The sequence below is a fragment of the Dysgonomonas sp. UBA7710 genome, assembly GCF_002482385.1.
Classification (GTDB): Bacteria; Bacteroidota; Bacteroidia; order Bacteroidales; family Dysgonomonadaceae; genus Dysgonomonas.
Window position 1 is genome coordinate 57,672 of the sequence record NZ_DLFW01000048.1, and the last position, 45,745, is coordinate 103,416.

At 39.2% G+C, this 45,745-nt stretch carries 35 protein-coding genes (1 of these 35 running past the window's edge); 27 read left to right on the forward strand and 8 right to left on the reverse strand.

What is annotated here, in order from left to right; translation table 11 throughout:
- From B3317_RS17275 to B3317_RS17290, 4 genes are all read left to right on the forward strand, one after another.
- On the forward strand, positions 1-8 hold the 3' portion of the coding sequence (locus tag B3317_RS17275) for a hypothetical protein (RefSeq protein ID WP_291114097.1). The gene continues 1,165 nt to the left of window position 1, outside the view; 8 of the gene's 1,173 nt are visible here — the last part of the coding sequence; the start codon falls outside the window, past its left edge; its stop codon occupies positions 6-8.
- Between the two features lie 77 nt (positions 9-85).
- Entirely contained in the window at positions 86-2,497 is a 2,412-nt protein-coding gene (locus B3317_RS17280) for a TonB-dependent receptor (RefSeq protein WP_291114100.1), read from the forward strand.
- A gap of 8 nt (positions 2,498-2,505) precedes the next feature.
- Positions 2,506-3,822 carry a hypothetical protein gene (locus tag B3317_RS17285; protein WP_291114103.1) on the forward strand — a complete coding sequence of 439 codons (1,317 nt, stop codon included), beginning with the start codon at positions 2,506-2,508 and terminating at the stop codon, positions 3,820-3,822.
- Between the two features lie 23 nt (positions 3,823-3,845).
- Positions 3,846-5,363: a PepSY-associated TM helix domain-containing protein gene (locus B3317_RS17290; protein WP_291114106.1), complete on the forward strand. Its 1,518-nt coding sequence runs from the start codon at positions 3,846-3,848 to the stop codon at positions 5,361-5,363.
- Between the two features lie 214 nt (positions 5,364-5,577).
- Here the strand turns inward: B3317_RS17290 and B3317_RS17295 are convergent, their stop codons facing one another.
- Positions 5,578-7,116 carry a M56 family metallopeptidase gene (locus B3317_RS17295; RefSeq protein ID WP_291114109.1) on the reverse strand — a complete coding sequence of 513 codons (1,539 nt, stop codon included), beginning with the start codon at positions 7,114-7,116 and terminating at the stop codon, positions 5,578-5,580.
- 2 nt (positions 7,117-7,118) lie between these two features.
- On the reverse strand, positions 7,119-7,499 hold the full coding sequence (locus tag B3317_RS17300; protein WP_291114112.1) for a BlaI/MecI/CopY family transcriptional regulator: 381 nt from the start codon (positions 7,497-7,499) through the stop codon (positions 7,119-7,121).
- Positions 7,500-7,747: 248 nt separating this feature from the next.
- Here B3317_RS17300 and B3317_RS17305 point away from each other — a divergent pair, with 248 nt between their 5' ends.
- The 13 genes from B3317_RS17305 to B3317_RS17365 all read left to right on the forward strand — a co-directional run bounded on the left by B3317_RS17305 (position 7,748) and on the right by B3317_RS17365 (position 24,267).
- Positions 7,748-8,269, forward strand: coding sequence for a shikimate kinase (locus B3317_RS17305; protein ID WP_291114115.1), 522 nt, complete (start codon positions 7,748-7,750; stop codon positions 8,267-8,269).
- Positions 8,266-10,098 carry a trypsin-like serine peptidase gene (locus B3317_RS17310; RefSeq protein ID WP_291114118.1) on the forward strand — a complete coding sequence of 611 codons (1,833 nt, stop codon included), beginning with the start codon at positions 8,266-8,268 and terminating at the stop codon, positions 10,096-10,098. Before B3317_RS17305 ends, B3317_RS17310 begins: the two co-directional genes overlap by 4 nt.
- On the forward strand, positions 10,092-11,459 hold the full coding sequence (gene radA, locus B3317_RS17315) for a DNA repair protein RadA (RefSeq protein WP_291114121.1): 1,368 nt from the start codon (positions 10,092-10,094) through the stop codon (positions 11,457-11,459). Before B3317_RS17310 ends, radA begins: the two co-directional genes overlap by 7 nt.
- Before the next feature lie 18 nt (positions 11,460-11,477).
- Entirely contained in the window at positions 11,478-11,942 is a 465-nt protein-coding gene (locus B3317_RS17320) for an HXXEE domain-containing protein (RefSeq protein ID WP_291114124.1), read from the forward strand.
- A gap of 152 nt (positions 11,943-12,094) precedes the next feature.
- On the forward strand, positions 12,095-12,727 hold the full coding sequence (locus B3317_RS17325; protein WP_291114126.1) for a chloramphenicol acetyltransferase: 633 nt from the start codon (positions 12,095-12,097) through the stop codon (positions 12,725-12,727).
- A 22-nt stretch (positions 12,728-12,749) separates the two neighbouring features.
- Complete coding sequence (locus B3317_RS17330; protein WP_291114129.1) at positions 12,750-14,042, forward strand: bifunctional folylpolyglutamate synthase/dihydrofolate synthase; 1,293 nt, start codon at positions 12,750-12,752, stop codon at positions 14,040-14,042.
- Between the two features lie 495 nt (positions 14,043-14,537).
- Positions 14,538-15,575, forward strand: a complete 1,038-nt coding sequence (cobT, locus tag B3317_RS17335; protein WP_291114132.1) for a nicotinate-nucleotide--dimethylbenzimidazole phosphoribosyltransferase — start codon at positions 14,538-14,540, stop codon at positions 15,573-15,575.
- Positions 15,576-15,696: 121 nt separating this feature from the next.
- Complete coding sequence (gene cobS, locus B3317_RS17340; RefSeq protein ID WP_291114135.1) at positions 15,697-16,458, forward strand: adenosylcobinamide-GDP ribazoletransferase; 762 nt, start codon at positions 15,697-15,699, stop codon at positions 16,456-16,458.
- A gap of 40 nt (positions 16,459-16,498) precedes the next feature.
- Positions 16,499-17,017, forward strand: coding sequence for an alpha-ribazole phosphatase (gene cobC, locus B3317_RS17345; protein ID WP_291114139.1), 519 nt, complete (start codon positions 16,499-16,501; stop codon positions 17,015-17,017).
- A 143-nt stretch (positions 17,018-17,160) separates the two neighbouring features.
- A complete protein-coding gene (locus B3317_RS17350; RefSeq protein WP_291114142.1) occupies positions 17,161-18,060 on the forward strand; it encodes an SPFH domain-containing protein in 900 nt (299 codons plus the stop codon).
- Between the two features lie 78 nt (positions 18,061-18,138).
- The gene (locus B3317_RS17355; protein WP_291114145.1) at positions 18,139-18,336 is read left to right on the forward strand and encodes an Arc family DNA-binding protein; all 198 of its coding nucleotides are present in this window, start codon (positions 18,139-18,141) and stop codon (positions 18,334-18,336) included.
- A gap of 328 nt (positions 18,337-18,664) precedes the next feature.
- Complete coding sequence (locus tag B3317_RS17360) at positions 18,665-23,098, forward strand: translocation/assembly module TamB domain-containing protein (protein ID WP_291114148.1); 4,434 nt, start codon at positions 18,665-18,667, stop codon at positions 23,096-23,098.
- The gene (locus B3317_RS17365) at positions 23,095-24,267 is read left to right on the forward strand and encodes a THUMP-like domain-containing protein (protein ID WP_291114151.1); all 1,173 of its coding nucleotides are present in this window, start codon (positions 23,095-23,097) and stop codon (positions 24,265-24,267) included. The genes B3317_RS17360 and B3317_RS17365 overlap by 4 nt, the downstream gene beginning before the upstream one ends.
- Before the next feature lie 60 nt (positions 24,268-24,327).
- Here B3317_RS17365 and B3317_RS17370 read toward each other — a convergent pair whose 3' ends face one another.
- The 3 genes from B3317_RS17370 to B3317_RS17380 all read right to left on the reverse strand — a co-directional run bounded on the left by B3317_RS17370 (position 24,328) and on the right by B3317_RS17380 (position 27,516).
- The gene (locus B3317_RS17370) at positions 24,328-25,881 is read right to left on the reverse strand and encodes a flotillin family protein (protein WP_291114154.1); all 1,554 of its coding nucleotides are present in this window, start codon (positions 25,879-25,881) and stop codon (positions 24,328-24,330) included.
- A gap of 41 nt (positions 25,882-25,922) precedes the next feature.
- Entirely contained in the window at positions 25,923-26,498 is a 576-nt protein-coding gene (locus B3317_RS17375) for an NfeD family protein (protein WP_291114157.1), read from the reverse strand.
- A gap of 172 nt (positions 26,499-26,670) precedes the next feature.
- Complete coding sequence (locus B3317_RS17380) at positions 26,671-27,516, reverse strand: bifunctional helix-turn-helix domain-containing protein/methylated-DNA--[protein]-cysteine S-methyltransferase (RefSeq protein WP_291114159.1); 846 nt, start codon at positions 27,514-27,516, stop codon at positions 26,671-26,673.
- Between the two features lie 604 nt (positions 27,517-28,120).
- Between B3317_RS17380 and pheT the strand changes: the two genes are divergently transcribed.
- On the forward strand, positions 28,121-30,586 hold the full coding sequence (pheT, locus tag B3317_RS17385) for a phenylalanine--tRNA ligase subunit beta (protein ID WP_291114162.1): 2,466 nt from the start codon (positions 28,121-28,123) through the stop codon (positions 30,584-30,586).
- Between the two features lie 71 nt (positions 30,587-30,657).
- Here the strand turns inward: pheT and B3317_RS17390 are convergent, their stop codons facing one another.
- The gene (locus B3317_RS17390; RefSeq protein ID WP_291114165.1) at positions 30,658-30,933 is read right to left on the reverse strand and encodes a heavy-metal-associated domain-containing protein; all 276 of its coding nucleotides are present in this window, start codon (positions 30,931-30,933) and stop codon (positions 30,658-30,660) included.
- A gap of 329 nt (positions 30,934-31,262) precedes the next feature.
- Between B3317_RS17390 and B3317_RS17395 the strand changes: the two genes are divergently transcribed.
- Both B3317_RS17395 and B3317_RS17400 read left to right on the forward strand, forming a co-directional pair.
- Positions 31,263-31,991 (forward strand): YebC/PmpR family DNA-binding transcriptional regulator, encoded by a 729-nt coding sequence (locus B3317_RS17395; protein ID WP_291114168.1) that lies wholly within the window; start codon positions 31,263-31,265, stop codon positions 31,989-31,991.
- 90 nt (positions 31,992-32,081) lie between these two features.
- Positions 32,082-33,338, forward strand: coding sequence for a DUF5103 domain-containing protein (locus tag B3317_RS17400; RefSeq protein ID WP_291114171.1), 1,257 nt, complete (start codon positions 32,082-32,084; stop codon positions 33,336-33,338).
- 11 nt (positions 33,339-33,349) lie between these two features.
- Here B3317_RS17400 and B3317_RS17405 read toward each other — a convergent pair whose 3' ends face one another.
- Entirely contained in the window at positions 33,350-35,683 is a 2,334-nt protein-coding gene (locus B3317_RS17405) for a glycoside hydrolase family 20 protein (protein WP_291114174.1), read from the reverse strand.
- A 150-nt stretch (positions 35,684-35,833) separates the two neighbouring features.
- Between B3317_RS17405 and B3317_RS17410 the strand changes: the two genes are divergently transcribed.
- From B3317_RS17410 to B3317_RS17420, 3 genes are all read left to right on the forward strand, one after another.
- Positions 35,834-37,147 (forward strand): aspartate kinase, encoded by a 1,314-nt coding sequence (locus B3317_RS17410; RefSeq protein ID WP_291114177.1) that lies wholly within the window; start codon positions 35,834-35,836, stop codon positions 37,145-37,147.
- A gap of 14 nt (positions 37,148-37,161) precedes the next feature.
- The gene (lysA, locus tag B3317_RS17415) at positions 37,162-38,319 is read left to right on the forward strand and encodes a diaminopimelate decarboxylase (protein WP_291114180.1); all 1,158 of its coding nucleotides are present in this window, start codon (positions 37,162-37,164) and stop codon (positions 38,317-38,319) included.
- A gap of 81 nt (positions 38,320-38,400) precedes the next feature.
- On the forward strand, positions 38,401-39,576 hold the full coding sequence (locus tag B3317_RS17420) for a glycosyltransferase (protein WP_291114183.1): 1,176 nt from the start codon (positions 38,401-38,403) through the stop codon (positions 39,574-39,576).
- Between the two features lie 14 nt (positions 39,577-39,590).
- On the opposite strand, the gene B3317_RS17425 is transcribed toward B3317_RS17420, so the two are convergent.
- Positions 39,591-40,319, reverse strand: a complete 729-nt coding sequence (locus B3317_RS17425) for an archaeosortase/exosortase family protein (protein ID WP_291114186.1) — start codon at positions 40,317-40,319, stop codon at positions 39,591-39,593.
- Positions 40,320-40,709: 390 nt separating this feature from the next.
- Here B3317_RS17425 and B3317_RS17430 point away from each other — a divergent pair, with 390 nt between their 5' ends.
- The 4 genes from B3317_RS17430 to nth all read left to right on the forward strand — a co-directional run bounded on the left by B3317_RS17430 (position 40,710) and on the right by nth (position 45,640).
- Complete coding sequence (locus B3317_RS17430; RefSeq protein WP_291114189.1) at positions 40,710-42,011, forward strand: outer membrane protein transport protein; 1,302 nt, start codon at positions 40,710-40,712, stop codon at positions 42,009-42,011.
- 100 nt (positions 42,012-42,111) lie between these two features.
- Positions 42,112-42,705 (forward strand): LPS export ABC transporter periplasmic protein LptC, encoded by a 594-nt coding sequence (locus B3317_RS17435; RefSeq protein ID WP_291114192.1) that lies wholly within the window; start codon positions 42,112-42,114, stop codon positions 42,703-42,705.
- A 107-nt stretch (positions 42,706-42,812) separates the two neighbouring features.
- Positions 42,813-44,921 (forward strand): SurA N-terminal domain-containing protein, encoded by a 2,109-nt coding sequence (locus B3317_RS17440; RefSeq protein ID WP_291114194.1) that lies wholly within the window; start codon positions 42,813-42,815, stop codon positions 44,919-44,921.
- A gap of 83 nt (positions 44,922-45,004) precedes the next feature.
- Complete coding sequence (gene nth / locus B3317_RS17445; protein WP_291114197.1) at positions 45,005-45,640, forward strand: endonuclease III; 636 nt, start codon at positions 45,005-45,007, stop codon at positions 45,638-45,640.
- The last annotated feature ends 105 nt before the right edge of the window (positions 45,641-45,745 follow it).

Here is a 45,745-nt window from a genome sequence, read left to right on the forward strand (position 1 = left end):
CTAAATAATGTAGATAGTATCTAAATCAGAGTAGGGAAGGAGTAAACGGAGAAACTCCTTCTTTTACTTTATTTATTTAAACGAGATGAAATATATACTAATCTGTATATTAATAATATCGCTTTGCCCATACCAATCTTATTCTCAAAATAAAAAGCATAGTATTTCCGGGCATGTATACGTTGACAATACAGTTCGGGAAAATATAGAAGTAATAATTGAAGAATTGGATACTCGGGCTTTTACTGATGCTAAGGGCAGGTATACAATCAACAATTTACCGTCAGGGACCTATGTTCTGTACGCGCTACATCAGGATGGATATGTTGAAGTAAAGTCTGTCGACCTCAAAGCATCTACTGATACTTTGGATTTCCATATAAAAACTTCGGCCATAGAGCTCAAAGAAGTAACTATAAGTGCCAGCAGAAAGATTGATGAACTCAGATTGAATCCCATCAAGGCAGAAGTGATCGATGTAACTCACTTTCACGAAAAGGCTACAAATATTCAAAATTTGCTGAATGCAAGTCCGGGCGTGCGTTTGCGTAATACGGGGGCATTAGGAGCTAGCAATGAGGTTATAATAAACGGGTTTAGCGGCAGATCTATCAAACTGATGCGGGACGGTATTCCCTTGGATTATCTCGGTTCAAGTTTCGGTATAACCAAAATTCCGGTCAATTCTGTCGAACGTATGGAGGTTTATAAAGGTGTATTACCGACAGAAATAGGGATAGATGCTTTAGGGGGAGCTATAAATCTGGTAAGCCGTAAGTTATACGATTCAGAGATTCAAGTGTCATTCGAAAGAGGGTCTTTCAATACGAACATAGCGACTATTAACGGATTCCGGCGGTTGAACAGAAATATATCAGTAGGTTTGTATGCCTTCGGAAATTATTCCGATAACGATTACAAGGTAAAAAATCTGCCTTATTATGAAGAAGAAACAGGACGTAATACATACATAGAAGCCCGTTTATTCCATAATAAGTTTAAGCAATATTTTGTAGAAGGATATGTAAACTTCGACAATCTGTCGTGGGCAGACCTTTTGCAATTCAGAGTGACCAGCTTTGCCCTGCATCAGGACATGCAGAATGATTTTACCACCCGTGACAGGGCTTTTGGTGCAGTCTATCGTACCGAAAAAGCGATTGCCATACCTTCCGTTACTTACCGGAAATCTTTTATAGACAGCAGGTTGAATACAACACACTTTCTTGTTTATAGTAAGATAGACAATCTGTTTGTAGATACACTGAAGAATACATATTATGACTGGAAAGGAGTAGCGCACTCTTCTACTTCTGCTTCAGAGATAGGGAGTGTTTATACATCTGCTCCGGGGAAAAACGGGCTTGAGTCCGATTATCAGAATATGATATATCGTGGATTATTGTCTTACCATATCACCCCGTCCCATATACTTACCGCTAATGTAGTTGATAACTATTTCATCAACAAGAAAGATGATGAGGTCAATCCTTTAGAAAAAAAACGCATTACGTATAATCGTCTGATTGTAGGGGTAGGGTATAATGCCGGATTGTTTGACAACAAGTTGAATACGATTGTACAAATGAAGTCCCTGTTCTATCAGACTAAAGGCAAAGAATCGGTATATAGCTCGTCCGAATTGGTAAATGAAGACAGATCCATCTCTAAACAAGGGCTTAGTTTCTCTCTGGCAGTAAAGTATAATATACTGAATAACCTTCTGATACGCGCGTCATATGAAAATACCTACCGGTTACCCGACCAGATGGAAATCTTCGGGGATAATACTTTTATCATTTCCAATCTCGATTTATCACCTGAGAAAAGTAATAATTTCAATCTGGGACTGAAGCTGCATAAGCCGGCAAAATACAATTTTGAGATAAATACTTATTTCAGGAATACAACAGACCTGATAAAGCTCAAGGAAATCAATCAATATCAGGGGTTGTTCCTCAATCTGGAGAAAGTAAAAGGGTATGGGATTGAACTCGACGGATACTATACCTTCTTCGATAAGCTCAGACTGACGGGGAATCTTACTTATAATGAATTCAGATACAATGGCTCGCTCGACGAAAATGCAAATGATGTGCATTTTAAAGATGCCCGTATCAGCAATACGCCTTTCTATTATGGAAATCTGGGTGTAGAATATACTATCAATAATGTATTGGGTAAGAATAATATACTTCGTACCTATTGGAATTATTCATATGTACATCAATATTATCTGGATTATATAGAGAAACAGTACGAGCCTGATGGTTTCTTAGGCCTTTTTGGCAAATCGAAAATTTCTACAGACCGTGTTATTCCTCAACAACAGCTTCACACAGCAGGCACTTCTTTCGATATGAAGACATATAAGGAAAGCCGGTTGACATTAGGATTTGAGGTGCGTAATATTTTTGATAAAGACATCTATAATAACTTCAAAATGCAGAATCCCGGACGCAGTTTCTGGGCTAAAGCGGTTTATCTCTTCAAATAGATTCGATTATGAAGACTTTAAAATACTTCTGTTTTATAATTCTCAGTTCTTTTTTTATACAATCGTGCGAAGTTGAGAATCTTGAAAATGACAATACACCCCGTCTGGACTTCACCTCTAATAATTATGTGCTGGCTGTAGAGGAGGCGTCCAACTCGGATATAACACGATTCTTCACATTTGAAATGAATCAGGTAAAGAATAATATTGAGCCATACGAATTATTATCGGAAGAATCTTTGTTTACAAATTCAGATCCGTCTACCTCAGCCGGACATCAATCTATCGGAAAATATTTCTTTGCTATGGCAAAGGATAAAAAGGGAATGTCGTCCACCCCCGGTATATATCGCTTAAGCCTTAATATGAGTAATCGGGTATTTATAAACGAGAGTCTCAACCTGAGAAAAAATAACTTGTTCCCGTCCCGTAAACTATGTATTGTTGACCGTAACCTCGGGTTTTATTATAACGAAGGCTTGTCTCCGCAGAGCATATACATGTTCAATCCGTACACAATGAATACTACCGGGTCAATTGATCTGAAGGAAGCGATAATGAACTTCCGTCCCGATGCTAAATGGCTCGACGAAAGCGGTAATAATATGGTGCGTACGGGTTCATTGGTATTAGATGAAAAAGAAGGAAAGTTATATGTAAGCGTAGTATTTCTGGAAACAGTGGGATTTAATATTATAGCGGATAGTGAAACGAATTTTTATTTGGCTGTAATAGATATCGAAACAAAAAAAGTAGAGAAAATCATCAGTTATCCCAATACCCGTACAGTCGGCTTCTTTGTTTCGGAAAACAATCCTACAACTAAGACCGAATCGGGTGATATGTATCTCTGTTCGTGGGGATGGAACCAATTTGGTACGCCTACCGAATCTAAAATATTCAGGATAGAAAGAGGGGAAACGGATTTTGACAAAACGTGGGAATTTAACGTAGATAAATATTTTGGAAAGGGACGTATTGCTCAGTCTATTATCAGCTATAACAATAAAATATACCTGCATATATCCACGATTAAATATACTTTTTCAGATAGCGATTCGGAAGGGAGTAAGATAGAGATGGAGTATTATGAACTAAATCCCCGGGATATGTCTATCCGCAAGTTAGATATTCCGGCATCTGACCCGTCTGCACGAATGAACGTATTCAGTATTGTAGATGATAAACTTTATATCTGTGTGCCCAACAGCAATACGGAAAATATCAACGGGATATATTCAATAAACAGGGATGGCGCAATAGTAAAGGAAATGCTTTTGCAAAATAAGTATAGACCGGTCAGGTTGTATAAATTGACCAATTAAAAAATAATAACAAACAGTAGAAAATGAGAAAATGGCATAAATGGGCAGGACTCGTTCTTTCATTCTTCTTTATCATATTCGCCCTGTCGGGCATATTCCTCAATCATAGAGAAGGGATTTCCAGTATTGATATTCCAAGATCATATTTGCCTGCCGGCTATAAGTATGATAACTGGAATAATGGGGCTTTAAAGGGTTCTTTCAGGTTATCACAAGATTCTGTTTTGCTTTATGGAGGAGTAGGGTTACTAATCACAGACTCTCTCGCTTCAGATATTTCTTACTATGAAGAGGGTTTAAAAGCAGGAGCAGACAACCGTATTGTGGGAAATATTGTGCGGACAAACAACGGTGATGTTTTCTCTGCAACTACTTTTGATCTATATAAACTGGACAAACCGAATAATAAATGGAGTCTTCTTTCACAAGAGCTGGATACTGATGAACGCATATCTGACATTCAGGCTCAGGGCGACTCTCTTATTATCCTTACCCGTTCCTACGCCTTTGTTTCTTTATATCCCTATCAACAATTCCATAAAATAGAGCTTAAAGCTCCTGAAGGTTATAAAAAGGAAACTTCCCTTTTCAGGTTTATGTGGACATTGCACAGTGGTGAGCTATTCGGAATGCCGGGAAGGTTATTTGTTGATATGCTAGGGATTGTTTCCATTATCTTATGTGTTACAGGCATCATATTCACCTTTTTTCCTAAAATAATAAAAAGAAGAAAGGCCCGGAAGAAAGATGGTAAACCATATACTACGGTCTGGAAAAAATCGATAAAGATTCACAACAAACTAGGAGTTACATTGCTTGCATTTTTATTGGTTCTTGTCCTTTCGGGGACTTTTCTGCGTCCTCCGTTACTGATAGCCATTATTCGTGCCAAAATTTCTACTTTGCCCGGTACAATTCTAAATGACGATAATCCTTGGTTCGATAAATTAAGATGTATTCGTTACGATAAATCGGAGAAATCATGGATACTATATTCTTCTGAAGGCTTTTACCATCTGGATAATTTTGAATCTACCCCTAAGAGAATACAATCGCCGCCTCCAGTGAGTGTTATGGGGGTCACGGTTTTTGAACAAGATGAATCCGGCCGGTGGTTGACGGGATCTTTCAGCGGGGTATATTACTGGGACAGGAAAACAGGGAAAAGTATTGATGCGTATACTCTGAGACCAGCCATTATGCAGCGTGGAGGTCCACCTGTTGTAACCAATGCAGTATCCGGGTATTCGGCAGATATCAACAATATGGTCACTATTTTCGATTACAACTTGGGCGCAAGGGGATTAAGACAGGACGATAACTTTGCTCCAATGCCCGGCCATATTAAGGATAATGGAAGAATGTCTTTATGGCATTTGTGCCTTGAAACCCATGTAGGCAGGATATATTCTCCTGTTATCGGTATATTTTCTGATTTCTTTATTTTCCTCTCAGGATCGCTCATTATCTCAATACTAATATCCGGATATTTTGTTTACCGAAAACGATATAAGAAAAAAGCCAATAAAACGGGCAAATAATTAATCATCGCAATGAAGTCAAAGAAGAAATATGTATTAATCGCCTTATTTGCCCTGTCAGTTATTAAAGAATGACTTTAATAAAAGAAAATTCTTTCAAACTTTTTATTTTTTGAAAAGGAGAATTAAAAAAAGAATTTATATGATAAAACTTCAACCTTGTCGTTGAAAGCTATGTAAAGTCTGGAATAATTCCGTTTCTTGTTATAATTATTTATTTCTGTTTAGTGCTATCTTTTTTCTTTGAAGTTATCAGTATCACACCATTTTTTCCTTCAGTACCATATATGGAAATGGCGGTCTTGTCTTTAAGTACCTCGATACTTTCTATATCGTCAGGGTTTATATTCTCTAAGGTTTTTATTTTTACACCATCGAGATAAATTACAGGTTCATTTGATTTCCAACGTTTTATTATTTTAGTTGGAACTCCATTCAAATCTGTATTCAGAGAGTCCCTCTTCATAAATGTCATTCCTTTTCCTGTTTTTAGCTCAAACTTATTGCTTCCTTGTTCCGGATTATTCTTTACATATTCCTTTGTTTTGATATGAATAACCCCGTGTTTAGTGCCTTCTCCATGCATCTCTACTGCGAGAGCATCTTTAAGTACGGAAACAGATTCTACGTCAGCAGGATTTATAGTTTCCATTTTTACCTTATCCGATTTTTTACCATCAATAAAAACTATAGGGTCTGCATCTCCTGCGGTCATAGTATATACCCCTTTGATCTCTATTTTTGTATTGCTTTTATCTGAACTAATGGAGTCTTTTTTCTTCTTTATAATTATCTTTTTGGTTTTAATCAGAGAATCGGTAGAAACATTGCCCGTTGACCCATATCCGACTACGACAATAGAGTCGTCCGGAACAACCTGTATATCCGGCTGGCCGAATACATAACGGGGTTCTGACGAGGCCCACAAAAACAATCCGAAGATAGGAATAATGGCTAAAACCATAGCTCTCCTCCATGGCGAACTCTTCGCCTTTTTTATCATAGATAAACGATTTAACGGTTTGGAATAATTGAATGAATTGGAAAAAGAGAACACAGGTCCCTGAAATTTCTGATTAATTAATACTGCTTGATAAAGCGCCGGGGAAACTCCAGAATCTATCACGGCCTTATCCGCCAGAAACTCATGATTTTCTTTCAATAGTTTTACATATACCCATGCCAGTGGATTGAACCATTGCAATACGAGCATGCATTCGCTGCATAAAAGGTCTACCCAATGTTTTTGGCTAACATGGGTTATTTCGTGCCTGAGAATCAAATCTTTTTCTATCTGGCTCAGATTGCTTGTATTCATTAATATATAATTCAATACCGTGAATGGAGAGTTTATGTTATTGTTCTCTACAAGTTTAAAACCTTTGTTATTATATTTCACTCCGCTTTTTACCAGTTTCCGGAGTTTTGTATAAGCATACATATTCCGGCCTGTCAGTACTAATGTACCAACCAGATACAGACTTGATAACACAATCCAGATATTGATGCCGGCGGTAGGTGTTACAGGCACAGTTTCTGAAGCTGTTTCTATATTTTGGACTACAGAGACCGGGATAATCACCTCATAAGTATACTTAATAGCAGGAATAACCAATGATGCTACAAAGCCGGAGAGCAGAAATATCCTATTGAAACGAAAGAATGTGGTCGGGCGCAAAAATAAGGAGTATATAACGAGAAATATACCCAGACAAATACCTGTTTTAGCTATGTAAATAATGAACGTTTCCATGGCTATTTAGTTTTATTGGTTTCTTCTTCGAGTGCTTTACGCGTTTCATCCAGCATTTCATCCATCTGTTCAATAGAGAGGTTAGTTTCTTTTGCAAAAAATGAAACCATAGAAGAGAATGACCCGTTGAAATAGTCTTTTACAAATCCGAATAATTGTTTCTTGGAATAATTCTCTTTCGAGATAAGGGCTTTATATACATTAACACGTCCTTCGCTACGGTGCGATACGAAATCTTTGCCCTCCAGGATGGTTAATACTGTAGCTATTGTTGTTCTGGCAGGTTTATTTCCGGTAAATCCTTTCAATATATCCTGTACTGTGCCTTCTTCCATAGTCCACAGTATCTGCATTATTTGTTCTTCGGCTTTCGTAAGTTGCATACTATATTTATTGGTCATTATGCAAATGTATGTCTATTCTTTTAGACAGCAAATTTTTTAAGACTATTTTTTTAGACAAAAACAGGTGATTAGTCGATTAACTGTTTTTATTATTTTGAGACGTGGAAATCTCAGATTTCGATAAGGGATATTTACAGTCGTTAAAACTTAATAATATTAAGATCTCTAATCTTCTTTAACTATTTTATTCCTATTTTTGTATGATTAGTATATATCGAATAATATAAATGAAGAGAATATTCCTGATTGGGTATATGGGTGCCGGGAAAACCACTGCCGGAAAAGAACTCGCGAAAGTTCTGGAACTTGAATTTATAGATTTAGACCACTTTATACAAGCGCGTTACCAAAAAACTGTGAGCCAGCTGTTTCAGGATGTTGGCGAAGCAGAATTCCGTAAAATAGAAAGCACTGTACTGAAAGAAGTTGGCGAATTCGAAAATGTAGTCATTTCTACAGGAGGTGGTACTCCATGTTTCTTTGATAATATGGAGTATATGAATAAGGCCGGTACTACGGTATATCTGAATGCTGCGCCTGAGGCACTCGCCGCACGGTTAAACACATGTAAGGAAAAACGTCCACTCATAAAAGACAAAAATGAAGAAGAACTTTTCGCTTTTGTCGTAGAGAGTCTGGAGAAAAGAAATCCGTATTACACTCAGGCACAGATTATATTCGAAACGGAAGAACTGGTCAATCGGGATGATGTTAATAAATATGTTCAGCAATTAATTGATAAATTATGAAATCTAATCTATCGAAGAAGTTTTTATCGGGTGTAATAATACTTGCGTCAGTTGTGTCTGTTGTTGCTCAGGATAAGCAATACACACTGAATGAAGATAAATCGCAGGTTTCATTGATTGTCGATTTGAAGCAGACCAAATATACTGTTGCCGACATCCAATACAATAAACGGGGAACTGCACTATTGGAAGCAAAGGTATATACACTCGGTATAAATATGGATACTATCGGTTCCTGGTCGGCATTGTCGAACAAGGATAAAATCTGGAAGCTGAATATTGATGTACCTCAGGCAACAGGTTTCTTTGTCCGGTTCGACGATTTTTATTTACCCGAAGGGGCAAAGCTATATGTCTACAATAAAAATAATACAACCGATGCTGTTGTGTACAACCATAATGATAATCCTTCCGGCGGGCCATATTCTATAGAAAATTTAAAAGGGGATAATGTCGTACTGGAATATGTTATTCCGGAGAAAATAGCGGAAACACCCCGTATACTTTTATCCGATGTAGGGTATAAATATACAAACGGAAATGGGGAACATTCCGATTTTGATACATCTGCGTCATGTATGATTAACGTTAATTGCCCTGATGCTGAAAATTGGCAATACCAAAAGAAAGGCGTGGTTTTGTTAAGAATGACAAAAAGCGATAGGAAAACGTATTTATGTTCGGGATCTCTTATTAATAATACAAACAATGATAAGACTCCGTATTTACTTACGGCCGACCATTGTTTCGAAAATATGACTGTCGATCAAATTCCGGACAATACATCATTCATTTTTGAATATGAATATCCTACCTGCGAGATGGAAGCTGGGGCCCAGGCTCCCAGATATAAATACCACAAAGGTTCGGAAGTAATGGTGCTTAATCCGATAAATGGAGGAAGTGACGGAGCATTACTTAAACTTACAGAAAGCATTCCTGACGATTGGGACGTATATTTTAACGGATGGAACAGAGAAAATAAAGCGAGTAGCAGCGGAGCTATAATTCATCACCCGATGGGGGATGTGAAGAAAATATCATTTTATGAAAAGGAATTGTCTACGGGTACGTGGAGTGGTTCAGCGACGAATGCACATTGGGTGGTTACTTATACAAAAGGAGCTACTCAAGGGGGTTCATCGGGCAGTCCTATTTTCAATCCGGCAGGGTTGATTATAGGTACGCTGACAGGTGGTGAAAACAACTCTTGTGATTTGACAATCCCCGACTATTATGGGAAATTGTGGTATCACTGGGATCAATATCCGGATGCGAACAAGCATATGAGTAAATATTTAGATCCGACAAATACAGGAGTAACCAAACTTGCCGGACTGAACAACAATGATGATATAGAAAAAAATATTGTATTGGATAATAATGACCTCTCTATGATTCTGAATACAACTACTGAAGTTACAATTCTTGATGGAAATGGTGATTATACTGTTTCATCATCAAACAGTAATATAGTGTCGGCAGAATTAAATAGTAGTAAAGTTATAATCAAGGCTCTCGATTTTGGTTCTGCACTAATTAATATTACGGATAAGAAAAATAAGGCAGCCCAAATAACGGTTTCAGTAGTAAGTACTGTGAAATACGCTATAACCGGGACAAAAACCCTTACAGTAACACTTAATAAGGAAGACGATTCTATTAGACGCATCCGGATAATCAATCTGAACGGCGATACGGTCATTGATAAAAAAGGTCTTGATGTAAAAGAGGAGCCAATAGATATCAGTATTTTGCCAAGAGACACATATATCATACAAACTATAACCAAAAACGGGACAAAGAAAGCGGAGAAAATAACATGGTAAAGATAAAATCGGTATATGTTTGCAGCAATTGCGGCAATGATTCACCCAAATGGCTGGGTAAATGTCCTGTTTGCGGCGAATGGAATACCTATGTAGAGGAAATAATAAGTAAGGAGAAGTCTTCGGCAAAAAGCGGCCTGCATATATTCGACACCACTAAGGCCAAACCTTTACTTCTGAAAGATGTACAGACAGGTGAGGAGCCACGTATCGACTTGCACGACGGGGAACTCAACCGTGTACTCGGAGGAGGCCTTGTGCCCGGCTCACTGGTATTGATAGGAGGGGAGCCCGGTATCGGCAAATCGACTTTAATATTGCAGACCGTATTAGGACTGAACGGAATAAAGACACTATATATATCGGGAGAGGAGAGCGCACGCCAGTTGAAACTACGTGCCGACCGTATCAATTCCAATAGTGAAAATTGTTTTATAGTCTGTGAAACCAATCTGGAACAGATATTTGTACATATTCAGAATCTGAATCCCGGATTTGTTATTATCGATTCCATCCAGACGGTTTTTACCGATGCAGTAGAATCTTCGCCGGGAAGCGTATCGCAGGTACGCGAATGTTCGGCTGCGATACTCAAGTTTGCAAAAGAAACAAATACACCAGTCGTATTGATAGGACATATCAATAAGGAGGGAAGTATAGCCGGGCCGAAAGTATTGGAGCATATCGTTGATACAGTACTCCAGTTCGAAGGCGACCAGCACTATATGTACCGTATCCTGCGCAGTATTAAAAACCGCTTTGGCAGCACTGCCGAGCTGGGTATTTATGAGATGCGCCAAAATGGATTGCGTGAAGTGAGTAATCCGTCCGAATTGCTGCTCACGCAGAACCATGAGGGATTGAGCGGTGTATCCATTTCCGCGGCTATCGAAGGCATACGTCCGTTTCTGATAGAAACACAGGCGCTGGTCAGCACGGCTGCATATGGTACGCCGCAACGCTCGGCTACCGGATTTGACCTCCGCCGGATGAACATGCTTCTTGCCGTGTTGGAAAAACGGGCGGGTTTCAAACTTATCCAGAAAGATGTTTTCCTGAATATTGCGGGGGGATTGAAAGTAAACGATCCCGGCATGGACTTGTCTGTTATCAGTGCCGTATTATCATCCAGCCTGGATATTTCCATCGAGAAGCATGTGTGTATGACAGGTGAAGTCGGTCTGTCCGGAGAAATCCGTCCGGTCAACCGTATCGAGCAACGCATACTGGAAGCCGAAAAACTCGGCTTTTCGAAAATACTTGTACCGCAAAATAATTTGAAAGGATTTACATCGAAAGTCAATATCGAAATCATCCAGGTGAGAAAGGTTGAAGAGGCTTTCAGACAACTTTTCGGATAAAAACAGATATTTTACAGGATGGAAAATGTGCCCTTCTGGATATTAACTGTAGCTTATTCGGCGCATATTCTCGAAGAGTATGTGTTGGACTGGAAATCATGGGCACAGCAAACATCCGGTCTGAAAATGGAATGGGCTGAATTTTTTGTAGCCAATTTCGCCGTCATTGTATTGGGTATTTGTTGCTCGGCTGTCGGATATACCTGTCCGGTCTTTGCATATTTATTTGTCGGACTAGCTGCTGTAAATGCTATCTTTGCCCATATCGGAACCACTGTTGTTAAACGGAGATTTTCTCCGGGATTAATAACTTCTGTATTCCTTTTTATACCGGTTTGCGCATGGGCCTATGCAATAGCCTCCGAAAAAGGGATTCTGACTGTCTCTTTTACCATAATAAGTTTGTTGGGAGGATTTCTTATTATGTCTTTTCCCATAATACTGCAATTAATTAAGAAAAAAATGAATAATTCCCCTAAATAGTTAATATCTTTACAATCTAAAGACTGATTTTATTAATATTTAAGTGCATTATTTTTTATAATGGATATACAGATAATAGCATTCGATACAGATGATACATCTATCATGTTGTCTTATAAACTGATGTACCTTCCTACTATGCAGAATGCCGGATGAAAAAAAGAATCGATTTAAATACATGGAACCGGAAAGAGCATTACAATTTTTTCAGGTCGTTCGATGACCCCTTTTTCGGTATGACGGTCGATGTTGATTTTACTCCTGTTTATAATTATAGTAAAGATAGTAAGTCTTCGTTTTTTCTTCATTCGTTACACAGGATTATGCGGGCTGCCAATGCGGTAGAAGCGTTCCGTTACAGGATCGAAGATGAAGAACTGCTTTGCTACGATACCATTCATCCCGAATCGACGGTAGGCCGTGATGACGGTACATTCTGTTTTTCTTTTTTCGAATATTTTTCCGATATAGAAGAATTTACAAACAATGCTTTATTGGTTATAGAGCGGGTGAAGAATACGACAGGACTGGGACTGCAAAGCCTTCCCGGTAATAATAATGTTATTCATTATTCATCAGTTCCGTGGATACGGTTTACCGATATGAAGCATGCTGTTTCGTTCGGTAATAACGGGGCCATCCCCAAAATATCGACGGGAAAACTCTTTTCAAAAGAACAAAAATTGCTATTGCCTGTTTCTATAACTGTCAATCATGCTGTAATGGATGGCCTGCATGTAGCGCAATTTCTGGATAAGTTAAACGAGAGTATCCATTCACTCTGAAATATAAAAGATAACAAGGATAATGACCTATCAGGAGACCATAGAATATTTGTACAACCAACTGCCCGTATACCAAAGAGTAGGTGGTATCGCATACAAAGAGGGATTGGACAACAGCCTTGCCCTCGATACATATTTTGCACATCCCCATACTAAATATAAAACAATCCATATAGCCGGAACGAACGGCAAGGGTTCGACCTCGCATTTGCTTGCAGCCATATTACAGGAAGCCGGATATAAGGTAGGGCTATACACTTCGCCGCATCTGGTAGACTTCAGGGAGCGTATACGTGTCAACGGGGAAAAGATATCACAGCAGTATGTTGTGGATTTTGTAGAAAAGCACCGGGAATATTTCGAACCGGTAGAGCCTTCGTTTTTTGAACTGACAATGATGATGTCGTTCCTTTACTTTGCGGATATGCATGTAGATGTAGCTATCATAGAGGTGGGACTGGGTGGGAGGCTGGATAGTACTAATATTATCACGCCGGACCTCAGCGTAATAACCAATATAAGTTTCGACCATATGCAGTTTCTTGGCAATACATTGGAAAAGATTGCCTCCGAAAAGGCCGGTATTATAAAGAAAGGTATACCTGTAATTATAGGTGAAGCGGAAGGTGAGATAAAGACTGTATTTGCCGACACAGCGGAAAGGGTGGGAGCACCCATTCTATTTGCCGAAGATGAACATATAATCCAGTCGAGTTTGAGGACAGCAAGTGGCTGGCTTTTCGATACAAAGTATTATCTGCATCTTAAAGGCGAACTGTCAGGGTATGCACAAATAAAGAATGCGGCCACAGTATTATGTGCGGTCAAGGAATTACAGAAAATAGGATATACTATTCCGTCTAAGGCTGTCTATAACGGATTTGCATATGTAACCAAACTGACAGGCCTGATGGGGCGTTGGCAGATTCTGCAGGAGTTGCACCCTAAAATAGTATGTGATACAGGACACAATGTAGCCGGAATGAAGTATATAGCCGAGCAGCTGGCTAATGAGAAGTGCGATACACTACATATTGTACTGGGAATGGTAAATGATAAAGATATTGCTTCCATACTCGAATTACTGCCCCGTAAAGCCATTTATTACTTTACCAAAGCTTCTGTTCCCCGTGCCATGAACGAGCGCGAACTGCAAATGCAGGCCCAGAAGAAAGGTTTGATGGGATATTCATATCCGACAGTGGCGGAAGCTGTTCGGGCGGCAAAAGACTGGGCAGCATCCAATGATTTCATATTCATCGGAGGTAGTAACTTTGTTGTAGCCGATGCTCTGAATACTTTTGGGTATAAATAGAGAATAGTTGCGAGTGATTCCATAGGAGCAAAGAATTTTCCCTAATTAATGGGTGAATGTTTTTTCGTCCCTACAGGTCCGGAAACTGTTACTTTTTTAATGTCATTTTATCTATATGGTACAGATAACAAGCGTGTTGTCGATAGAAAAGTAACAGTGTGAAAAATTTCGAAAGGTTGTTACCTTTGTTACCTTTTGAAAAAAGTTACAAGTAAACAAGACACGAGATACGAGTTGTTAACTGATGACTGTAAAGGTTGTTACCTTTGTTACTTTTTAACAAGTCGTAAGTTTTTAAGTTATATGAGATACGAGTAGACAAGACACGAGATACAAGTTGTTGGCTGATGACTGTAAATAGTGTAACCTTTGTTACTTTTTAACAAAATATATACTGATTATGAATGGTATAAAACTTTCGGATTGCAAATCTGAAAGGATGAAAGAGACTAATATAATCTGCCTGTATTCGCTGGCAGCATAAACTAGAATATAATGCAACAATTCAACATCGAAAAACCAAACGACGAAGTCCGTTCTTATTTACAGGAAAAAATTGATAACCTTACCAAACCGAAAGGTTCATTAGGCGTATTGGAAGACCTTGCCATGCAAATCGGCTGGGTGCAACAATCCCTCAGTCCTAAACTGACGAATCCCTGCCATATCGTATTTGCAGGCGATCACGGTATCGCAGCCGAAGGTGTAAGCCCTTCTCCGCAGGAGGTAACATATCAAATGATATTAAACTTTTGGGCAGGTGGCGCAGGAATTAATTTCTTGGCCCGTCAGCATGGGTTTAACCTTAAAGTGGTGGATTCGGGTGTTAATTTCGATTTCAAAGATGGCGATCCTATCATAGATAAGAAAATCCGTAAGAGCACACGCAATTATCTGCACGAGGCAGCTATGACGCATGAAGAAATGGAGTTGGCCGTACAACGCGGGGCAGAATGTGCACAGACATGTTACGACGAGGGGTGCAATGTCATTGGTTTTGGAGAGATGGGTATAACGAATACTTCGTCTTCTTCCCTCTGGATGACCTATCTTACAGGTATCCCGTTAGATCAGTGCATTGGCGCCGGATGCGACCATACAGGTAAAATCATCAGCCACAAATACAATGTGCTGAAACAATCTATGGAAAATTACAAAGGCGATGCCTCTGTCGAGGATATTATGCGCTATTTTGGAGGTTATGAGATGGTGATGACTGTGGGCGCTATGCTCAAAGCTGCCGAACTGAAAATGATGATTCTGGTCGATGGTTTCATTATGACGAATTGCATGCTTGTAGCATCTAAGTCAAACGAAAATGTATTGCATTATGCTATTTTCGGGCATCAGGGTGATGAAGCAGGTCACAAACTGGTATTGGATTATCTGAAGGCAAAACCTATACTGAATCTTGGTCTCAGGTTGGGAGAGGGCACAGGTGCGTTATGTGCCTATCCTATTGTCGCTTCTGCCCTGCATATGATAAACGAGATGCATTCGTTTAAGGAGATAAAAGTGACAAAGTATTTTTAAATAGTTACAAGTTACTTCGCCCTGTAGGCAGTTACGAGTTACAAGTTTGCTAACACATCAAAAACAGATTGGCTAATTATTGACTCGTAACATGTAACATGTAACTCGTAACTGTTTTATAATGAAAAATATAGCTGCCGCCCTCGTTTTTTTTACCCGTTTACCGTTTTGGCGGTTAAAGGCCTTTAATGTACCTGCCCCGTATTATAAGCAGGTAATCAATTACTGGCCCGTTGCCGGATGGCTCACGGCAGCGGTGATGGCAGGGGTGCTTTGGAGTGCTGCGCAAATTTTGCCTTATTCCATTGCTGTTATTCTGGCAATACTAAGCCGTTTACTAGTTACGGGAGCATTGCACGAAGATGGTCTGGCCGATTTCTTCGATGGATTTGGGGGAGGGAATACACGCGAGCGGACGCTGGAGATAATGAAGGATTCGCACATTGGTACATATGGGGTTGTCAGCCTGATATTTTATTTTTCATTATTTTATTTGCTTCTGAGCAATCTTAGTCTCGAAATGGCTTGCCTTGTGATATTATCGGCAGATCCGTTATGTAAATTCATAGCATCACTCATAACTCTGTTCCTGCCATATGCCCGAAATGAGGAAACCAGTAAATCGAAGGTGGTTTATAATAAAATGTCAGTCAGAACAGGTGTTATATCTATCATATTAGGACTATTCCCTTTTATTTTATTATTAAAAATTGACTTTTTGCCGGCTATAATATTTCCTATCTTTGTTTTCGCAGGATTAATTCTTCTGATGAAAAAGAAAATCGGGGGCTATACAGGTGATTGTTGCGGAGCTACATTCCTGATGTGTGAATTGTCTTTTTATCTGGGAATAGTGATAATATTGAATTGTTTAGCTGTTTAATAGGTTAATATTCAAATTGGCTAATTTACTAATTGATTTCATGAAAATATATATTGTACGACATACAGCAGTTGGCGTAAACGGTGTTTGCTACGGACAAACTGATGTGCCATTAAAAGAAACCTTTGAAAGTGAAGCTGAAATAGTAAAGCAAAACCTGAAAGATATAACTTTCGATGCTGTATTTTCCAGTCCGTTGAGCCGGGCAAAAAAACTTGCCGAGTATTGCGGATATGAAAATATACGCCTCAAGGACAGGTTGAAAGAACTGAATTTCGGCGAATGGGAAATGCAGGAGTGGGACAAGATAGATATGACGGAATGGGAAAAAGACTGGATAAATACCCCTGCGCCCAACGGAGAATCCTTTGCACAAATGTATAAGCGTATAGCATCTTTCCTCGACGAACTTAAAGGGCAGGATCACTCTACTGTGGCAGTCTTTGCTCATGGCGGGGTAATAAACTGTTTTAAAGTATATTTCGGTAAAACGGATTTGGCCGGGGCATTCGATGATTTGTCGGAGTACGGGCAGATATCAGAATTCGAATTTATTTGAATGAAATAAAATATTATCCGGATGTAGTTTCATAGTGTATATACCATGAAACTTATTTTATTTAAATACACCCTTTTTCATTTGCATATAATAAAATTATTTATATCTTTATGATATCATTTTAATATCAAATAATAAATAATATGGAAACACGGGAGAAGAAGTTTGAAGGAGCTAAAATCTCAGGATTTGCAGCTATTGTAATTGGATTGATTTTGGTTGGTGCAAGTATTTTTGCTATAACAACAGAAACGATCGCAGGGGTGGCAGGAGGAATAGTCGGTTGTGTATTGCTGATTCCTGCAATATTCTACGGGCTTATTATGATAGAACCGAACGAAACCCGTGTAATGATATTCTTTGGAAAATATAGAGGAACATTTACCGAAAATGGTTTTTTCTGGGTAAATCCTTTCTATTCTACACGCCGGATTCCTATTCGTGCACGAAATCTCGATATAGAGCCTGTAAAGGTAAATGACAAAGTGGGTAATCCTATAATGATTGGCGCAGTGTTGGTTTGGAAAGTAAAAGATACATATAAAGCATCTTTCGACATCGATGCAGCCGGAAGCAGTGTAATGACTGCAGCCGCCAACTTTGTGAAAATACAGAGTGATGCCGCTTTGCGTCAGGTAGCCGGTATGTATGCATATGATAATAACAATCATGAAGCGGATGCGATAACTCTTCGTTCCGACGGTGATGAGGTGAGCCAGAAGCTGGAAGATGAACTGAATAGCCGCTTGGCAATTGCTGGTATCGAAGTCATAGAAGCTCGCATCAATTACCTCGCATATGCAGCTGAAATAGCGAGCGTGATGCTCCGCCGTCAGCAGGCAGATGCGATTATCGCTGCCCGTGAGAAGATAGTGGAAGGCGCGGTAAGTATGGTGCAGTTGGCCTTGGATAAACTGCAAAAAGACCAGATAGTGGAACTTGACGAGGAGCGTAAAGCTGCCATGGTGAGTAATTTACTTGTGGTACTTTGTGCTGATGAGGCGGCTCAACCGATAGTGAATGCGGGAACACTGCATCATTAATTCTATTTCAGGTTTCAAGATTTCAAAATGGTATTTCTTTCAATATTGAAATCTTTAAATCTTTAAATTAATATTATTGTGGCTAAAAAAGAAAAAGAATCTACTGTAAAAAGCTTCGTCCTGCGTATCGATTCCGAAATGATGGATGCAATTGAAAAATGGGCTGCCGACGAGTTTCGCAGTACCAACGGGCAGATACAGTATATTCTCGATCAGGCACTTCGTAAAGCAGGACGGACAAAAAAGGAGAAGGAACCCAAAACGGATAATGGATAATTAGTAACAAAGAGAACCGGTTTAGAAATCGGTTCTCTTTGTGATGAAAAGGATTTTTCTATAAATTATCTTAACATCATTTCTTTTGTTCAAGATAGCGATATGGGGATAGGGAAAAATCTCATTTTTTTAATACTTTTGCACTATTAAGCAGAAGATAGTATTTAATGATATATCTTCGAGCGGTAACTTACATTAGTTATTATACTTACCAAAGTAAAAAAATAGGTCCGCGACCTTAAAGGAAAGAGTTATAAAACGGTTTAAAAAAATATTTCTCACTATTTTCGGGATAATTTTCGGTCTGGTTATCCTGTTGTTTGGCTTATTGAACACATCCGCTGTTCAGGAATATGCCAAAGACCTTATTGTGAAGGAACTGAAGGCTAAATTAGGTACAGAACTGGGGATCGGCAGTCTTCATTTTGAACCGTTCAATACCATTGCTATCGATAGCCTGTATCTTTATGACCAATCCAATGAGAAAGTTTTGATGGCTGATAAGGTTTCGGCAGGCGTTGATATCCTTGCCCTTATAAACGGTAAGATAGTAATCACTTCTGCATGGCTTACCGATTTTGAAGTCCACTTATCGAAAGACAGTACAAGTGCTCCTCTGAATATACAATATGTAATTGATGCATTCAAATCGAAAGATGATAAACCGAAAGCCAAGCTGGATATTAAGCTGAATGCAATCAACCTGTCCAATGGCCACTTTTCATATGATGTAAAAGACCGTCCTTTAAAGGTTGGCCAGTTTGATGCAAATCATATACAAGTATCCGGTATGGATGCTAAGTTTACTGTAAAGTCTATAAAGGAAGACTCTCTTAATATTCAGGTGAAAAAAATCAGTCTGAAGGAAAAAAGCGGACTGGAGATATCGAATCTTGTATTCAGAGTAATCAGTCAGGGGAAAAAGATGTCGGTCAGGGGATTTGAGCTGAACCTGCCATCTTCCTATATGTCGTTAGAAAAATGCGAAATAGACCTCACGCCGACAAGTGATACGGCTAAAATACTTGATTACGCAGTTCTTGATTGTCGCGTAGCCCCTTCATATATAGCTCCGAAAGATATAGCGGCATTTGTTCCCGTATTGCAGAATTTCAATGACTTAGTTAATATACGTGCCCATGTTTCGGGTTCGCTGGATAATCTGACCCTTTCTGAATTGTTCGTAAATTATGGGGAAAAGATGCATTTGACTGCTAATGCAGAGGTCAAAGATATCCGGGATTCCGAAAAAACATATCTTTTGGGCAGTGTCGACGATTTGACTATTGGGATTAATGAGGTGGAAAGTATACTCAATAATTTTTCCAAAAATAAGACTCAATTGCCACCGCAATTAAAAAAGTTAGGTAGATTGTCTTTTATCGGCGATATTTCGGGTTATTTAAAACAACTTACGGCTTTTGGCAGTCTGGATACAGACCTGGGTATTATTAAAACAGATGTGCTCTTCGGGCTGAATCCAAGAAAAGGAATAAGTTCCTTTGTACATGGGAAAGTTTATACTTCAGACTTCGAACTGGGAAAGCTTTTGGATAACAAAGACTTGAACAAGATATCATTCAATCTTGCTGTTGATTTGGAGAAACCCATATATGGTAAAATCAGGGGGACAGCAGACGGAGATATTCATAATTTCGATCTCAAAGGATATACGTATAAAGATATTTCGCTGGATGCAACTTACGACGGCCTGCGGGTAGACGGGCAACTGAATGTGAATGACGAGAATGGTATATTGAATGTTAACGGACTGTTTGATTTGACTGATAAAGAGAATCCGGAGTTGAATTTCAGGGCCAGAATAAAGAACGTTCAACTGGCTAATTTGCATTTGGCCGAAAAGATGCAGCACTCTTATCTCTCTCTTTCCATAGATGCAGATTTTATCGGTAGCCATATCGATAATGCAGAGGGATATGTAAGGATAGATTCTATAGATTTTATCCGGGATGATAAGTTATTTCAAATGGATAGTCTTGTGGCAAGGGTTGCCGGCTTCCCGGACAATCGCAGGCTGAGTATAAGGTCTAACTTGCTAAAAGGAGATATCAACGGGATATATTCCATGTCGTCGATGATATATAGCGTGAAGCAGACATTGAGCATGTATTTGCCGGCTCTTATAAAGCCTGACAATAAGAAAAGACCGGAAGAGAAACCTAATATGCTTAATTTCGAATTGCAGATAAACAATAGCGAATCACTAAGCAGTATACTCGATCTGCCTGTTACAGTATTGAGTACTTCTAAAATAATCGGGTCTTATAATAATATAAATGACAGGTTTAATCTCGAAATATTTGCTCCGTCGGTAAAAGCAGCCGGAATGAGCATACAATCGGGATATGTTGCAATACGCAATCCGCACGATACGATAGATGCTAAAATAAACGCATTGGTTGCAGGCAAGAAAAATACAATCAATGATGTTGCTATTAATTCTAAGATTAAAGATAATCTAATCAATACAAATATATCACTGATAAATACAGGTGCGCAGAAAGCCCGCGGAAACTTTTCAATAAGTACACTCCTTACTAAAAATGAAACAGAGCCTTTCAGAGTGGATATAAACACATTACCTGGCGAACTATTGCTGAATAATGCCGATTGGAAAATGGACCAGTCACATATAGCCATACAGGATGGTCTGGTGTCCGTCGATAATTTCCGTATATATAACGAAGATGGTAGTCAGGAGGTAAAAGTAAACGGGAAATATACCCAAAAGGATTCAAATGATATATTAAAGGCTGAACTCAAAAATATTAATCTCGAATATGTTTTCCAGACTTTAGCTATAGATGCCCTTCAGTTTGGTGGGGCAGCCACAGGTAGCCTGTTCGTATCGAGTATAGAGAAGAAGCCATATGCAAATACACGCCTCGAAGTGACCGACTTTAAATTTAACGGGACGGAATTAGGTAAATTGAATATATTCAGTGAACTGGATGATGAGACTAATCAGGTTGTCCTCGACGGGCTGATCGTTAGCAAGGAAAATAAGCAGACGAAAGTAGATGGAATCTTAGACCCTATAAAACAGAGATTATCATTAAATTTCGATGCCGATAGTATCAACATAGGCTTTCTGAATAAATATGCCGAAACTATCTTTGACAATATCACAGGACGGGGTACGGGAAAAGTACATCTATATGGAGACTTTTCGAATGTAACAGTAGAAGGGAAGGCGTTTATCAAAGACGGAAGCTTGGGAATTCGTTTCCTGAATACACGCTATTCGTTTTCCGATACGGTTTATCTGAAGAAAGACCTTATCTACTTTAATGATTTGATACTGACCGATCAGTTTAATAACAGTGCGCATGCAAGCGGTAAGGTTGCGCATGATTTCTTTAGTAAATTTATGTATCTGGTCGAATTGAAAGCTGATAATTTTCTTGTTTACAACGCTTCACATTCTGTAAATCCCCTGTTTTACGGAAAAGTATTCGGCAGTGGAAATGGGACTATCGGCGGTGACGAAAGTGCCGTGGATGTGAATATCAGGATGCGTACGGAAGCCAATACACTTGTACGTATGAATTTTATGGAAGATGTCGTCAATGAATATTCTTTTATAACATATAAGAATAAACAGGAAGGAGATACGGTAAAAGAGGTAAAAACATCGATACTGGCTCCCCGCAATGATGCGGGAATGGATATCAATATGAACTTTTATGTGGATGTAACTCCCGACGCTACATTAGAGTTGCTGATGGACCCTGTGGGTGGTGATATACTGAGGGGAACGGGTAGCGGAGCTATGCGCTTCGAATGGAATCTGAAATCTTCGCCACGTCTCTATGGTACATATAATATCAACAGGGGAAGTTACAATTTTACTTTCCAGAGATTGATGGAGAGACGGTTCGATATACAGGATGGAAGTAATGTGCAATTCAGGGGTGATCCGTTTGATGCGACTCTGAATGTGGATGCTATATACAAAGTGAATGCGAGTCTTAACGATTTGGACGATGATCTGGCCAAAAAGGTAGGGCAAACTACTATCCCGGTTAATTGTATACTCAACCTGACCGGTCCGCTCAAGCATCCCAACGTAGATTTGGATATAGCATTGCCATCGACAGATGCAGAGGTAGAGCGGCAGGTGAAAAATCTTTTGAATACTCAGGACGAAATAAACAAACAGGTTGCATACCTGCTGATATTATCTAAGTTCAAAGCTCCTAATTATGCGACGCCGGGTGCGCAGACATCTGATTTCGCAGCTGTGGCCTCCGCTACTTTATCTAATCAGCTGACAAAAATTGTCAGCCGGATAGATGACAGGTGGCAACTGGGTACTAATATCCGCTATAGTGATGCCGAATTAACGAATACGGAGGCTGAATTGTTATTGTCGAGCCAGCTATTGAATAACAGGCTTCTGATAAATGGGAACTTTGGTTATCGTAATTATCGTAACAATATAACCATGGATAATGAAGCCATGATAACCGATATAGATATAGAATATCTGCTCAATAACGCGGGTACATGGCGTATAAAGGCATATAATCACTATAATGAGAAGTTCTATTATCTGGAACATGCTACACAGACACAGGGTGTCGGTATCATTTATAAGAAAGATTTTGACGGGTTGCGCGACTTATTCAACTATCCGTGGATAAGACACAAGAAAGATACGGTGCCTCCTCCGATTGTACCTGATTCCATACAAAAGGGCAGTACACTGAGCCCTTTCATCAGAATGAAGAAAAAATGAACCTTAGCGACGAATTAAAGGCTTTTATAATTACTCATGAGGCTGATGATGTGCATTCGCTTGCTTTACAGGCAAAGCAATATCCCGATATAGATATGGAAATGGCTATTCGTCAGGTTACAGGACGCAAGATAGCCAAAGAGAAAATCCCTTCGTGGTATGCCAATGACAACATAATTTATCCCAAACATTTGTCGATGGAACAATGCTCGTCGGAACAAACAGCCCTGTTTAAGGCCTCGCTATGCGGAGGTGAATCTATGGCCGATCTTACCGGTGGCCTGGGAGTAGACTGTTTTTTTCTCGCTCATGGTTTCAATAATGCCGTTTATGTAGAGCAGCAATCGGAGTTGGCCGAAATAGCTGTTCATAACTTTAAAATACTGGGACAGGATATAAAGGTCGTAAATGAAGATGCAGTGAGTTACTTGTCTTCTATGCCTCCTGTCAACCTTATTTATATAGATCCTGCACGCAGAGATAGTACAGGCCGTAAAACAGTACTGATAGAAGATTGTACTCCGAATATTCTCGATATAGAATCATTGCTGGAAGAAAAATCGAAGCAGGTAATGATAAAACTGTCGCCGATGCTGGATATTACTCTTGCCGTAAAATCGGTGAAATCCGTGTCGGATGTATATATTATCAGTGTGAATAATGAATGCAAAGAGTTGCTCTTTATCAAAAAAGGAAATACAGGTAAAACTCTTTACCATTGCGTAAATATACAGAATAGCAATACAGATACTTATACTTTCTATAAAGAAGATGAAGACACTATCTCTTTGAATTATACAACTAAAATAGCAAAATACCTGTACGAACCAAATGCGTCGATATTGAAAGCCGGTGCATACAAAAGTATAGCAAAAGCTTATTCTCTGGATAAATTACATCCCAGCAGTCACTTGTATACGTCTGATGTATTGTATGAAGATTTTCCGGGACGAAAGTTTGTTGTGGATAATATCTGCTCTCTGAATAAGAAAGATATGAAGGAATACCTGTCGGATATTAAGCAGGCAAATATTACTACCCGCAATTTCCCTTTGTCAGTTCAGGAAATAAGAAAAAAAACAGGGCTGAAAGATGGGGGAGATATATACATATTTGCCACTACATTAGCCGACGACAGGAAAGTATTATTGATTTGCCATAAAGCCTGAATATAAAAAAAGCCTCGCAAAATCTTTTATGCAAGGCTTTTCTTCAATTATTTACTGATATTATTTCTTCTTTTTCTCATCTTCAGCAGGTGTAGGAGCCAGTGGAATTATTACCTCTTTATCCTTTTCCGCCTGTCCTTTCAGATAAGACGGAAGATTCATTCCCGCCATTCCGAACAAGTCGTTTAACGGAGGTACGGATTTCATCAGGCCCGATATAAAGTTGGCGGTAGATGTCCTGCCATCGTCACCCGCACCGTTTCCTGTATCCCAGACAGTAACTTTGTCAATTTTGATATTCTTAACGGCCTCAACCTGAGTCTTAACCAGTTCAGGCAATTTCTCTATCAACAATAGCTGGTAAGCTGCCACAGGATCGCCTTTTGCAGCATTTACAACATCCCTGTAACCTTCCGCCTGTTTGGTCAGTATTTCATACAAACCGCGTGCTTCCGCATCCATTTTGGCGAAGATAGCGTCTGCATCTCCTTTAGCCTGTTCACGTACACGTTCGGCGGCAGCCTGCGCTTCAATGATAATTCTTTGCTTTTCTATCTCGGCAGGAACAACAACGTTGGCTATCTGCGTCGAACGCTCTCTTTCCGAACGAGCCAACTCGGCTTTTTGTTCAGCCATATATGCTTCTTCGAGAGCCTTGGCCTGCTGTACTTTTTCGGCAGCAACAGCCAGACGTGCAGCTTCCGCTTCTTTCTCGCGGCGTTGGGCATCCGAACCTGCAATTTCTATTTTCGCGGTGTTTTCACCCTTTACGGCTATTGCATTGGCTTCGGCGGTTTTCACACGGGTATCCCTGTCTGCTTCGGCCTTACCGATAGATTCGTCTCTTGCAGCACCTGCAATGCTTACTTCTCTGTCCTTCTGAGCCACAGCGATGGATACGTCCCTGTCTCTGTGAGTTTCGGCAATTTGTACATCGCGCATTCTGTCGGCGACAGCCTTACCTGTTTCCCCGATTTTTTCCTGCTCAGCCACGCTGATTTTTGCTTCATTGATAGCTTTTGCAGCGGCTTCCTTACCCAATGCTTCTATGTAGCCTGATTCATCATTGATGTCGGTAACATTTACATTTATCAGTTTCAGACCAATTTTGCGAAGTTCCGTATCCACGTTTTTCGCAATGTTGTCAAGGAACTTGTCGCGGTCGGAGTTGATCTCCTCGATCATCATGGTAGCGATAACCAGACGCAATTGTCCGAACAGGATATCTTTAGCCAATTCCTGTATCTGGGAAGTAGTCAGTCCCAGAAGCCTTTCTGCCGCGTTATTCATATTTTCCTTCTCGGTGGAAATGGCAATTGTAAAGCGACACGGAACATCTACACGGATATTTTGTTTACTCAGTGCGCTGGTGAGGTTGGCTTCGATGGATATCGGTTTCAGATCCAGATAAGCAAAATCCTGGATAACAGGAATAATGAACGCACCGCCACCGTGAATACATTTGGCCGATGCACCGCCTGTTTTTCCATATACTACCAGGATTTTATCGGACGGACATCGTTTGTATCTCGACACCATGGCCGAAATAAATACAAACAGGGCAATGACACCTACGACTATAATAATCGCAACATCAGGTATACCATCAATCATAATTAATAAATGTTTTTAAATTAGTTTATAATAGAGTTACTTTAATTAGCCATGGGCGAAACCAGAAGAATACCTCCTTCTATGGCCTCTACTTTCACCAGTGAACCGCTTTTTATGTCCATATCACTGGATGTGATAGCCGGTAATTCGTGCGTAGAACCTTTGATACTTATAAATATTTTACCTTTTCCGCCTTTTGCGGCAGGGATATTCATATATACATCGGCTGTTTTCCCTATTGTATCTTCTATTTTGAAGGTGTTGTCTTCTGATAATTTCATCAGTCCTTTCATAACAAGGAAAAAGAGAATGATAAATAGTGAACCTACAAGGAATGCGATTATGCCTACTATAATCTTACTTTCGAACGAGCCGTACAATACTGCTCCTGTCCATCCGAATCCAAGCAGGAAGTTAACCAAATTCCTTAGTGAAAATAATTGAAAAGGAGAATCAGCCCCATCCAGATTACCATCGAAATCGGCATCTATACCTGTATCGGTATCGGCTCCGATAAAAGTCATAATGGTCTGGATTATAAATATAACACTGGCTCCTATAGCTACATACCAATAAAACTGTTGTGTAGCATCCATACTTGAAAAAAACTCTTTCATGGCAGTTCTTTGTTAATAGTTTATTTTCGCTTTTTTAGCTTAATACAAAAATAAGATTTTTTCCGAAATATACAATAGTTTTGAAAGGTTCTGAAATAAAAATATTTTAGAAAGTTTGTTTTTTAGATATTATAAAATAAAGAAATCTCTCACAAAGATGTAAAGACGCTTTTCAACGATTATTTATGTTTACATTTTCCCATCCTATTATTGCAGCCTTACGGCTGCTATCCCAGTGATACTGTCCGAATGAACCCGAAGATAGTATTACCCGGTGGCAGGGAATAAGGTATGCAACAGGGTTGTCGCCCACGGCAGAACCTACAGCCCTGCTTGCCTTGGGGTTGCCTGTTTGTCTGGCAATGTCGCTATAAGTTAAGAGTCTGCCCATGGGTATTTTCAAGAGGGACTCCCATACTTTAAGCTGAAAATCGGTACCTTTCACATGCAGTTTTATTTGTTCCGGTCGTTGCCAGTCTTGTTTGAATATATATAGTGCATTTTGTTGGTTGTTGTCTGTCAGTTGTTTATAGTCTGCGTTCGGGAATAGTTTTTGAAGTTCTTCCAAAGCGGTTGTTTCATTATTAGCGAAAGCCATGTAGCAGATACCTTTCATAGTAGATGCTATCAGAATCTCGCCGAAGGGAGTTTCTGCAAAGCTGTAATTGATAGCCAGGTTTTCTCCTCCGTTTTTATATTCTCCGGGTGTCATCCCTTCTATTTTTACAAACAGGTCATGTAGGCGTCCTGTGCCCGATAATCCGACCTCAAAAGCAGCATCGAAAAGTGTGGCACGGCTCTCTTTGAGTATCTTCTTGGCATTTTCGATACTGATGTATTGGAGAAATTTTTTAGGGCTTACTCCCGCCCACTCGGTAAACATACGTTGAAGATGGTAAGGGCTAAGCGCAACATGGGCAGCAACATCGTCCAAACCGGGCTGGAATTTATAATTATTGGTTATATATCCGATAGCATCTTTGATGCGGTCGAAGTCTATATTGTTTTGCTGGTTCATAAGAAACAAATTTAAATATTATAATGCGAAGTTAGGGTAGGGGAATTAGAAAATAAACCCGATTCTTGCGGAAAAAAATTATCTATATATGTAATAATAGCTTTTAGCTTTTAGCCGTTAGCTGATAGCTATCAGCTTTTTGAAAGAATGATATGAGGATTTGAAGATTCAAGGTTTAATGATTAAAAAAAGTGTAACCTTTGTAACCTTTTAACAAGTAGTAAGTCAAGTTTTTTTAATAATGAGTTACTTCGCCCTAGGGCAGTTACAAGTTACGAGTTGGCAGACTGTTTACTGCTTACTGCTAACTGAAAAGGTGTCACCTTTGTTACTTTTTAATAGTACGGGTTACGAGTGGACGGGATGCGGGTTGTTTTCTGATAACTGATGACTGCTAACTGATATATGTGTTACTTTTGTTACCTTTTATATCTTATGTCTGTTGTTTGCTTATTTCCGATTACTGTTTACTAAAATATATTTTGTATTTTTGACGGACTTTTTTTGAACGTTTCAGAAAGCAAGATCAGAAGCAGTATTTATTCTGATTGTGTTGACTGTCGGGAAACCGGCAAATGAAATAAAAAATATAAACTATCATATAATGAATATTTCGTACAATTGGTTGAAAGATTACCTTGATTTCGATTTGACTCCGGAGGAAACATCCGCCGCCCTTACATCCTTGGGTTTGGAAACAGGCGGTGTGGAAGAAGTAGAAACCATCAAAGGCGGGCTGGAAGGCCTTGTTATCGGAGAAGTGCTAACATGTGCAGATCATCCCGATTCCGACCACCTGCATGTAACCACCGTTAACGTGGGACAGGAAGAACCGTTGCAGATTGTTTGCGGCGCACCGAATGTAGCTGCCGGACAGAAAGTAGTGGTTGCTCTTGTGGGTACTAAACTGTATCAGGGAGAAGAATCGTTTACAATCAAGAAATCTAAAATCAGGGGAACGGAATCTTTCGGGATGATATGTGCCGAAGATGAAATCGGTATCGGTACCAGCCATGCGGGAATCATTGTGCTGCCAGCTGATGCGAAGGTAGGAATGCCGGCCAAAGAATATTACAATGTCAAAAGCGATTATATACTCGAAGTAGATATTACACCTAACCGTATAGACGGAGCGTCGCATTACGGTGTAGCCCGCGATTTGGAAGCCTATTTGCGTCAGAATAAACTGAAAGGGGCACTCACATTGCCATCTGTGGATGACTTCAAGATCGATGAACCGACGGGTGCAGTTACGGTAAGAGTAGAAAACACAGAGGCTTGTCCGCGTTATGCAGGACTTACAATCCGGGGTGTGAAAGTAACCGAAAGTCCCGACTGGCTGAAAGAAAAGCTTACACTTATCGGTCAGCGACCTATTAATAATGTGGTGGATATCACCAACTATGTATTGCATAGCATGGGACATCCCCTTCATGCTTTCGATGTGGCTCATATCACAGGCGGAGAAGTAATTGTAAGAACGTTACCCGAAGGTACAAAATTCGTTACACTCGATGAGGTGGAGCGTACCCTTAGCGACAGAGACCTGATGATATGCAACGATAAAGAGGGTATGTGTATCGGGGGTGTATTCGGAGGAATGAAATCGGGTGTGACGGAAAGTACAACAGAGGTGTTTCTGGAATCAGCGTATTTTAATCCTACATGGATACGCAAAACAGCGCGCCGTCACGGACTGAATACGGATGCTTCTTTCCATTTCGAGCGTGGCTGCGATCCGAATGATACCATTTATGTACTGAAATATGCCGCAATGCTGATAAAGGAGATTGCAGGAGGAAAGATTACAGGAGATATTCAGGATGTATATCCTAATCCTGTGGAGAGGCCGATTGTAAAATTATCATACGAAAAGGTAAACTCGCTTATAGGCAAGATTATAGATAAGCAAACGGTGAGGTCTATCCTGAATAATCTGGAGATGGTTATCACAGAAGAAAGCGATGATATGCTCACTATCGAAATACCGACATACCGCGTAGATGTGCTGCGTGATGTGGACGTGATAGAAGACATACTTCGTGTATATGGCTATAATAATATAGAAATAGGCGACAACCTGAAATCGAACCTGTCATACGAAACACCTACCGATAAGGGATATGATCTCCAGAATCTGGTCTCGGAACAACTGACAGGAAGTGGTTTCAACGAAATAATGAACAACTCGCTTACGAAAGAGGCTTATTATACCGATTCGCAAGTATATCCTGCTTCTAAGTGTGTGTATCTGCTCAATCCTTTGAGTACTGACCTGAATGTTATGCGCCAGACACTTATTTACGGAGGGTTGGAGAGTATCGCTTATAACCGTAACCGACAGAATCCTGATATCCGTTTCTACGAATTCGGAAATTGCTATTTCTATGATGCCGAGAAAAAAACGGAAGGCGAAACACTGAAAGAATACAGCGAGGAATATCATTTGGGTATATGGCTCAGCGGAAGCAGCATAGATAATAGCTGGACTTCAGCTAATGAGAAATCGTCTGTATTCCAGTTAAAAGCCTATGTGGAAAATATACTTGCCCGTTTGGGGATACCTGTCTCTAAATATGATTATGAGCAATTATCGAATGAAATATTCAGCACTGCTATAGCTATTCAGGCAAAGGGCAAAGGAAAATCGTGGGGTGTATTGGGTATCGTAAACAAAAAGCTGCTTAAAGCGCAGGATATAAATACCGAAGTATATTTCGCGGAACTCAACTGGGATGCGCTGATGAAAGAGATAAGGAAGAATACGATCACGTATTCTGAAATGTCGAAATTCCCGGCTGTGAAACGGGATTTGGCATTGTTGCTGGATGAGCCTGTATTGTTCGACCAGATAGAGAAAATAGCATACAAGGCGGAACGCAAGTTGCTGAAAGAGGTAAGGCTATTCGATGTATATGAAGGTAAGAATCTGCCTGAAGGCAAGAAGTCATATGCTGTGAAGTTTGTATTGCAGGACGATGAAAAGACGCTTAATGACAAGCAGATAGATGCCATTATGCAGAAAATACAGAAGTCGCTGGAGAGTGAACTCGGTGCACAATTGAGATAAGGTTCGCCAAAAGGACAGATATAAAAAAGCGATAGGAGTCAATATCTTATCGCTTTCTATATTGGTTATACTCATTTACAACAGTCGGACAGTTCATCATGTTTTACCTTGTCGGCTTTGTTCTTATCGGTGTCGTGGCCTACTTTTGCGATAGCTTTACTGATCTCTTCGGAATTTGTTTTCTCAGGGTTAAAGCCTATCTGGAGTTTGCCATTCTGTATGTTCCATGTCGCGGAAAATACGCCGTCTACTGATAAAGCTGCGTTTTCTATCCGTTGTTTGCATATCTCACAATTGCCTTGAACTGTAAGTGTTGCGTATTTTAGGTTATTGTATATAATATCCATATCCGTAGATTTTTAAAGGTTGATAATAATATGGGGATATAGATCTATGAAACTATATATATCCTAAAACAAAGATGATATATATTAGTTTCGATATAGGGCTGTTTTTAATAATGATTATACAAACCGGATAGTTACTGTGATTTTTTGTGATGAAATTATCGGGGATTGAGGCTAATTGTTAATTATAAATCTGGTAACTATCATATATTGAAAAGGGGCAAAAGAAAATCCTTATCCGTGATAATGAATAAATGGTCCTTATTCCAAATCTCCGATATTTTTTATACTTTTGCCTACCAAAAGAATAAACGATTGATATAAATATTATGGGAAGAGCGTTCGAATACCGCAAAGCGACAAAGATGAAACGTTGGGGCAATATGGCCCGTGTGTTCACTAAACTAGGGAGACAAATAACAATAGCAGTAAAAGAGGGTGGCCCTGAGCCTGATACCAATCCCCGTCTTCGTGTGTTGATGCAGCAAGTGAAGAAGGAGAATATGCCAAAGGAAAATGTAGAACGTGCCATAAAAAAAGCAATATCGAAAGACGAGGCTGATTATAAGGAGGTTGTATATGAAGGATACGGGCCGTTTGGAATTGCTATCGTGGTGGAGACTGCAACCGATAATCCGACGCGTACTGTTGCGAATGTACGCAGCTACTTTAATAAGCATAATGGTTCACTGGGGACTTCGGGTAGCCTTGAATTTCTTTTCGACCACAAATGTGTGTTTAAAATCGGAGCAAAGGACGGTGTCTCACTGGAAGATCTGGAACTGGAATTAATTGACTACGGTGTTGACGAAGTAGAGCATGACGGTGATGATATAATACTCTACGGAGAGTTTAAATCTTACTCTGAAATACAGAAATATCTCGAAGAAAACGGATTTGAAATACACAGTGCCGAGTTTGAGCGTATTCCGAATGACCTGAAAGAACTGACAAAGGAACAACAGGAACAAATACAAAAGCTATTGGATAAATTCGAAGATGATGACGATGTTCAGAATGTGTTCCATAATATGAAAGGAGATTTCGAAGAAGAGTGACTCTGCTTTGATAATACCATATAAGGAACTGCAAGATACTACTCTTGCAGTTTTTTTATTACATTTGCCAATATAAGAAAAAATAAGGCGATGATGAGATATAAGCTTATAACGATACTCCTGTTTATTTGCAGTATGCTTTCGGCGCAGGCATACCGGACTCAGGCCCTTTCAGATGAAATATATACAATAGAGGTAAACCTGAATGGGAGCCGGAACCAGAATCCGGTGGCTAGACTGAATAGCGATGATAATATCAACATCAGTTTTGACCGCTTGTCGGATAATTCCTTCAACCGCCTGCGATATCGCGTCATACATTGCGATGCTTATTGGTTAAAAAGCAAGGGCATCTCTGAGATCGATTATCTGAACGGATTTAATGACAATCCTATAGATGATTACGCTCCATCGGTCAATACTACAGTCGAATATACACATTTCAATCTGGATATACCAAACAGGGATGTGAGCCTGAAAATATCGGGAAATTATGTTGTCGAAGTTTATGAGGACGGTGAACCCGGTATAGTATTACTTACAGCCTGCTTCTCGGTGGTAGATCCGGCTATAAATATAGCGGCCACAGTCTCATCCAATACCGACATAGACTTTAATAAAAGTCACCAGCAGGTATCTTTCACGATTCATCATCAAGGTATGAATATCAGAGATCCCTTTACCGAAATTATGGTGTTTGTACAACAAAACAACAGATTGGATAATGAAAAGCGCAAGCTAAAACCGACATATGTGAATCCCGGCAAACTGATATACGAACACAATCGGGATTTGATATTTCAGGCCGGGAACGAATATCGCCGCTTTGAAACATCGAGCCATAGATATAATGGTATGAATGTAGCCCACATCAGATATGTCCGTCCGGGTTATGAGATGGATATTGAAACGGATAAGGTACGTGCCGGACGTTCTTATAGTTACGATCAGGATCAGAACGGCCGCTTCTTTATAAGGAATAATGATAGTGAATATCCTGAAACAGAGGCTGATTATTTTACTACCAATTTTACATTGGCTATGGATGAGCCTTTGTTGGAAAGTATATATATAAATGGAAATTTTACCGATAATACCTTTACCGACAAATACAAGATGAAATATGATTATAATGAGAAGTTATACCGTCTTTCCTTGTTATTGAAACAGGGTATGTATAATTATCTCTATCTTACAAAAGACGGAAACAACTTTGTTACTACTAATATCGAAGGCAATTATTTCGAAGCGGAGAATGAATATTCTGTCTATGTTTACTACCGCCCCACAGGCCAGCGTTACGATAGCCTGATAGGTGTGCAGAATATACAGTCGCGGGCGAAGTAGGAGGTATGAGTTTAATAAACTCTTACTTCATCTATCATCAGGTAAGCCTTGTCCCCTTTCTTTTCGTGCCAATCGGGCAATTCCTTTATTGATTCGGCAATTACTTTTACGTACCGGGCTTTCACTGTTTCGTCCAGATTAGCCGATAAAGTAATCACCACAGGGCTTATATGCTCTGTACGTTCTTCGTATGTCTCCTTAAATACTTCCTTATATGTATTACCATCTGCAGATACTAATAAAGCAAGGCTTTTCGGTGCAAATAATCCCCCTCTGGTATTTACATATGAATTCAAATCCAAGGATGAAATGTCGGTCTGCTCTTTCATATCTATGTCTGCTTCAAAATCGGTGCCGGCAAAACCCAGCCACATGCCTGTACGGTAACTGGCATTCGAACCTAATTGTCCATTAACCAGTGTTGTCGCGCCACTGAAAGTATAGCGTTTATCCGGATCATATTTTAATGTTATGGGTTTGGCACAAGCCTTATGAAAAATGAAGTCTTTCGAATAAACCTTGCCTCTTACATTTTTCCGATATGCAACAGCCTTGAATATAGTATTGCCTTTTATGGTTATCGGGCTGCCATATATGTAAGGTACAGATTCGGCTGTCGGCTCTTTATTGCCCAGTGTATAATAAATAGGGCTGTTGTCAAATGTCGACATATAAAGGTTTATCTCATTCTTAATTGTATCCACAACTATAGAATCCTGTATTTCGTAAGCCTGCTTACAATTCTCATATCCCAGTTTGTCGAAGTGTTTAGATAGCCGGTATAAACGAGAAACAAAATCACCATAATCTTTCCTCTCCGGATTTGTCCATACAGTTTCTGCGAGAGCGCATATACGGGGAAGCAACATATATTCAACATTCTGTCCCGAAGGCATATATTCTGTCCATATATTAACTTGTGCTCCCAGAATATGCTTCTGACTGTTCTCATCTAAGCCGGCAGGCATCGGATTAAATGAATATGTCTTTTTCAGTTCCGTCAGCCAGCCAAATGTGAAAGGTTCGTTATCTATATCAGGAGATTGATAATAATCCAGATATACATATTGTTCAGGCGTCATTATCACATCGTGACCTTTGTTAGCAGCATAGACACCTCCTTCAGTACCGCGCCATGACATGATTGTTGCATTAGGGGCGATTCCACCCTCCAGTATTTCATCCCAGCCGATAATTTTTTTGTTTTTAGCGTTTATCATTTTTTCTACTCTGGATATGAAATAGCTCTGTAATTGTTCTCCGAGAGAATGTTCCGGTGATTCTTTCAGTCTCAACTGTCTCATTCTTGCCTGACATTTAGGACATGCCATCCATCTGCTTTTAAGGCACTCATCACCTCCTATATGGATATATCGGGAGGGAAACAATGGGAGTACTTCGGTCATCACATCATCGAGAAACATAAACACTTCCTCATTACCTGCGCAAAGCACATCTTCATAGATACCCCATTCGGCACCGACCTGATAGGGCCCTCCCGTACAGCCCAGATAAGGGTATGAAGCTAGAGCGGCTAATGTATGTCCCGGAATATCTATCTCCGGAATGATGGTTATAAAATGCTCTTCAGCATATTTTACAATATCTTTTATTTCTTCTTGTGTATAAAATCCGCTAACAGGTTTGTTGTCAAATTCGCCTGTATGGCGGCCTATAATTGTATGCTCACGCGTAGAACCTACTTCGGTAAGCTTAGGGTACTTCTTTATCTCAATACGCCAGCCCTGATCGTCGGTCAGATGCCAGTGAAAGATATTGATATTGAACATGGCCAGTATATCAATATATTTTTTCACAAAATCAACAGGGAAAAAATGTCGTGATACATCCAATGAAGCTCCCCTGTGAGCATATTCGGGATAATCTGTAATCTCGGCGCTCGGAAATTCTATTTCGGTATCAGCATTTACCGGAATTGATTTCCGGATGGTTTGGATTCCGTAAAAAGTTCCTGCTTCAGTAGATCCGTTTATGGTGATGAGCGAAGAATTCACACTTATAATATAGGCTTCAGGATTATCGCTTGAATAGTCAATGGTGAGTTTTATAGCATTCTCAATATCCTGCTTGTTGGTTATTTCAAGTCTTAAGCCTGTTATCTGCGCAATATATTCGGATAATAAAGCCGCTGATCGTGCCAGCTTGCTATTTGCGGCAGGAAATGATATCTTTGTAGTCTTATTCAGTATGAAAGGCTTACCGTCTACCGCTTTTATTTCCTGTACCATGGGTACTATATCGTAACTGGCTACGGGAGTAGGTTTGTCGGAAGTACAGGCAATGAAAAATAAAAGAGTCGACAGACAGAGAAAATTTCTAAACATAAATGAATGATTTTGTGTTTTATATGATAAAAAGTTAAACAAATTTCAAATATATGCTTTATTCTGAAATTTTTGCCACAAAAAATTTATATTTTTGCACCTTGATTGCATAGTCGTTATGCAATGAACAGTTTAATTAAAATGTAGAAGATGAAAGTCCTGAAATTTGGTAGTGCGTCTATTGCTACAGCAGACAAGATGAAAAATGTAGCAAATATTGTTGCCCGCGGAGGCAATAATATCATTGTGTTGTCATCGATGCGGGGAACAGCAGAGGCATTAGCCGAAGTGTCGGACTATCTGTACAAAAAGAATCAGGAAGGGGCCATTGAAATAATAAACAGGCTGGAGAAGCAGTACAACGATTTCGTTTCCGACCTTTTTAGCGGAGAAGCCTTCAGATTGAAAGCGGAAGAAGTAATCGCGGCAAAGTTTAATTATATCCGTACTTTCACTAAAGACCTGTTCACTCTTTTTGAGGAACGGGTGGTAATGGCACAAAGTGAATTGCTCAGTTCGGAACTATTCCATTTATACCTTACCGAGAAGAAGATAAATGCAGTATTGATACCTGCGCTTGAATATATGCGTACCGATAAGAACTCGGCGCCCGACCCTGCATATATAAAGGAAAAGCTCACAGCTTTACTTGATGCGGCCAAAGGAGCGGATTTGTATATCACACAAGGATATATCTGCCGCAATGCATATGGCGAGATCGACGATTTGCGTAAAGGGGGAAGTGACTATACGGCATCGCTTGTTGGTGCGGCGGTAGGTGCTGACGAAATTCAGATTTGGGCTGATGTGCATGCAATGCAGAACAATGATCCGCGTTATGTAAAAGGAACTACAGCTATCCGCCACCTGAATTTCGATGAAGCAGCCGAGTTGGCGTATTTTGGTATAAAAATACTTCATCCATCGAGCATACTGCCTGCAAAATTGGCTGATATAGCCGTATGTCTTAAAAATACGGAATATCCCGATGCCGCAGGAACACTTATCTCCAACGAAACAGAGGCCCGCGCCATAAAGGCAGTGGCCGCTAAGGAGAATATTACTGCAATAAAAATAAAATCGGGCAGGATGTTGCTCGCACATGGTTTTCTACGTCGTGTTACCGAAGTATTTGAAAACTACCAGACATCAATCGATATGCTGGCTACGTCCGAAATAGGAGTTTCTCTTACTATAGATGATGACAAAAATATACAACTTATTCTTGACGAACTGAAGAAATATGGTACAGTTTCCGTCGATTCCAATATGGTAATCATTTCCGTAATCGGAAATCTGGAATCGGAAGACGCCAGTTTTGCATCTACGATATTGAATGCCGTAAAGGGCATATCTATCCGGATGATTTCATATGGCGGCAGCAAATACAACTTTTCATTTCTGATAGAAAGTAAAGATAAAGAAAAGACGCTCCAAATTCTGAATGACAAATTGTTTAATTAATTATTAAATTCCAAATGACAAAAGGAAATTTTCCTGTTGACAAGCTAAAAGGTATCGAAACGCCTTTTTATTATTACGATATGGATTTGCTGAAAAGGACATTGAAGATCGTAAAAGAAGAGACAAAAAAATACGGATTTGTACAGCATTATGCTGTAAAGGCCAATGCAAACCGCAGGATTCTTGAACTTATTGCTTCGGAAGGTTTTGGCGCCGACTGTGTAAGCGGAAATGAAGTGAAAGCGGCGGTAAATGCAGGGTTTCCGGCTTCAAAAATTGTTTTTGCAGGAGTAGGTAAGACTGATAAGGAAATAAATCTGGCTCTCGACCTTAATATTTTCTGTTTTAACGTAGAGTCCTTACCCGAATTGGAAATAATCAATGAACTAGCAGGCAAGAAAGGCAAGCAAGCTCAGGTAGCTTTGCGAATCAATCCGAATGTAGATGCTCATACACACGAATATATAACAACCGGCCTGAATGAAAATAAATTTGGTTTTGCTATGGCGCATCTCGATGCGGTGATAGAGAAACTGAAGACTCTGAAAGCGATCAAACTCATAGGGATACATTTCCATATAGGTTCTCAGATAGAGGAGGCAGAGACTTTCGAGCCTTTATGTAAACGTGTTAATGAATTACAGACATATTTCGAGGAAAAAGAAATAAAACTGGAGCATATCAATCTTGGTGGAGGCCTCGGTATAGATTATGAGAATCCTGATGCTCATCCGGTTTCAGATTTCGCTGGATATTTCGCTTTATTTAATAAAAACCTTAAGCTCAGAGACGGGCAAATTGCACATTTTGAATTAGGACGCTCTATTGTAGCTCAATGCGGAGCATTGGTAACTCGTACAACATATGTAAAGCATGGAGAAAATAAAGTGTTCGTGATTGTAGATGCTGGTATGACAGATCTTATTCGTCCGGCACTATATCAGGCATATCATAAAATTGAAAATATTTCGTCCAGCCTTCCGGTTAAAAAATATGATGTGGTAGGGCCTATATGCGAATCTTCGGACGTTTTTGCAAAAGATTACGAGCTGAATGAAACCCAGAGAGGTGATATGCTTGTCCTTCGTTCGGCCGGTGCATATGGTGAAATAATGGCATCACAATATAACTGCCGCGAATTGCCAAAACCATATTACTCGGATAAAATATAATCGTACAACAATATAAGTCAGGAGTCGTATGAATATATGGCTCTTGTCTTTTTATGAAGATATTTCTTTAGAATGCAGGCAATGATTGAGCAAATCTTACATTACTTCATGTTTAACGAACTGGAAATTGCAGGGATAGCATTTTTCTCCCTGTTGTTTCTTATTCAAATTTTCTTCTATTTCAATTATTACAGGAAGCCCTATTCTGTTGCCTGTAAGAGAGAGAAGAATAGTAACAAACCATTTTGCCGGAAACCTAAAGTATCTGTTATTATAGCTTCGGAAAATGCTGCTGATGAGTTGGCTGAGAATTTGCCTGTAATTCTGACTCAGGATTATCCGGATTTCGAAGTTATTGTTGTTAATAATGGTTCTACGGATGAGAGTGAAACTTTGTTACAGTCTCTGCAACTTAAACACCCTCATTTGTACATCACATATTTGCCTTATTCGAACGATATAACTTTTGGCCGTCGCAAACTGGCTCTCACTATCGGGATCAAAGCTGCTAAAGGAGAAGTTTTGTTATTTACAGAACCTTATTCCAAACCAGTATCTGATCAATGGATATCGTCTATGATGGAAGAGCTTCCGGACGGAAAAGATGTCGTTCTCGGTTATTCTTTTTATAGCAGGACAAAGACGTTTTTTAACCGTATCGCACGTTTCGATAATCATTTGTTCTCTATGCAGTATATATCCATGGCTCTCAAGAGCAGGCCATTTACAGGAATATACCGTAATCTAGCTTTTCGTAAGCACCTCTTTTTCGATAATAAAGGTTTTGCCGCGTTTCTTAATTTAGAGAATGGGGAGGATGTATTCATCAACCAGATAATTACTGATACTAATACTTCTGTGGCCCTATCGTCCGATAGTTTTATGGAATCCTCTAATGATCGGTTTTCATTGTGGAAACAAGTAAAGAAATCTTATTCGATTACAAAGAAGTATTTTAAACGTAAAACACCAATCAATTTATTTGCTTTGGAAGCGGCTACACGTTACTTATTTTATCTAATGCTAGTTGCTCTTGTTGTGTACTCTGCTATATTTTTCCATTGGACATTATTAGGCATCACAGTATTTTTATTTATGTTCAGATTAGTCGTACAGCTGATAATAATAAATAAATCAACACAATACTTTCGGTCCGGGAAATTCCATTCCTCTTTGATTCTAATGGATTTTTTACAACCTTTTTATAACTTCAGATTCAAAACCAGCCATAAAAACAGGGCTACAGGCCGCCGTTGATTCATAAGCGAAACTTAAGCTTTTATGTTCTTTTGTGGATTCCTGTTTGTTTCCGGCCTCTTGTCAATTAATCTTAGATAAGGTTTATGGATTTTCTCTTCCCATATCAGCCATAAGACAAAGATAACTCCGTCGTAGTATATCCAGACAAATACATCCCGATGGAAGACATTAAACCAGTCTTCATAAAATTTCAGGTAGCATTCTTTGGTGTTCACCCATTGACAGTTATTATACCATTCATTTACAGGTATGAACCACTCGGGAAATGGGTTGCGTATGATAATAAGTATTATAGCCAGCCTAAGGATGTTAATTAACAAGAGGATAACCAGCGACATGGGAATGTACCACAATTTCTTCTTCACCGGTCCAAAATAGAATGTAAGGATGAAGGTGAACATGAAAAGTTGCTTCAATCCCGTGCATCCCCATATAATATCTACCGGAATAGAATTTTCGAAATAAAGTGTATACCCGTTAATGATTTTAAAATCATGATATCCGAGCAGGTCATGTACGACCCGGTATACGATATCAGCTGTCCATAGGTTCATACCTTCGGTAGATGAAGTCAAATCTTTGCCCAGCACGAGGAGTATCCTTTCATCTTCTCCCTGATGTACACAAAGTTTCCAAATAAATTCAAATATGAGGAACAAGCATAAAAACCATATGATATCTTTGAATGGTTTCAGCTTGTTTGTGAATATACTTATGTAGTATTTACCGTAATTATTCATTTAGCTTAAAATCGCGTATAAAGGTACTAAAATAAGGATAATTAACCTTTTTAAGGCAAAAAAAATATGACATTTTATCTAAATCGTCGGTTAACTGGTTTTTTTTAATTTACTTTGCACAAATTTCATCTGATTTAAGTGAATTTAGTAGTAAATAAAGGATATTCGTCATTGAAAAGGCTGTTTATTAGTCAGATAAATTAAATGAAAAATACCAGTACCGATAAGGCTTTTGGATGATTATTCAGCTTTCTATCGAAGTTTTGCATTACCTGAATAATAATTTGCTTAAAAATTTGTTTATAGATGAGAATACGAAATGACTGATAGAACAGGTGTTTTTTGTATAAAATTGAGATTTACAGGATTAAACCGTATATTGAATTAAAAATGCTAAAGAGTAAAAATCTTCTTTTAATAGCCCTTTTGGCTTGTATTGTAGGCTCACTAAGAGCTCAAACCGATTCTCCATATAGCAGATATGGCTACGGAGTACTGAGAGACCAGGCAGTAGGTCCATCAAAGGCAATGGGAGGTATAGGTTACGGACTTCGCAACAGCCAGAGTGCAAACCCACAGAATCCGGCATCATATTCCAGAGTAGACTCGCTAACTTTTCTATTCGATATAGGCATTAATTTCAATCGCGGAAAATTGAGTGACGGAGTTAATTCTGATAATAAGTATAGCGGAGGGCTTGATTATATAACAATACTCGTTCCCTTGAAGAAAGGTCTCGGTCTTAGTTTTGGTATTATACCCTTTTCTTCGGTTGGTTATAAATTCGGGTCAACAGAAACGAACGGCTCAGTATCGTATAGCAAATCATTTTCCGGTAGCGGGGGATTAAGCCAGATATATGGAGGATTGGGGTATTCTACACCAATAAAAGGTTTGTCTGCGGGAGCAAATGTTTCTTATCTTTTTGGCACGTTAGACCATACACGTAGTTTGCCTGCATTAACAGGTAGTACTACAAATACCTCCAGAGATATGACCGAGTTATCCGTTAAAGCGGCAAAATTCGATATCGGTCTCCAGTATGAAATGCCGATAGCTAAAAATAGAATGTTGACAATAGGTGCTGTTTATTCTCCCAAGATTAACTCTTCGGCCGATTACAATAATATACGTCAGGTAATATCTGCATCCAATACCTTAGTTCAGGGAGATACGACCGTTTATAATGGAGTTGATGCCGGAATTCCGGAAACATACGGATTGGGATTCACAGTTAACAGTAACAATAAACTTGTGTTTGGAGCAGATGCTACTTATCAACGTTGGAGCAAAGCTAAATATACTTCGTACATGAACGACGGACTAAATGATGCCGACCGTTTTAATGACAGATGGAAGTATAGTGTTGGTGCTGAGTATATGATAGATCCGTACGACAGGAGTTTCTTTAAGAAAATCAGATTCAGGGGAGGGGTTAATTATGCCAACTCATACTTGAATGTGATGGACGCGTCCGGAAAAATAGATGGTTATAAAGAATATGGAGCGACATTAGGTTTCGGTTTGCCTATCCGGGATAATATCGGCCAGCGGGTGTCGTATATCAATATCAATTTCGAATACAAAAAATTAAAACCTAAGCTTAGTAATATGATAAGTGAAGAATACTTTGGTGTATCGTTGAATGTCAATGTCAATGAACTTTGGTTCTTCCGTCGTAAAGTTGAATAAAAAATACAGAATCAAGATAAATGGCCTCAATTACTGATTGAGGCTCATTGTTTTTAAGTATATTAGCCTGATGAAGTTAATGCCACTCCAAAAACTGTTCATGGTCGCAGTAATCGCAATATTTGCTGCACCTTTCTTTTTTGCATCCTGTAAGAAGGAAGTCAGTTCTGCCGTAAATTTCAAATATGACAAAGAAATCGTGCCATCCATGCATACAGACAGTGTACGGATGCTCATTTCCGATTCGGGACTTATCAAATATAAAATGATAACTAAAACGTGGGATGTTTTTGACGAAGCCAAAGACCCTTACTGGTTTTTTCCGGAAGGACTCTATCTGGAGAAATTTGACACTGCTTTTGTTGTAGTATTCACTATCAAGGCCGATACAGTATGGAATTATACCAGACGTAAACTCTGGCGACTCAAAGGGAATGTTTTTGCACGAAATATTGTCGGGGAAACATTTACTGGAGATGAGTTTTTTTGGAATCAGCAGGAACAGAAAATATATTCGAACAAGCTAGTCGAGGTAAATAGACCCGAAAAAGGAGTGTTAATTGCCCGAAATGGTATGGTAGCTAACCAGCAAATGACAGCATACGAATTTATGGAAGTAGGGGAGAATGCCGGAAAGAAAACAGTGTTTTATGTGAACGAAGATGAAGAAAACAAAGAAGAAAAAGCAGAATAGTTTTTCAAATATGAATGAAATTCAATCTCAATTTATTATCTTCGCACGCTGAAAACTGTATCTTTGAGAATTTAAAATAAACAATATAAAAAGTAATTATTATTTAAATGGCTGCATTACAGAAAATTAGGAGCAAATCAGGCCTGCTTGTCGGTATAATCGCGGTGGGTTTATTAGCATTTGTATTTCCATGGGGTGAAGTTACGACCTTTGTTAATAAAATGAGAGACAAAGCATTTGTTGTAGATGGAAAGGTGATTACAACGAAGGAATATTCGGACAAAATAGCTCAATGGGAAAACTTTCAGAAAGTTATGTCGAATCAATCCTCATTGGATGAGTTCACAAATTCTCAAATCAGAGAGATGGCTTACCAGCAAATGGTAAAAGAAATAATGTTGGACGAAGAAGCCAGCAATTTAGGATTGGCCGTTACACCTGAAGAATTGAATGATATGGTATATGGACCTGTTGTAGCTCCTATATTGTATCAAATACCTTTTTTCGCAAATCCTCAGACAGGCCAGTTCGACAAAGCATATCTGATGCAATTCCTTTCCGATATTAATCAGGATCCGGCTACTATGCAGGAACCTCATAGATCTGAGATTATGGCCAGAAGGGAAATCTGGGCCTTTATACAAAATATGATGAAATATCAACGTCTTGAAGAAAAATATGCTTCATTAGTGGCCGGTTCAGTTTTGGTTAGTGATACTGAAGCAAAGGCTGCCTATGACGATTCTAAAAATGTTGCAGATATAGCATACGTCGTTCAGAGATATTCGACCTTGGCCGATTCTGCAGTCCAGGTTTCAGATAAAGAAATAAAAGCACTTTATGATTTGCGTAAAAACAATTATAAATTGGATACAGAGCTTCGCAAAATTTCCTACTTTATTAAAGATGTTGTTCCTAGCGATGAAGATTATGCTGCTATAGAACAAGAAATGAATGCAGCGTATGAAAAATTGAAAATGGCAGATAATCCGGCTATTGTTCTAAGTGAATATTCATCTACATATCAGGATATCTTTATGGCAGTATCATCATTGCCTGCCGATGCTAAAACATTTGTACAATCTGCATCTGTTGGCGATATTTATGGACCGGTTCGTGAGGATCAGACCTATCTGATGTATAAACTAATAGACCGGACAAATGCTGCGGATTCTATTAAACTACAAATAATACCATTGCCGCAAGGACTTGATGAAAAAACATCAGCCCACATTGTTGATAGTATACAGGCTGTTCTTAAAGGTGGTAAAGATTTCGGCGTTGTAGCTGACGAACTATTCCCTAACTCTAATGGCGGTGATCTGGGGTGGACTAACGAAGCGATGTTGGCAAGCGCAGGAATTGCAAAAGAATGTTTTGCTGCTGCAAAAGGTGAAGTTCTGAAATTGAAGGTAGGCGGTCAGGATCAGTTGATTCGTATATCAGATAAGACTAATCCGGTACCAAAGGTGAAATTGGCTGTAATACAATTGCCTGTTATAATTAGCGATAAAACTCAGAATGCTATAGATAACGAATTGAACCAATTTGTAAGTGAGAATGGAAATCTGGAGAATTTTGACAAAGCAGCTCAAGCTAAAGGCTACAGTCTGATTCAGAATTCGATAATATCACCTTCCGAAATAGCATTAGGCCAGGCTACAGGGACTCGTCAGGTAATACATTGGGCTTTCAATGAAAAGGTTGGTTCGGTTAAGAAATTTGACATGTCCGATAAACGTGTTGTTGCAATCGTGAAAAATGAAATTACCGGCGACTATATGCCGGTTTCTGAAGTAGCAACAGCATTAAAGGCAGAATTGATAAATGATAAAAAAGCAGAGAAAATCATAGCTGACTTAAAAGCTAAGAATCTGACATCTTTGGATGCTTATGCACAAGCTGTGTCAGGGAAGGTGGATACTGTTAACTTTGTTACATTCCAGACCAATAACTTATCAGGAATTGGTTATGAGCCTCTAATGAATGTATATTCCAAATTAGGCCAGGTTAATAAACTGGAAGCTCCTATGAAAGGAAAATCCGGAGTGTATGTGTTGAATGTGACAAATAAAACAGAAGATACAAAAGAATTTAATGCAGAACAGACAAAACAGTCATTAAAGCAGGCCAATTATTACCAGATGATGTCACAGGCTGTATCTATATTGAGGAATAAGATGAAAGTGGAAGATAACAGGGTGAAATTCTGGTAAAATTCTTGAAAGAAAAATTTAATCACTATATTTAAAGTCCCTTGTAGTAAAAGCTATGAGGGGCTTTTTTAATTAAAGAGAATATGACAAAGAAAGAACGTTATGCCGGGGTTATTAGTTGGTTTGATAAAAATATGCCTGTAGCAGAGACAGAATTGCATTATGACAATCCTTTTCACCTGTTGATTGCTGTCATTTTATCTGCCCAGTGCACAGATAAACGGGTCAATATGGTAACACCACCCTTATTCGAAGCATACCCCACACCTGAGGTGATGGCGGTTTCTACTACCGATGCTATTTATCATTACATAAAAAGTGTGTCTTATCCCAACAATAAAGCAAAGAATCTGTTAGGAATGGCTAAGAAGCTTGTGGATGACTTTGGAGGGAAGGTTCCCGATACTATGGAAGAATTGGAAACTATACCCGGGGTTGGTCGCAAAACAGCTAATGTGATGCTTATTGTAGCCTTTAATAAACCGGCAATGCCAGTCGATACACATGTTTTTAGGGTTTCCAACCGAATTGGATTAACTGATAATTCGAAAAATCCGGAACAAACAGAAAGAGAATTGATAAAATATATACCGGCAAAATATTTATCAAAAGCTCATCATTGGTTAATTTTACATGGCAGATATGTCTGTGTTGCGCGGAGACCTAAATGCGAAGAATGTGGGTTAACTCCGTATTGTAAATTTTTCTCGAAAAAATAGCTTAAAATTTATTTTTTATAATGACTTGGTTATTAGTATATTGAATAAAGTGCCTAAAAATAGTTCAAAAATACCTCTTAAAATATTTGGAATGATATAAAATAT

Bases quoted from the DNA above. Each gene is read 5' to 3' on its own strand.
- B3317_RS17285 (WP_291114103.1), top strand. From the start codon at position 2,506: ATGAAGACTTTAAAATACTTCTGTTTTATAATTCTCAGTTCTTTTTTT.
- B3317_RS17280 (WP_291114100.1), top strand. From the start codon at position 86: ATGAAATATATACTAATCTGTATATTAATAATATCGCTTTGCCCATAC.
- B3317_RS17350 (WP_291114142.1), top strand. From the start codon at position 17,161: ATGGAAACACGGGAGAAGAAGTTTGAAGGAGCTAAAATCTCAGGATTT.
- B3317_RS17420 (WP_291114183.1), top strand. From the start codon at position 38,401: ATGATTGAGCAAATCTTACATTACTTCATGTTTAACGAACTGGAAATT.
- B3317_RS17290 (WP_291114106.1), top strand. From the start codon at position 3,846: ATGAGAAAATGGCATAAATGGGCAGGACTCGTTCTTTCATTCTTCTTT.
- nth (WP_291114197.1), top strand. From the start codon at position 45,005: ATGACAAAGAAAGAACGTTATGCCGGGGTTATTAGTTGGTTTGATAAA.
- B3317_RS17300 (WP_291114112.1), bottom strand. From the start codon at position 7,499: ATGCAACTTACGAAAGCCGAAGAACAAATAATGCAGATACTGTGGACT.
- B3317_RS17395 (WP_291114168.1), top strand. From the start codon at position 31,263: ATGGGAAGAGCGTTCGAATACCGCAAAGCGACAAAGATGAAACGTTGG.
- cobC (WP_291114139.1), top strand. From the start codon at position 16,499: ATGAAAATATATATTGTACGACATACAGCAGTTGGCGTAAACGGTGTT.
- B3317_RS17430 (WP_291114189.1), top strand. From the start codon at position 40,710: ATGCTAAAGAGTAAAAATCTTCTTTTAATAGCCCTTTTGGCTTGTATT.
- B3317_RS17400 (WP_291114171.1), top strand. From the start codon at position 32,082: ATGATGAGATATAAGCTTATAACGATACTCCTGTTTATTTGCAGTATG.
- B3317_RS17365 (WP_291114151.1), top strand. From the start codon at position 23,095: ATGAACCTTAGCGACGAATTAAAGGCTTTTATAATTACTCATGAGGCT.
- B3317_RS17325 (WP_291114126.1), top strand. From the start codon at position 12,095: ATGAAAAAAAGAATCGATTTAAATACATGGAACCGGAAAGAGCATTAC.
- B3317_RS17380 (WP_291114159.1), bottom strand. From the start codon at position 27,516: ATGAACCAGCAAAACAATATAGACTTCGACCGCATCAAAGATGCTATC.
- B3317_RS17375 (WP_291114157.1), bottom strand. From the start codon at position 26,498: ATGAAAGAGTTTTTTTCAAGTATGGATGCTACACAACAGTTTTATTGG.
- B3317_RS17305 (WP_291114115.1), top strand. From the start codon at position 7,748: ATGAAGAGAATATTCCTGATTGGGTATATGGGTGCCGGGAAAACCACT.
- lysA (WP_291114180.1), top strand. From the start codon at position 37,162: ATGACAAAAGGAAATTTTCCTGTTGACAAGCTAAAAGGTATCGAAACG.
- B3317_RS17320 (WP_291114124.1), top strand. From the start codon at position 11,478: ATGGAAAATGTGCCCTTCTGGATATTAACTGTAGCTTATTCGGCGCAT.
- B3317_RS17390 (WP_291114165.1), bottom strand. From the start codon at position 30,933: ATGGATATTATATACAATAACCTAAAATACGCAACACTTACAGTTCAA.
- B3317_RS17330 (WP_291114129.1), top strand. From the start codon at position 12,750: ATGACCTATCAGGAGACCATAGAATATTTGTACAACCAACTGCCCGTA.
- B3317_RS17295 (WP_291114109.1), bottom strand. From the start codon at position 7,116: ATGGAAACGTTCATTATTTACATAGCTAAAACAGGTATTTGTCTGGGT.
- cobS (WP_291114135.1), top strand. From the start codon at position 15,697: ATGAAAAATATAGCTGCCGCCCTCGTTTTTTTTACCCGTTTACCGTTT.
- B3317_RS17310 (WP_291114118.1), top strand. From the start codon at position 8,266: ATGAAATCTAATCTATCGAAGAAGTTTTTATCGGGTGTAATAATACTT.
- B3317_RS17435 (WP_291114192.1), top strand. From the start codon at position 42,112: ATGGTCGCAGTAATCGCAATATTTGCTGCACCTTTCTTTTTTGCATCC.
- B3317_RS17440 (WP_291114194.1), top strand. From the start codon at position 42,813: ATGGCTGCATTACAGAAAATTAGGAGCAAATCAGGCCTGCTTGTCGGT.
- B3317_RS17405 (WP_291114174.1), bottom strand. From the start codon at position 35,683: ATGTTTAGAAATTTTCTCTGTCTGTCGACTCTTTTATTTTTCATTGCC.
- radA (WP_291114121.1), top strand. From the start codon at position 10,092: ATGGTAAAGATAAAATCGGTATATGTTTGCAGCAATTGCGGCAATGAT.
- B3317_RS17410 (WP_291114177.1), top strand. From the start codon at position 35,834: ATGAAAGTCCTGAAATTTGGTAGTGCGTCTATTGCTACAGCAGACAAG.
- pheT (WP_291114162.1), top strand. From the start codon at position 28,121: ATGAATATTTCGTACAATTGGTTGAAAGATTACCTTGATTTCGATTTG.
- B3317_RS17425 (WP_291114186.1), bottom strand. From the start codon at position 40,319: ATGAATAATTACGGTAAATACTACATAAGTATATTCACAAACAAGCTG.
- B3317_RS17370 (WP_291114154.1), bottom strand. From the start codon at position 25,881: ATGATTGATGGTATACCTGATGTTGCGATTATTATAGTCGTAGGTGTC.
- cobT (WP_291114132.1), top strand. From the start codon at position 14,538: ATGCAACAATTCAACATCGAAAAACCAAACGACGAAGTCCGTTCTTAT.